This is a genomic window from Enterobacter sp. HK-058-C-ECC, assembly GCF_047531125.1.
Classification (GTDB): Bacteria; Pseudomonadota; Gammaproteobacteria; order Enterobacterales; family Enterobacteriaceae; genus Enterobacter; species Enterobacter quasiroggenkampii.
In genome coordinates, this window is the sequence record NZ_JBLKCH010000002.1 from 472,100 (window position 1) to 529,770 (window position 57,671).

Below are 57,671 nucleotides of genomic sequence, written 5' to 3' on the forward strand. Positions count from 1 at the left end.
GCTTCGCGCATAGCCTGTTCTTCGCTGCCGCCCTGCGCTTTTACGCGGTCCATGGTCAGCTTACGGAAGATCACGGAGATCATCTGGAAGGTGGACGCGCTCCCCAGCCCGGCCGTCAGGAACAGCACCATAAACACGCCGAAGAAGGCGATGAAGTTACCGCCCTGTCCGTCGGCCGGCAGCGTGAGGAACAGCAACGCACAGAATACCGCCATCACGACGAAGTTAACCAGCGTCACGCGGGTACCGCCCAGACGGTCAGACACCATGCCGCCCAGCGAGCGAGCAAGGGCGCCAATAAATGGACCGAAGAAGGCGAATTGCAGGATCTGCACGTCCGGGAACTGCGTTTTCGACAGCATCGCGAAGCCCGCCGAGAAGCCGATAAACGAACCGAAGGTCGCCAGATACAGCAGCGCCATCACCCAGAGGTGTCCACGCTTCAGCACCGGCAGCTGTTCGCTCAGCGACGCCTTCGACGCGGACAGGTCATTCATAAAGAACCAGGCTGCGAGGGTGAAGACCACGAGGAACGGTACCCAGATCCAGGCTGCGTTTTGCAGATAGAGGGAAGAACCGTCCGCCTGCTCAACGCCACCGCCGCCAAAGGCTGCAAAAATGGAGACCGAGATCGCCAGGGGAGCGATCAGCTGCATCACGCTCACGCCCATATTGCCCAGACCGCCGTTAATCCCCAGCGCGCCGCCCTGCTTCGCTTTCGGGAAGAAGAAGCTGATGTTGGCCATACTGGAGGCGAAGTTCGCCCCGGCAAAACCGCACAGCAGGGAGATAATCACGAACACGCTGAACGGCGTTGAGGTATCCTGCACCGCGAAGCCCAGCCACACGCAGGGGATAATCATGATGCCCGTACTGAATGCCGTCCAGCGACGGCCGCCAAAGACCGGCACCATAAACGCGTAAGGGACGCGCAGCAGCGCGCCTGACAGCGACGGCAGCGCGGTCAGCATAAACAGCTGATCGGTCGTGAACGTAAAGCCGACTTTAGGCAGGTTTACTGCCACCGCGCTAAACAACATCCATACGCAAAACGCTAATAACAAACACGGCACGGAAATCCACAGATTTCGGCTTGCTACACGATGGCCGCGCTGTTGCCAGAACGCCGGATCCTCTGGACGCCAGTCAGTAATAACGGCACCATTTTCCCTTTCGGGAGCGGATGAGTGACTCATAGACACCTCTGATTCTCGAATGATGCTGCAAACATTAGGGTTTTAGGGCGGCGGTAAGTTGATATAAATCAAAGGAAAAGTGGGAGGATTTGCGGCGCAAAAAAAGGTGTTATCCTTAGTGAGTAGGCTAATTCGGTAAAAAAGACGTGGTTTTTCACGGCACTGACGATTCCCTGCAACGCCCACCTCTTGCCCACTACTCCGTTGGCAATTTAGGGGTAATCCTTTATTGGTATGGGTATACTCCAGGGTATGCACCAGAATAGCGCCATTCCTGCAAGCAGGCCACGTCAGGAGCACGCCCACTCAATGTTAAAAAGATGCTTATCTCCGCTAACGCTCGTGAATCAGCTCGCCCTGATTGTTTTGCTGTCCACCGCCATCGGCGTGACCGGCATGGCAATCTCCGGCTGGCTGGTACAAGGGGTACAGGGTAATGCGCATGCCATCAACGAGGCAGGCTCACTACGCATGCAGAGTTATCGCCTGCTGGCGGCGGTTCCCCTGACGCAAGACGATCGGCCTTTAATCGATGAAATGGAGCGCACGGCGTTCAGCCCCGAGCTGGAAAATGCCGCCATCCGCGCTGGCCAGCAGTCCCAGCTTAAGGCCCTTCAGGGGTACTGGCACACCCAGCTGCAGCCCGGCCTGAAGCAGGCGCGCAGTACAGAAGCCGTTGCCCAGGACGTGGCGGGATTTGTCTCCCGCATTGATGCGCTGGTCTCCGCTTTTGACCAGACGACCGAATTACGCATTGACCGGGTGGTGATGGTACACCGGGCCATGGCGCTGTTTATGGGCCTGCTGCTGATCTTCACCATCGTCTGGCTCCGCGCGCGGCTGTTAAATCCCTGGAAACAGCTGCTGGCAATGGCCCGCGCGGTGACCGCACGCGATTTTACCCAGCGCACGCACATCAGCGGGCGCAACGAGATGGCCATGCTCGGCCAGGCACTCAATACCATGTCGGCAGAGCTCTCCGAGAGCTACGCGGTGCTGGAACAGCGCGTTCAGGAAAAAACGGCCGGGCTGGAGCAGAAAAACGAGATCCTCTCCTTCCTCTGGCAGGCCAACCGTCGGCTGCACATGCAGGTGCCGCTGTGTGAGCGCCTTTCGCCGGTGCTGAACGGCCTGCAAAATCTGACCCTGCTGCGCGACCTGGAGCTGCGGGTCTACGATGTGGAAGACGAAGAGAACCACCAGGAATTTACCTGTCAGTCCGATATGTCCTGTGATGACAAAGGCTGCCATCTTTGCCCTCGCGGCCTGCCGCCGCTGACCTCCGGCGGCACGACCCTGAAGTGGCGCCTGACGGACAGCCACACCCAGTACGGCATTCTGCTGGCCACCCTGCCAACCGGACGCCACCTGAGCCACGACCAGCAGCAGCTGGTGGATACGCTGGTTGAACAGCTGACGGCCACGCTGGCGCTCGACAGGCATCAGGAAAAACAGCAGCAGCTTATCGTCATGGAAGAGCGCGCGACCATCGCCCGCGAGCTGCACGATTCCATCGCCCAGTCGCTCTCTTGTATGAAAATGCAGGTGAGCTGCCTGCAGATGCAGGATGCGGAGATGCCCGAAAGCAACAAGCAGCTGCTCAGCCAGATCCGCAACGAGCTAAACACCTCCTGGGTGCAGCTGCGCGAGCTGCTGACCACCTTCCGCCTGCAGCTGACCGAGCCGGGCCTGCGCCCGGCGCTGGAATCCAGCTGTCACGAATTTAGCGCCCGAATGGGGTTCCCGGTGAAGCTGGATTATCAACTGCCGCCGCGGTTTGTCCCCTCCCATCAGGCCATCCATCTACTGCAGATCGCCCGCGAAGCGCTGAGCAACGTGCTTAAACACGCTGAAGCAACGGCGGTCACGGTCACCGTCAGCCAGCACGACAATCAGGTGAAACTGACGGTTCACGATAACGGCCGCGGCGTGCCGGAAAATGCCGAACGCACTAACCACTATGGTTTAATCATTATGCGAGACCGCGCTCAAAGCCTGCGCGGTGATTGCCAGGTTCGCCGGAGAGAAACGGGCGGCACGGAAGTTGTCGTCACCTTTATTCCCGAGAAACCGCTCACAACTGCTCAAGGAGAAACCCATGACTAATCAGGAACCGGCATCCATCCTGTTGATCGACGACCATCCGATGCTGCGTACTGGCGTGAAACAGCTGGTCAGCATGGCACCCGATATCACCGTGGTGGGCGAAGCCAGTAACGGTGAACAGGGCATTGAGCTTGCCGAATCCCTCGATCCCGATCTGATCCTGCTCGATCTGAATATGCCGGGCATGAACGGTCTGGAGACCCTCGACAAGCTGCGGGAAAAATCGCTTTCCGGCCGCATCGTCGTCTTTAGCGTGTCGAACCATGAAGAGGACGTGGTCACGGCGCTGAAGCGCGGTGCGGATGGCTATCTGCTGAAAGACATGGAGCCGGAAGATCTGCTTAAGGCGCTGCAGCAGGCGGCGGCGGGCGAGATGGTGCTCAGCGAAGCCTTAACGCCGGTCCTGGCCGCCAGCCTGCGTGCCAACCGCGCCACCTCTGACCGTGACGTCAGCCAGTTAACTCCGCGCGAGCGCGACATTCTCAAACTGATTGCCCAGGGCCTGCCGAACAAAATGATCGCCCGCCGTCTGGATATCACTGAAAGCACGGTGAAAGTGCACGTGAAGCATATGCTGAAGAAAATGAAGTTAAAATCTCGCGTTGAAGCCGCCGTGTGGGTGCATCAGGAACGCATTTTTTAAGAATTACTCCTCCGGCAGCAGCTTCCAGCGCGGATCGTCGTCAGGCAGTGCGACCAGCGGCTGCACCACGGCCAGCGTGATCTCATTGGACGAGACGCGCTGGCCTTTCTCATCTTCCACCACCGCCGACAGGTGCCAGCGGTTTGTCGCCCCTTCCCGATCATCCCAGGCAGGGATAATCACGCTCCAGCCGTCGCTGCTGTTGCTTTTCGCCGGCGACGTCAGGCTCAGTGCCTGCGTATCGCCCTGCCAGTGGATCTGACGGATGCCGTGCGTGCTGCGAACCTGCAGCTTCAGCATAACGGTCTCGCCCCCTTTCAGATCCCACGGCGGCGTGGCCAGCCAGACGGATAGCGTTTTACGCTGGCGGAACTCCATCACCGGCAGGCTGGTGCGCTCAGGTGAGTCGTAGCGGCTGCCGCGCAGGGAGCGCGTGGCGGCGACCTCATCGGCGGATAGCTGCTTTGCCAGCGGCACGCCAAAGCGATAGTTGAGCTTCAGTCCGAGGTTATTCTGGCTCTCGCCGCTTTCGCCCTGCTTGTGCCCGGCGGTCAACGTCACCAGCGGAACGGGGGTATAGTTAAGCCCCAGATTGACCGCAACCGGGTTGTGGTAGCCGGTGCCGCTGTTGAACAGGTCGACGTTATCGCCAAAATATTGCTCAAAGCTGACGCTGGTATTCAGATGATGGAACCACGGCAGCCAGGCTTTAGCGGTCACGTCATATCCGCGCGCCATGCGCTGCTCCTGAACGTCAGATCGCGCGCGCCATCCGGCAAAGGGCTGATAATAGTTCGCTGACAGGCGCAGATTTTCCCCCCACGCTTCCGCCCCCAGCCCGGCACGCTGCAGGTTTTCATCCAGAAGATTATCATAAAAGGTGTTGTAGCCCAGCAGCCACTTCCCGGCGACCCAGCGCTGACCGATTCCGGCATTGCTGACCAGGCCATCCGTCTGCTGCGTCAGGCCAAGCTGGCTCCAGCTCAGGTAGCGGTTAGTATCATTCCACGGGATAAACCAACTCCCGCTGCTGCCGTTAAATTTGCCGTCGTTATCCACCAGCAGGTTCACGCTGGCGTTTCCCCAGGGCGACAGCCAGGACTCAATCTGCTGGTTCACTTCCCCGCTTACCGCGTCGCGCACCTGACCAAAGGCAAACTGACGCGCCTGCTCGCCGGTCGTCAGGCCATTGTCGGTCATGCTGGCTTCACCAAAGGCTTTCGCCATTTCGGCCAGGTGTTTTTCCCCTTCGCCGGTGGGCGCCGCCATGCCGAGATCGGGCAGACTGTCCCCGTTATTATCAAAGGGGTGCTGCGCCTGATGCATAAAGGAATTCGGCGCACCGTGAACGGCTCCGGCCGACAGAAGGGAGAGTAATAGCAGAGAACGAATGCGAGACGATACAGCCATCAACGTCGGGATTTGCGCCTGAGTTTTGTAAAAGACGCTCTTACCTTAACGCTATTAAGAAAGAATTGCAGCCTTACGGGAAATTTCAGGAATATCCTGAAGTTTATTGACGGCTGCAGGCAGCGTAAACTAGGTAAACCCTATATTATTCGTGCCTTTATAAGAACAGGAGTCAACATGCAGAAGATTGTGATCGTCGCCAACGGTGCGGCCTACGGGAGTGAATCGCTTTTTAACAGCCTGCGCCTGGCCATTGCGCTGCGCGAAAAAGAGAGCGACCTGGCGTTACGACTCTTTTTAATGTCGGACGCGGTCACCGCCGGGCTGAAGGGACAAAAACCGGCCGATGGCTATAACATTCAGCAGATGCTGGAGATCCTGACTGCGCAAAACGTGCCGGTGAAGCTGTGCAAAACCTGCACCGACGGGCGCGGTATCACCGGGCTGCCGCTGATTGATGGCGTAGAAATTGGCACGCTGGATGAACTGGCCGAGTGGACGCTGTCCGCTGATAAAGTATTAACTTTTTAATAATAAACCCGTAAAAATATTATTTTCTTATGGACGCGGTTTCAGCATCAAGTTTACCTGCGGGGTTGCCGATAGGCATGGAAACAACACAGCAGGTATTTCACTTATGTTCAGATCGATTCGTGCACGCATCATCGCGGCGACGGCAGGCTGTCTGGTCGTCGCCCTTCTCCTCAATACCGTTATTAACTTCCAGGTCACACGCCAGGATAACCAGCAGTCACAGCGCGATATCCTGACCAGCACCAGCGCCAGCCATAACATGGCGATTGCCGACTGGGTCAAAAGCAAGATGACGGTGATTGCCTCTGCCCAGACCGTTGCGCTGAGTGACGATCCGGTTCCGGTATTTAAACAGCTTGCGCAGGCGGGTGGATTCACCAACGTTTATGTAGGCTACGCCAGCAAAACGGCGAAATTCTCTGAGCCTGCGGGCGTACCTGCGGATTATGACCCGACCATTCGCCCGTGGTATCAGCAGGTGGTCAGCACGGACGGCCCGGTCGTCACCGCGCCCTACGTTGATGCGGGTACCGGTAAACTGGTGGTGACTTTCGCCGTGCCGGTGAAAGAGAATGGCGCCCTGAAAGCGGTGGTGGCGGGCGATGTGGCCATGGACAGCGTGGTGGCGAACGTGCGCGGGATCCATCCAACTCCTTCCAGCAGCGGCTTGCTTCTGAACAGTGACGGCAGCGTGATAGCGGCTAACGATCCGGCGCTGACGCTTAAACCGTTTGCTGAGACCATCAAAGGCATCGATTTTGCTGCGCTGAAAAGCGGTAACCTTGTCGACGGTACGCTTAACGACGTCGAAAAAACCTTCGTGGCGACAGCCGTGCCGGGCACAAACTGGCTGCTGGTCGTCGCCCTCGACAACGGTGACGCCACCTCCGGTATGCGTTCCCTGCTTAAGGCATCGGCGATTTCGCTGGTGATCCTGGCGCTGCTGAGCGCGGCCATTGTTCACCTCCTGATTGCCCGTCTGCTGAAGCGCCTGTCTGACATTCGCGACGCGATGCACAACATTGCCAACGGGACTAACGATCTGTCGCAGCGTCTGCCGGACAGCGGCGAGGACGAGGTGGCGCAGATTGCCCAGGCCTTTAACGCCTTCAGCGATAAGCTGTCGGTGGTGATGGTGCAGCTCCGTGATGCCAGTGAGTCGGTGAAAAACGCCGCCCAGGAGATTGCGGCGGGTAACCAGGATCTCTCCGGACGTACCGAGCAGGCAGCATCCAGCCTGCGCGAGACGGCCAGCGCCGTGGAGCAGATCACCGCCTCCGTGACCCAGTCGAACGAGTCGGCGGCAGAAGCGAACGACCAGGCGAGCAAGGCCTCTGCGGCCGCTGCGCGCGGCGGCGAAGTGGTATCCCAGGCGATCAGTACCATGCAGTCCATCGAAGTCGCGTCGGCTAAAATTGGCGACATCACCAGCGTGATTGACGGTATCGCGTTCCAGACCAACATTCTGGCGCTGAATGCCTCCGTCGAGGCGGCCCGTGCCGGGGAGCAGGGGCGCGGGTTTGCCGTGGTAGCAGGCGAAGTGCGTAACCTGGCGAGCCGTAGCGCCCAGGCGGCGAAAGAGATCAAATCGCTGATCGATTCCACCACCGACAGCGTGGCCACCGGCTCCCGCTACGTGCATCTGGCCGGGGAAAGCATGGACGAGATCCGCTCCAGCATCGGCAGCGTCTCCGGCATCATGCGCGAAATATCCATCGCCACCAGCGAGCAGATGAAAGGCATTCACGAGATCAACCACGCGGTGACCCATCTCGACCGCATGGTCCAGCAGAACGCCGAGCTGGTGGTGCAATCCGCCGCCGCTGCGGGCGCCCTGCAGAGCCAGGCGGGCGACCTTGCTGAAACCGCCGGCCATTTCCGCATTTAATTTTCTCTCGGCGCGCGTTTAGCGGGTAAAACGCGCGCCAGCGGAAATTTTGAGGGATTTTGTCATTTTTGTTTAATCGTTATGCCATTTTTTGATCAAAATCAGCATCTCACCCCCTCCCCTTTGGTGTTATGCCATGAGTGAATTGTGAACAACATCACGCTCGGATATGGCAGCAGGGAGAGCGTTGTTTAAGACTACGGGGTAAAAAATGGCACTGGTAAAAACAAGTTTGAAGCTGTTTGGCGGGGATACGGTTGTGGTGCGTTGCTCAGAGCGCTGTCGTATTCATCTCATGAGTGCGAAAGCACAAAAACAATCCCAGGCGGATATTCTGACCGTGCAGGACGATAAGGCCTGGCTTACCGTGCCATATACCGGCACGTGGGATGTGCTGATCGACAGCCACAGCCAGTCGCTGGAGCATTCCGTCAGTTACGTAGCAGCATAACGTCAAACGCCCAGCAAGCCGGGCGTATTTTCAGGCAAAACCCGGTCGCAGCGTGCCGTTGAGCGGGTTCCCTTCCAGCAGCGCCTTCACCTTCGCCACCAGCTCATTCAGACACTCGTCCTGCATGCCGAGGCGGGTCAACTCCTGATCGAGGGAGAAGAGATACTGCGCGTTGGTACCCAGCGGTCCGCTGGCGGCAGCAATCAACGGGGCAATGACCTGCGTGCGGGTGTCCGCTTCATACAGTGGATGGCGCGGGTCCATGATAAACACCAGCGCATTGACGGTGCGACCGTCGTCCAGCTCCAGCTTGCACCAGCTCGGCATATAGCAGCCGGTGATCATCTCACGCTTCCAGAGCAGCGTAAGCTCCTCTTCCAGCGTTGCATCCGGGAGGCGATAAGCCACGCCCGTGGTGCGCCCGCCCTCTTTCAGTGCAAGCATACGTCCGGGCTGGCACGCGCTGCCGCGTCCGGCCGTCAGACGCAGGCAAAATGCGCGGTGCCAGCCAGGCAGCGTTCCCGTTGCCGATTCGACAAATTCCAGAGCCGGGTTCCACATCAGGGAGCCGTAGCCAAAAATCCATACCGGGCCATCATCCGGGCGGCAGGCAAGCGTGGCAGCAAGTGACGCCGCACGTTGTTCAGCTGACCAGAGAAGCGATTCCTCAATAGCACCAAATGCCGTCTTACAATCTGCCTTCATTAAGAAATCACGCGTTAACACTTTCCACCTCCGCCACTGCATGCTTCCTTGCGACATCTGTAATTCGCCTTCCGGGCCTTAGGTGCTGGTCATTTTGCCAGCAGTTAAATAACGATAAGCAATTAGCGGACCAGTTGCAATACAACGGCAGTTCAACCGCCTGAAAAGTCAAAATGAAGGCAGCGAATTATTTCACGGCTATTTCTTTTTGTGCCATTTATCGTCGTCTCCTTTTTCATATTCATGTTTTACGGCGGCCCAGGCGACTTTGTGTGCCGTCTCTTCACGACTGGCATCATCCCGGCGATCCTCCTTATCTTTGTACTGATCCCAGGCACTGTTAAACGCCTCTTTGTAGATATCCTGCGCGTGAGCGGGCAGCACGTTTTGCACGTTATCGGGTAATTCGCGTTTCGTTTTATATGGCATCACTCACCTCTCTTTTGCTTAAAGAGATAAGTGTGGACGACGATATGCCAGCGTGCCACTTGGTCTTAATTTATGGATTAGCTTTATATCTAATTAATTGTTATTTAATAAATATTATGTGAAAACCGTCAATTACAGGAGTCAGACATTAAATTTATAACAAAGGGTAAAATTAAGTAAAAAATTAAGGGTATTTAACAGAGATCTGTTAATTTAATGCCCTCAAAAATCTATCTATAATTACAAGCACCTGCATTGATGGAGAAGCACATGACAGCAACACACGAGGCGGTAAAGACCCGCCACAAGGAGACGTCTCTCATTTTCCCGGTTCTGGCACTGGCTGTGCTGCTCTTCTGGGGAAGCAGTCAGTCACTGCCAGTGGTGGTTGGTATCAATATTCTTGCCCTGGTCGGTATTTTAACCAGCGCCTTTAGCGTCGTTCGCCATGCGGACGTACTGGCCCACCGTCTGGGCGAGCCCTACGGATCGTTAATTCTCAGCCTTTCCGTCGTTATTCTCGAAGTCAGCCTGATTTCCGCGCTCATGGCGACCGGCGATGCCGCGCCGACGCTGATGCGCGACACCCTTTACTCGATTATTATGATTGTGACGGGCGGCCTGGTGGGCTTCTCTCTGCTGCTGGGCGGGCGTAAATTCGCGACCCAGTATATGAACCTGTTCGGCATTAAACAGTATCTGATTGCCCTCTTCCCGCTGGCGATTATCGTGCTGGTCTTCCCGATGGCGCTGCCGGGTGCAAACTTCTCCACCGGTCAGGCGCTGCTGGTCGCGCTGATTTCCGCAGCCATGTACGGCGTGTTCCTGTTGATTCAGACCAAAACGCACCAGAGCCTGTTTGTGTATGAGCATGAAGACGACAGCGACGACGATGACCCGCACCACGGTAAGCCGTCGGCCCACAGCAGCGCGTGGCATACGGTTTGGCTGATCGTGCATCTGATTGCGGTGATTGCCGTCACCAAGATGAACGCCAACCCGCTGGAAACATTGTTAACCGAGCTGAACGCGCCGGTCGCGTTTACCGGTTTCCTGGTGGCGCTGCTGATCCTGTCTCCTGAAGGGCTGGGCGCGCTGAAAGCCGTCTTAAACAATCAGGTACAGCGCGCAATGAACCTGTTCTTCGGCTCCGTGCTGGCGACCATTTCACTCACCGTGCCGGTGGTGACGCTGATTGCCTTTATGACCGGTAACGAGCTGCAGTTTGCGCTGGGCGCGCCGGAGATGATTGTGATGGTAGCCTCGTTGCTGCTGTGCCAGATTTCGTTCTCAACCGGGCGCACCAATGTGCTTAACGGAGCAGCGCATATGGCGCTGTTTGTGGCCTATTTGATGACGATTTTTGCGTAGTCTGTTTGCCCGGCGGCGCTTCGCTTGCAGGGCCTACGGGTTTCGTAGGCCGGGTAAGCGCAGCGCCACCCGGCAATATGCCCCATAAAAAAACCCGCCGAAGCGGGTTTTTTATTATTTGCTGGTATCCAGCTCGTCGAAGCTCTTCACCAGATCGTCAATCGCTTTGATCTGTTTCAGGAACGGCTCCAGCTTATCCAGCGGCAGCGCGGATGGGCCGTCGCATTTTGCGTTATCCGGATCCGGGTGCGCTTCAATGAACAGACCTGCCAGACCGGTTGCCATACCGGCACGCGCCAGTTCGGTCACCTGAGCACGACGGCCACCGGACGCGGCGCCAAACGGGTCGCGGCACTGCAGCGCGTGGGTCACGTCGAAAATCACCGGAGACTGGCCGGAGACATTTTTCATCACGCTGAAGCCCAGCATGTCCACCACCAGGTTGTCGTAACCGAAGTTAGCGCCACGGTCGCACAGGATCACCTGATCGTTACCACCTTCGATAAACTTATCGACGATGTTGCCCATCTGACCCGGGCTCACGAACTGTGGTTTTTTCACGTTGATCACGGCACCGGTTTTCGCCATCGCGGCAACCAGGTCGGTCTGGCGAGCCAGGAATGCCGGGAGCTGAATCACGTCCACCACGTCTGCCACCGGCTGCGCCTGAGAGGCTTCATGCACGTCGGTGATCACTTTCACGCCAAAGGTCTGCTTCAGCTCCTGGAAAATCTTCATCCCCTCTTCCAGGCCCGGGCCACGGTAAGAGTTGATGGAGGAGCGGTTGGCTTTGTCAAAAGAGGCTTTAAACACGTACGGGATGCCCAGCTTCTGGGTCACGGTCACGTAGTGCTCGCAGATACGCATGGCGAGGTCGCGGGATTCCAGCACGTTCATGCCGCCAAACAGCACGAAAGGCAGGTCGTTTGCTACCTTGATATCACCAATGCTAACCACTTTTTGTTTCATAGGATCGCCTTATTCAGGTGTGAATCGGAATTAAGATTAATGCAGTGTAATTTGCTTGTGCGAGATCGCGTTGATCTGCGCACGAATCATTTCGCTAATGGGGTCTTCCGGACACTGCTCGACGAAATAGCTCAGATCGTTTAGCGCCACGTGCTCACAGTCGAGCTGGGCATAGATCAGCCCGCGGTCGCGAATTTCGTACGGGTCTTCCGGATTAAACTGCAGCAGCACTTCGCTGGCGCGCAGGGCCAGCTCCATCTGACGCTCTTCCATCAACGCTGACTTCAGCGTATCGAGCAGCTTGCGGATCACTTCTGCGTTATCCGCCTCGTCGAGATCTTCGTTGAAGAGCTCAGCCACCGGGCTGATGTTGCCTTTCAGCCACACGTCCAGCGTATGTTCATCCAGCGTGTCGCCGTTGAAGGGATTAATGAGCCACATCTCACCGTCCAGCCACTCCGCACGCAGGATCATCTGCGTCGGGAAAATGACCGGCACCAGCGGAATATCCAGGCGGTGCGCGACCCACAGTAAAATAGAGCCCAGCGCAACGGCGCTGCCCTGACGATTTTTTAAGACCTGGTCCAGCCATAATGCGTCAGACAGGCGATACACGCCCCGCGTGTCGCAGAAACCCCATTCGCCGTAGAAAAGCTCAAGCAGCTTCTCTAATTGCCAGTCTTGCGGGCGCGCCTGATTAATCTCTTCACGCGCCAGGCTGACCAGATTCTCCAGCTCATCGTAGACAAACTGCGACGTAAAATCGTCGCGAATCATCTCAGAAATCAGGATCATGCCATCGCAAAGCGGCACTTTATTAAATTCGAAATCGGCTAAGGACCTCATGACTTACCCCAGTAACGACCGAGCGTACAGCGACGCCCGGACGAGATAAAACTCAAAACGATGTAGATGATAACGCCAAACCGCCTTTCAGTCAGCCTTACGCCTTTATCAGTAAATGGCAGATAGCCTGCACTCATAGCCACTGCCCCAGCGTCAGACGTTCATTGCCGCCGTAGTCGCGGCAGGTTTTGACGTCGGCGTAACCCGCCTGAGTAAACAATGCCCGCACACTTTCTCCCTGCGTCCAGCCATGCTCCACAAGAAGCCAGCCGCCGGAAAGTAAATGTTGTCGTGACATTGTCACAATGTGATCGAGGTCGGCTAAACCTTCCCTGGCGGCGACCAGCGCCGTCAGCGGTTCGAAGCGCACATCACCCTGCGCAAGGTGCGGATCATGCTCGTCAATATAGGGTGGGTTACTGACAATGACGCCAAACGTCTGGTTCTCCAGCGCGCTAAACCAGCTGCTTTGCAGCACCGTTACGTTGGTCAGGCCAAGACGCTCCACGTTGCGCTGCGCCAGCGCCACCGCGTCGGGCATCACATCCACTGCCGTCACCGCGCAGTCGGGTCTTTCACTGGCGAGCGCCAGCGCGATGGCCCCGGTGCCCGTACCGAGATCAAGAATGCGGCAGGCCGCCGTCGGTAAACGCGCCAGCGCCTGTTCGACCAGACACTCGGTATCGGGACGCGGGATCAGCGTCGCCGCCGAGACGTAAAGCGGTAACGACCAGAACTCGCGCTCACCGACAAGGTGCGCCACCGGCTCGCCGTGCTTACGGCGGGCAAGCAGCGTGGCGAGCCGTGCTTCCTGCTCAGCGGTCAGTTCGGTTTCACCGAAGGCCAGCAGGTACGTGCGGGCTTTGCCCGTCACATGCTCAAGCAAAATTTCGGCATCGCGTTTCGGGCTCTCGCTTTCGGAAAGCTCAGCGGCAGCCTCACGTAACCAGCGCTGAAAATCCATTATTCCTGCTCGGACAGTGCCGCCAGCTGGTCGGCCTGGTATTCCTGCACGATAGGCTCAATCAGCATATCCAGCTTGCCTTCCATCACTTCATCCAGACGATACAGCGTCAGGTTGATGCGGTGGTCGGTCACGCGCCCCTGCGGGAAGTTGTAGGTGCGGTTACGGTCGCTGCGATCGCCGCTCCCCAGCAGGTTACGACGCGTAGACGCTTCCGCCTGCTGGCGTTTCGCCATTTCGGCCGCGTGGATGCGCGCACCCAGCACGGACAGCGCTTTGGCTTTGTTTTTATGCTGGGAACGCTCGTCCTGACACTCCACCACGATACCGGTTGGCAGGTGGGTAATACGGATGGCGGAGTCGGTGGTGTTAACGTGCTGACCACCCGCCCCGGAGGAGCGGAAGGTATCAATACGCAGATCCGCCGGGTTGATGTCCGGCAGCTCCGCTTCCGGCAGCTCCGGCATCACCGCCACCGTACAGGCGGAGGTGTGGATACGGCCCTGAGATTCGGTGGCCGGAACGCGCTGCACACGGTGACCGCCGGATTCAAACTTGAGACGACCGTATACGCCGTCGCCGCTGATCTTGGCGATAACCTCTTTGTAGCCACCGTGTTCGCCTTCGTTGGCGCTCATGATCTCCACGCGCCAGCGACGCGACTCGGCGTAGCGGCTGTACATGCGGAACAGATCCCCGGCAAACAGTGCCGCTTCGTCACCGCCGGTCCCGGCGCGGACTTCCACGAACGCGTTACGCTCGTCGTCCGGATCTTTTGGCAGCAGAAGCACCTGAAGCTGCTGCTCCATCTCCTCAGAACGCGCTTTCGCATCCTGCAACTCTTCCTGCGCCATCTCGCGCATTTCAGGATCGTCGAGCATCATCTGCGCGGTTTCGATATCTTCCTGAACCTGTCGCCAGTCGGTAAAGCATTTAGAAACATCACTTAACTGCGCGTATTCACGTGAGAGCGCGCGAAAACGCTCCTGGTCCGCAATGGTCCCGGCATCGCCGAGCAGCGCCTGGACTTCTTCATGGCGCTCGTGCAGAGCTTCCAGTTTAGCGACGATAGAAGGCTTCATAGGCGTAAGTGCACCTTGTCTTAGAAAATGGGTATAGGGCGCTATTCCAGCCCGAGGCTGTTGCGCAGAATAGTCAGGCGTTCATCATCCCCGTCACGGGCAGCCTGCTGAAGAGATTTGGTTGGCGCATGAATCAGGCGGTTGGTCAGTTTCCACGCCAGATCCTGCATAATTGCATGTGCGTCGCCGCCCTGCTCCAGGGCCGCTAACGCTTTGGCTGTCAGGTCGTCACGCACCTGCTCCGCCTGTCCGCGATACTCGCGGATGGTCTCGCTGACGCTTTGCGCGCGCAGCCAGGCCATAAACTCACTGGTTTCCTGCTCAACAATGGTTTCCGCCTGCACCGCCGCCGCTTTACGCTGGGCGAGGTTGTGCGAAATAATGCTTTGCAGGTCATCCACGCTGTAGAGGTAGGCGTTAGGCAGTTTGCCCACTTCCGGCTCAACATCGCGCGGGACGGCAATATCCACCAGCAGCATCGGCTGATTACGACGGGACTTCAGCGCGCGCTCCACCATCCCTTTGCCGATAATCGGCAGCGGACTGGCAGTCGAGCTGATAATAATGTCCGCCTCTTTCAGACGTTCATCGATGTCGCTCAGGGCAACCACCTCTGCGCCCACTTCATCCGCCAGCACCTGCGCGCGTTCGCGAGTGCGGTTAGCGATAATCATCTTTTTCACTTTATGCTCGCGCAGATGGCGCGCCACAAGTTCGATGGTTTCGCCCGCGCCCACCAGCATCACAGTGACGGTGGAGAGGGATTCAAAGATTTGGCGTGCAAGGGTGCAGGCCGCGAAAGCAACGGAAACCGCACTGGCACCAATGTCGGTTTCGGTTCGCACACGCTTCGCCACGGAGAATGACTTCTGGAACATGCGCTCCAGCTCGCTGGCCTTCAGATGCCCTTTTTGCGAATCCGCAAAGGCTTTTTTCACCTGACCCAGAATTTGCGGTTCGCCGAGCACCAGCGAATCCAGCCCGCTGGCCACGCGCATCAGATGGCTGACGGCATCGTTGTCCTGATGCCAGTACAGGCTGTTGCGCAGCTCGTCTTCATTGAGATTGTGGTAGTCGCATAACCAGCGGATCAGCGCTTCGTGCAGGTTATCCTGCTCTTCCACGCTTAAATAGAGCTCGGTACGGTTGCACGTCGAGAGCACCACGCCACCCTGCACCATAGGCTGTGCAAGCAGGCTGTCCAGCGCCAGGTCGAGCGTATCTGGCGAAAACGTTACGCGTTCTCGCAGCGAAACCGGGGCCGTTTTGTGGTTGATGCCGAGTGCTAATAGGGTCATGTTGAGCGGGAGTAGTACCAGCGTTAATAAGGTTAGCAGAACGCATCATACAGGATGCGCGAGATCAATAAAAGAGACAGCCCCCTTTCGGAGTAATAGGTTACACAACGCTTTGAGATAATTTGAACGTAGACGGTAGCCCCCTTCGACGCTAGCATTAACAGTTATAACTGCAACGTATCTCAAGGATTTGTCCTTATTATGACCCGACTGATTCGCCTGCTGCCCCTGGCGGCACTGGTTCTGACCGCGTGTACCGTCACTCAACCAAAAGGCCCGGGCAAAAGCCCTGACTCGCCACAGTGGCGTCAGCACCAGCAGGACGTCCGTAATTTGAACCAGTACCAGACCCGCGGCGCGTTTGCTTATCTTTCGGATGAGCAAAAAGTGTATGCACGCTTCTTCTGGCAACAAACGGGTCAGGACAACTATCGCCTGCTGCTGCTGAACCCGCTGGGCAGCACCGAGTTGGAGCTTATCGCGAAACCGGGCGAAGCGCAGATCACCGATAACAAAGGCCAGCACTACACCGCAACCGATGCCGAAGAGATGATTGGCAAGCTGACCGGAATGCCTATCCCGCTCAACAGCCTGCGCCAGTGGATCCTCGGCCTGCCGGGTGACGCCACCGACTATACCCTGGACGATCAATATCGTCTGAGCCAGGTGAACTACACCCAGAACGGCAAAACCTGGAAAGTGGTGTACAGCGACTATGACAGCAAGAGTAAACCGTCGCTGCCATCGAATATGGAACTGACCCAGGGCAGCCAGCGCATCAAGCTGAAAATGGACAACTGGATCGTTAAATGATGACCCACTGGCCCTCTCCGGCAAAACTGAATCTGTTTTTATACATTACCGGCCAGCGCGCTGACGGCTATCACACCCTGCAGACGCTGTTTCAGTTTATTGACTATGGCGACACCATCTCCATTGAACTGCGCCAGGACGGGCAGATTTGCCTCCTGACGCCGGTCGACGGCGTGGCGCATGAGGATAACCTGATTGTGCGCGCCGCGCGTCTGCTGATGAACGCCGCAGCGGAATCAGGTCGTCTGCCTGCGGGAAGCGGTGCGGATATTCGTATCGAGAAACGTCTGCCGATGGGCGGCGGTCTGGGCGGCGGCTCATCTAACGCCGCCACGGTGCTGGTTTCCCTGAACCACCTCTGGGGCTGCGGGCTGTCGCAGGACGAACTTGCCGCCCTGGGCTTGACGCTGGGCGCGGATGTTCCGGTGTTTGTTCGCGGTCATGCGGCCTTTGCCGAGGGCGTGGGGGAAATCCTCTCCCCGGTCAACCCGCCGGAAAAATGGTATCTGGTTGCTCACCCCGGCGTGAGCATTCCGACCCCGGTCATCTTTAAAGATCCTGACCTGAAAAGAAATACCCCGATTCGGTCAATAGAAACGTTATTAAATTGTGAATTCAGCAACGATTGCGAGGATATCGCAAGAAAACGTTTTCGCGAGGTTGATGCGGTGCTTTCCTGGCTGTTAGAATACGCGCCGTCGCGCCTGACTGGTACAGGGGCCTGTGTCTTTGCTGAATTTGACACCGAATCCGCCGCTCGTCAGGTGCTTGAGCAAGCGCCGGTTTGGCTGCATGGTTTTGTAGCGCGTGGGATGAACATTTCCCCCCTACAGCAGGCCATTCTGGCGCAGACTGAGTTTCGGTGACAACGTCACCCTGTTCCAGACGTTGCATCGCGCTCTTTAATACACCGCCTGGATAGCCTTTGCCTGGCCCGCACAGTTTACGGCGAACGCTATCCACCACTGGACGCATGCCTGAGGTTCTTCTCGTGCCTGATATGAAGCTTTTTGCTGGTAACGCCACCCCGGAACTAGCACAACGTATTGCCAACCGCCTGTACACTTCCCTCGGCGACGCCGCCGTAGGTCGCTTTAGCGACGGCGAAGTCAGCGTACAAATTAACGAAAATGTACGCGGTGGTGATATTTTCATCATCCAGTCCACCTGTGCTCCAACGAACGACAACCTGATGGAACTGGTTGTTATGGTCGACGCCCTGCGTGGCGCTTCCGCAGGCCGTATCACTGCTGTAATCCCTTACTTCGGCTATGCCCGCCAGGACCGTCGCGTCCGTTCCGCGCGTGTGCCAATTACCGCGAAAGTTGTCGCTGACTTCCTGTCCAGCGTTGGCGTTGACCGCGTACTGACCGTTGACCTGCACGCAGAGCAGATCCAGGGCTTCTTCGACGTCCCGGTTGATAACGTATTCGGCAGCCCAATCCTGCTGGAAGACATGCTGCAGCTGAACCTGGATAACCCAATCGTGGTTTCTCCGGACATCGGCGGCGTGGTACGTGCCCGTGCTATCGCTAAGCTGCTGAACGATACCGACATGGCGATCATCGACAAACGTCGTCCGCGCGCTAACGTTTCTCAGGTGATGCACATCATCGGTGACGTGGCTGGCCGCGACTGCGTGCTGGTTGACGACATGATCGATACCGGCGGTACGCTGTGTAAAGCGGCTGAAGCGCTGAAAGAGCGTGGTGCCAAGCGCGTATTCGCTTACGCTACCCACCCGATCTTCTCTGGCAATGCCGTAAACAACCTGCGCAACTCCGTGATTGACGAAGTTGTGGTATGCGATACCATCCCACTGAGCGACGAGATCAAGGCACTGCCAAACGTGCGTACCCTGACCCTGTCCGGGATGCTGGCCGAAGCGATTCGTCGTATCAGCAACGAAGAATCCATCTCTGCAATGTTCGAACACTGATCGAGCACGGCCAAAAAACCCGCTGCGGCGGGTTTTTTTGTCTCTGGGTTTTATTTGTATGATTAATGCCTCCTTCACCTGCCATTCATATGACAGATGATGCGCATACGGATGATAGATAATTGTGAAAAACGTAGCCTCCTCACATGTTCTGCCCTTTCGCGCCCTCATCGACGCCTGCTGGAAAGAGAAGTACACCTCCTCACGCTTTGTGCGTGACCTGATTGCCGGGATCACAGTCGGCATTATTGCCATCCCGCTGGCGATGGCGCTGGCGATTGGCAGCGGCGTTGCGCCGCAGTACGGCCTGTACACCTCAGCCGTGGCCGGGATCGTCATCGCTCTGACCGGCGGCTCGCGCTTCAGCGTCTCCGGCCCGACTGCCGCCTTTGTGGTGATCCTCTACCCCGTTTCACAGCAGTTTGGTCTGGCAGGCCTGCTGGTCGCCACCCTGATGTCCGGGGTCTTTTTGATTCTGTTTGGCCTGGCCCGTTTTGGGCGGCTGATTGAGTACATCCCCCTTTCCGTGACGCTGGGGTTCACCTCGGGGATTGGGATCACCATCGGAACCATGCAGATCAAGGATTTCCTCGGCCTGCAAATGGCGCACGTCCCTGAACACTATCTGCAAAAAGTGGGCGCGCTGTTTATGGCGCTGCCGACTGCGAACCTTGGCGACGCCGCCATCGGGATGGTGACACTGGGCACGCTGATCGTCTGGCCTCGTCTGGGCATTCGACTGCCGGGCCATCTGCCCGCGCTGCTGCTGGGCTGCGCGGTGATGGCTATCGTCAATATGTTCGGTGGTCATGTCGCGACTATCGGCTCACAGTTCCACTATGTTCTGGCGGACGGTTCACAGGGCAGCGGCATTCCGCAACTGTTGCCGCAGCTGGTGCTGCCGTGGGATATGCCCGGATCCAGCTTTACCTTAAGCTGGGACTCCCTGCGCGCCCTGCTTCCCGCCGCGTTCTCGATGGCGATGCTGGGGGCGATTGAATCCCTGCTCTGCGCCGTCGTTCTGGACGGGATGACAGGCACCAAGCACAAAGCTAACAGCGAACTGGTCGGTCAGGGATTGGGGAACCTCGTCGCGCCGTTCTTTGGCGGTATTACCGCAACGGCAGCCATCGCCCGTTCCGCGGCCAACGTGCGCGCGGGGGCAACGTCACCCGTTTCGGCAGTTATCCATTCCGTACTGGTGATCCTCGCCCTGCTGATCCTCGCCCCGCTGCTTTCCTGGCTACCGCTTTCCGCCATGGCCGCTCTGCTGCTGATGGTGGCCTGGAACATGAGTGAGGCGCACAAGGTGGTGAACCTGCTGCGTCGCGCGCCGAAAGACGACATCATCGTGATGCTGATCTGCATGTCGCTGACCGTGCTGTTCGATATGGTCATCGCCATCAGCGTCGGGATCGTGCTGGCGTCCCTGCTGTTTATGCGCCGTATCGCGCAGATGACACGCCTCTCCCCGGTCAACGTAGAGGTGCCTGACGATGTGCTGGTTCTGCGCGTGATTGGCCCGCTGTTCTTCGCCGCTGCGGAAGGTTTGTTCAGCGATCTGGAATCCCGCATCGCGGGCAAGCGGATTGTGGTGCTGAAATGGGATGCCGTGCCGGTGCTGGATGCGGGCGGACTGGACGCCTTCCAGCGCTTTGTGAAACGTCTGCCGGAAGGCTGCGAGCTGCGGGTGAGTAACCTCGAATTCCAGCCCCTGCGCACCATGGCGCGCGCGGGCGTGCAGCCGATCCCTGGCCGCCTTGCCTTTTATCCTAACCGTGAAGCCGCATTAGCGGATCTGTGAGCCGCCTGATGCAGAGGAACGTCTCTGCATCATCACCCCAATCGCCTGCTGAAGCCACCCAAGCACGGCAGGCGTCATCCATGTTCCCTTCATCAGATGCGGCTCCTGCTGCATGGCCGTGCGAAACTTTTGCTGGGTCTCCGGACGGGTGCCCGCGTACGACTGGAATAACGCCAGCCAGTTTTCAGCCAGCTTTTGCGCCTCCTCCGAGGCAGGATCGATATTCTCCCGCTGCGCCTGATGCAGTTTTGCCACCAGCGGCGGCCACTCCATCATGCGGTCAAAGTAGTGCTTCCGGGTAAAGGCCATCTCCTCGGCGGAAAGATATTTTTCCCAGATAATCAGCTTCGACTCGGCGAACGCCCGCGTAATGTAATCGGTCATTTCCGGCGTGATGCCGGTCTGCACCTGCATCTGCGGCTCCACGCTGTGCATCTCGTTCAGCCGGGTGAGAAACTCCGGCTTGCCCGCCGTGTCCTGCTCCAGGCGTTCCATCCAGCGCGTCGCCAGGTCCATCGCCCGCGGGTCCGTGACGGGTATGTGCTGTTTCAACAGCGTGTTTGCCTCCGCAACCAGCCCTGACCAGATGGCCGCCAGCGCATCCTTCTGCACCGCAAACGGCAGTTGCTGTAACTCTTCTTTGCTAAACCAGCGATCGTACATATTCATTAACTCCAGAGTCTGTAGCCAGGATTCCAGATCCGGCGTCGCATCGTTGAGCAGCCCGGTGCGCAGTTCGACCAGCCGGTCGCGCAGCGTATGTATGCTGCGCAGCTGTTTATCCAGCAGCGTGATTTGCGCATCGAGTAACTCGGTTAACGACAGCGACTCCTGTTCCAGGAAATCCCTGATTTCAGCAAGTTCCAGCCCCGCCTTTGCCAGCGCCTGGATCATATGCAGACGCTGAACATCCGCCAGGTTGTAGAGCCGGTAACCTGCTGCGCTTCTGGCAGAAGGCAGCAACAACCCTGTTTGCTCATAGTGATGCAATGTGCGTACGGTGATCCCGGCCCGTTTCGCCAGCTCACCCACCTGAATCAACATAACTGCTCCTTTTACTTTGCCAGTGCCGCTACTCTGGAGCCTTACGTTACGTGAGGGTCAACCCTTGATGCAAAAAAAAACGACTCCCTGAGGAGCCGTTTCGGTATTCTTTAACGTAGCGTCAACTGTGCTTATGCTGATCGCGACGACAGCGTTTGTCGTAGTGGCGCACCCACCAGTATTTGTCACACACTTCCTCATGGCCGCTCACGCGTGCTCCCGCCAGCCACAACACTGCACCAATGAAGATGCTCAATATCGCGCCATGCGCAAAGTATTGCGGGAGATCAAGCTGCGGCAGTTGGTTTAAAATTGAATAACCCACGCCGGCTACCATCACGAACAGCCCCAACCCCATCAGCACGTTACCGAGTAACGAAGCGTTTTTGCGTTTCATGTGTCACCTCCGGAACTTTGGGTTGTCAGGGGAAAAGCCCCTAATCCTTGTGTGTAAAGTATAGACAACGCCCCTTTTATGAGTTGCGTGAATGATCACAATTACAGATAACTCCCAAACAAAAGTTTACAAATAACACGTTGAACAGCTTGAAATTCTAATTGTTCAGATAAGTAATTATTCGTATTTCGCTGCGATGATCGCAGAATTTTGTCAAGCGGCGCGCCAGACAGTAAACTACGCGCCAGATCTGGAACCCATTAGGAATTGAATCGTGACGATTAAACTGATTGTCGGCCTCGCCAACCCGGGCGCAGAATATGCGGCCACCCGCCACAATGCCGGGGCATGGTACGTCGATCTGCTGGCCGAGCGGTTACGTGCTCCCCTGCGTGAAGAACCTAAATTCTTCGGGTATACCTCACGTATCAACCTTGCTGGCGCGGACGTTCGCTTACTGGTGCCTACCACCTTTATGAACCTGAGCGGTAAAGCCGTAGCGGCGATGGCAACGTTTTATCGCATTAATCCGGATGAAATTCTGGTCGCCCACGATGAGCTGGATCTTCCCCCAGGCGTGGCAAAATTCAAGCTGGGCGGCGGGCACGGCGGCCACAACGGCCTAAAAGACATCATCAGCAAGCTGGGCAATAACCCGAATTTCCACCGTTTGCGCGTTGGAATCGGCCATCCGGGCGATAAAAACAAAGTTGTCGGTTTCGTGCTCGGTAAGCCACCGGTTTCTGAGCAGAAACTGATTGACGAGGCGGTAGACGAGGCGGCACGCTGCACGGAAATCTGGCTGAAAGACGGCTTAACCAAAGCGACAAACCGCTTACACGCTTTTAAAGCGCAATAATCCGCCCGATACGGCTTTTTTACCGCGCGTCATGCGGGTTACGTGTATAATAGGCGTAGTTATTTACTTTTCATCAATCGGTTATCGTTAACGGATTGATTATCAAGATATTAAGGTGATTTAGAAATGGGATTCAAATGCGGTATCGTCGGTCTGCCAAACGTGGGCAAATCCACCCTGTTTAACGCGCTTACCAAAGCGGGTATCGAAGCGGCGAACTTCCCGTTCTGTACCATCGAACCTAACACCGGCGTTGTGCCAATGCCTGATCCGCGTCTGGACCAGCTCGCGGAAATCGTGAAGCCGCAGCGCATTCTGCCAACCACCATGGAATTCGTTGACATCGCGGGCCTGGTAAAAGGCGCATCCAAAGGTGAAGGTCTGGGTAACCAGTTCCTGACCAACATTCGTGAAACCGAAGCGATCGGCCACGTTGTGCGCTGCTTCGAGAACGACAACATCATCCACGTTAACAACAAAGTGGATCCGGCTGACGACATCGACGTTATCAACACCGAGCTCGCGCTCTCTGACCTCGACACCTGCGAACGCGCGATTCACCGCGTGCAGAAGAAAGCCAAAGGCGGCGACAAGGACGCGAAAGCGGAACTGGCTGCGCTGGAAAAATGCCTGCCACAGCTGGAAAACGCCGGCATGCTGCGCGCGCTGAAAAACCTGACTGACGAAGACAAAGCGGCGATCAAATACCTGAGCTTCCTGACCCTGAAGCCAACCATGTACATCGCCAACGTTAACGAAGACGGTTTCGAGAACAACCCGTACCTGGACAAAGTGCGTGAAATCGCCGCGGCGGAAGGTTCTGTGGTTGTTGCGGTTTGCGCGGCCGTTGAATCCGACATCGCCGAGCTGGACGACGCCGACCGTGAAGAGTTCATGGCCGAGCTGGGTCTGGAAGAGCCGGGTCTGAACCGCGTGATCCGCGCGGGCTATGAGCTGCTGAACCTGCAAACCTACTTCACCGCTGGCGTGAAGGAAGTGCGTGCGTGGACGATTCCTGTGGGTGCAACGGCGCCTCAGGCGGCCGGTAAGATCCACACCGACTTCGAGAAAGGCTTTATTCGTGCGCAGACTATCGCGTTTGAAGACTTCATCACCTACAAGGGTGAGCAAGGCGCGAAAGAAGCAGGCAAGATGCGTGCGGAAGGGAAAGATTACATCGTTAAAGATGGCGATGTGATGAACTTCCTGTTTAACGTTTGATTCGTCTTGAATGAAAAAAATCCACGCTTTGGCGTGGATTTTTTTATTGCGAGTCTATCAATAGATAACTAGTTTTCCCGCTGGCCAAGTACCTGACCATCCACAAGGCATATGACCAGCTTCATAAACATTAATCAATCCCTTAGAAAAGAACGGCTCTCGTAGTAAAGGACTATACACATCTTCAAGCAAGTAATTGACAAGATCCCATTTTAAGCTCTCAATCATTGAGCTTTTCTCAGACTCTGGGAAGATTATTTTTGGGATAATATCATTCTCCACTACTTTCTTAGCTTCTTTGACCAAAGAGTTCCAGTATTGATATTTGCTAGTGTGTTTTTTTGCGAGATAACCCGTTATTTCATTTACAGCCTCCAGGGTGGCACTCTCCCATTCATCACTATTCAGGCCTTTTATAAACAGGCTAAGGGACTGAGCCTGGAGAACCCCAGGGAGTGTAATCGCCTTACCAAGATTAACAAACCAATTAATTTTATTTAACCTGTCTATTGCTAACTGGGATAATTTCATGTTTTAACCTGATTTATTTTTCTTGGGGGTTCCAGGTGTGTTCATACCACCAAGCGCGCCATGCTGCTTTCAAATAAAACCCTATGATTTGCCATGGAGTTTTATTAAAAAAATTTCATAAGAACAGCAATCGCATTAAATTAATCGCTTAAATTTTAAAAGCTTTCTTAAGAAAGATCTTCTTCTGTTACTAATCCGTTAACAAAGTTGGAAAATGAATTTGTCAGATATCTTTGAAGTTTTGTGTGATTCTCTTGCATAGTCAAATCCTCGTCAAAAGAATCTGTAGCAAAGTATACAATTGAGTAATTATCTAAATCCAGGCAGAAGAAATTCCCTCCCCAATCATTTGCGAAGGGAAGCAGGTTTTTAGGAATCACTTCCCTATCCAACATATTGATATAGCAACCATCAATTAAAGATCTAGGGTCATCATTTGTCTGACTATTATAAACAAACGGTTTAAACCCTGCCACCTCTACTGGCTCAAAATCTTCATCATTCCACCAACTTTTCTCAGGAGTGCCACCATTAAATTGCAGATAATGTGAAACGAAATCATCCGGAAGAGTAATAGATAATTTCTCTTCCATTTTTGCTATATCTTCACGTCCAATCTTTTTTTCACAGTTACTGAAATGATTCATAGATTTATACCTCACTGGTGACAGTTTGCACGCAATTTTTTCGGAACACGCCCCTTCAACCAGCCTTTAGAATGAGAAACAGCAATGGCTTCTTGGGAACCATATTTTACACCAAAATATTTCTCGAATTGTGAGACTGAGCCTTTATGTGGGAAAGTAGCTTCATGCGCAGAAGTTTTTACTAATTGCATTGTTGTCCTTCCTGTGGCTGGGTCAAAATCATCGACATGATGCCATGTATATCCGGTTGCTTCACTTTTAGAGATACCGGCTGCCTTGAAAGCCTCGGTAAAATCTCTATCTCGAGTTCCTTGCATCGTAATAGATACAATGTTTTGTTTCGTTCCATTGATTGGGAAAAGATCTGGGCTTCCTGTAAAGTCGACTCCCTTTAATGCCAACCCCCATGGATCCACCCATCCCAGCGCATTCGGCGCATACTGGTAAAGGTTTATCCCCCCCGCCAGCCCTATCGGGTCCTGCTGCGTAAACCGTCCGCAGTCCGGGTCATAATACCGGAACAGATTGTAGTGCAGCCCTTTCTCACGGCCCAGGTATTGCCCCTGCATGCGCAGGTTCTGAGAATATCCTGATACCTGCGTCTCGCTTTCCCGCAGCAGCTTGCCCCAGGCGCTGTTTGCCCCTTCCCAGCGCACCTGCCCTTCGATGTCTGTCATCCGCTCCGGCGTGCCGTTGGGCTGGCAGTGGAACCAGAAGATCTCCGGAGCATCAACGCCGTCAATACGCGCCAGCGGGTCGTAACTGTCCTGATCGCTGTAAACGTAGGTCAGCGGCACATCCCCGTGCACTTCCTGCAGCAGCCGGAACCCTTCCCAGACAAACCGGGTGGTAACCGGCTTACCGGTTGGCTGTCCGCCCAGCATCTGGCGGCGCGTTTTGCTGATGCGGCGACCGAGCGGATCGTAGCGGAAGCTGACCTGCGTCTGCGGCTTGTTGCGATCCCGCGGCTGGCTGATGACTTCCGTCAGGCGATGTTCGCCATCGTAGCGGTAGTGCCAGCGGTACCAACTGAACGGGTTATCGTCCCGCTCTTCCCTCACCAGATTATTGCGGTAGTCGTAATCCCAGCTGCGGGACCCGCGGCGTGGCGACGGGCGCTGGGCATTGCGGGTAAAGACGTCCCGGCGATGCAGTCGGCCGAGGCGGTCGTACTCGCTGCGGATGGTCAGCAGCCACCGGGGATATTCTCAGGTTGGAGTCGTTCGTCGCGAGTATATTGAAAGTTTATGGAGGGAAAAGGTAAGCAAGGCGCGAAAAAGCAAGCAAGCTGCGTGCAGAAGGGAAAAAGTATATTGTTAAAAATGGCTACATAATGAGCCAATTGTTTAATATTTGTTTTTTGATGAAAACCCACGCCAAGGCGAGGATTTCATCAGAGATAAACCCCCTCTTCTAATGAGTTTTCAATACACGTTGCTTTTGCAAAGGAAATTAGAACATCTGAATCTTGCTTTTTATATTTAACTTCGTAACTACCAGGTTCTAAAGTAATAAACTCACCTGAAATAGCATCTGAGTCATCAGGCTCAAGATCTCCGCCGGTGACATCTTCTCCCGCCCCAATGAAAACCTTTCCAGAAGGTACATTTAAAAATAGCGACCCGGTATATTCATCAACATCACTTTTAATATGTACTTTATAGGCGCCATCATCTCCAAGATTGAGAAATAATACATTCCCTTTGTTTATTTCTTCAAGTTCATCTTCTGGAAGACTCCACCAATCTACATCATCATTAATTCTATGCTTTAATGACATCAAATCATAAATAACTAATGCGGCAGTATCTGTTTGTATGATTATGATTTTTCTCATTGCGTAAGCAAAAGGCCGGAAATATCTCCCCGGCCTAGTCCATTAGTTAACAAAGCTTTCTATAGATTTTATAACGCTTTTATAGAATTGAATCGACTCTTCACCGATTGGTATATTCTCAGTCGGTGAGTCAATTGCCACTCCATGCTGATCATATATTTTATTTCTGACAGGATTTTTAAAATAATGTTGTGGTAAAATATCCACTTCGCTCGTTTCGATAGTTTTAAACGTTACGAAATAACCGTTTTTCCAACATGAATTATCAGTAATAATTGGCGGTAATAGCAAATTATCTTTTGCCAATACAGCATCTTCTTGAAGTGAAGATGTAAAATAGTCATATATATATATAACTATAGCATTTTTGAATGGACCGATATCTATTTTACCCAGGGAGACCATACCATAGCCTAATCGACCATCATTTAACTGAAAGTAAAAAACATCGCCTTCTTTAGGCCACTTTTTTTGTTTTTCATTTCCTGACACTACTGCAAGTCTGTCGGCCATTTTTCATTAATCCAATTTTTTTCAAGCCAATCTTTGCCCCACAAAATAGCATTTGAGCTTAAGTTACCTGTCAGACTCGTCAGCAAATGCCATCACACTCGTCAGCGGCTTATTAGGCAGAACGTAGAATATCAAATACTAATAAAAGATCATATGATGCTTTTGGTTAAGCAAATAATCCGTACTATTAATAGACACATCCACTAAGGCACGGTATGAGGTATATGTAGTTTTCAATTGACAACGAACAAACCGTAAAATTCTCAACCACTCATACCTTGGCCTTCGAGTATCGAGGGCCAGCATCGGTTTGAATATTCAAAACCTAAAGCCCCCGATTGTGTTTAAACATTACGTCTTAAATCGAATATATTAAATTAAATAGCATTCGACCTTCATTTTCAAGGCTGATTTTGTATTCATGAGAAAATAACTTAAATATTTCTTCTTCATCCACAAAAAAACCTCTGTACGCTATAGAGGAAATTATTTGCCTAAACATATCTGAAGGAACATGCCTTCTTAGGTTTTTGAGATCTGATAAATTATTTCTGACAATATAATACGAATAATTCATTAGAATGAAATTTGATATTAGTAAGTTCTTTGTTGATTGATACTTGTCAAAACACTGCTCCAAAGCTCTATATATTATTTTTTTCGATTTTTTATATGTTTTGATAAAGTTATCAGGTTCGATAAGATAGCAATTTTTATCATTAAAAAACAGGCGATTATTACCGTCATCCGCAACAAACAAGAAACTCAACACCGATGTTTGATAGAGTTTTATATATTTAAGATCTTCAAAGTTTTTCTGTTTTTCAAATTGCGCATAAAATTGCTCAAGTAAAGACAATACTGATACTTTACCATGCCGAAGAGTATTTATACAGAGTCCATCATTAGTAATGCATAGCAAATTATAAGACTCATCATCCATGCCCATTTCAAAACACAAAAATCTTAAAAAAAAGCTTTTTGCTTTTATTACATAATCTTCTTTATTATTTTTTAAAGAAAAGAGTTGATACATATAAAACAAGATAAAGATATCTTTATCTATACGCTGTCGGTTATCTATTTGAAATAAATAACCTAATCGGGAAAGGAAAACTTCAAATGTATACGTTTCATCTTCACTTAAGTCTAACTTCTTTAAAGTACGCTGTAACATAACTTTAGGAAAGCAAGTTTGCCAACGACTCAACTCTGCATGCTTCCCATTTTCTTTTTTAAAACAAATGGGAAACAGATCCGGTTCATCCTGAACATAGACATAATTTCCAAAACTTTCAATCTCTGCTCTCGCATTAGTGAAGTGTTCAATTTTATGTAGATACATTTCAAAAATCATTAAGTAATCCTCTTACCACATTTCTTCCAATTACCTTTAGCATCTTTCTTTTCAATCTGGAATGAAGTGATTTTATCATTAAAACGAGAAAGGATATTTTTACCGATGCCCTTTGCTCCAGGTTCATTTCTCTTTGATAGAACGCCATCTTTCAGCCCAGTCTCTTTGTAATCAACTTTTGATATATCACTATGTTGATTAAGAAGCTCAACCCCAGAGTCATTGACGGTCATAACTGCACGATACTTTTCATTTCCAGGGTTAAATCCTGGTCGACTATCATGATTAACCCATATGGCTTTATCACCACGATTGTTAGGGACCAATCCGCCTTTACCACCGCGTTCAGAAGCTGATGCAATCGCTTCATCTTTACTCATATAGCGTATAACTTCCTCTTGTTTTAATCCCAGAGGGTCTATTCGCGTTAGACTATTTGCACCATACTGGTAAAGGTTTATCCCCCCCGCCAGCCCTATCGGGTCCTGCTGCGTAAACCGTCCGCAGTCCGGGTCGTAATACCGGAACAGATTGTAGTGCAGCCCTGTCTCACGGTCCAGGTATTGCCCCTGCATGCGCAGGTTCTGAGAATATCCTGATATCTGCTTCTCGCTTTCCCGCAGCAGCTTGCCCCAGGCGCTGTTCACCCCTTCCCAGCGCACCTGCCCTTCGATATCCGTCATCCGCTCCGGCGTGCCGTTGGGCTGGCAGTGGAACCAGAAAATCTCCGGAGCATCAACGCCGTCAATACGCGCCAGCGGGTCGTAACTGTCCTGATCGCTGTAAACGTAGGTCAGCGGCACATCCCCGTGCACTTCCTGCAGCAGCCGGAACCCTTCCCAGACAAACCGGGTGGTGACCGACTTGCCGGTTGGCTGTCCGCCCAGCATCTGGCGGCGCGTTTTGCTGATGCGGCGACCGAGCGGATCGTAGCGGAAGCTGACCTGCGTCTGCGGTTTGTTGCGATCCCGCGGCTGGCTGATGACCTCCATCAGGCGATGTTCGCCGTCGTAGCGGTAGTGCCAGCGGGTCTGGCCGTTATCCTTCTCCACGGTGCGGCCGTGGATGTCATAACGCCAGCGAATGCCGTTCAGCTGCGTCAGGCGGTTGTGCGTGACCTTCTCAGCAAATCCTTCCAGCGGGTTACCGGCTGCATCCCAGCGCCACTGCTCCTGGCCAGGCAGCGTGCCGTCCTGAACGAGCAGGCGCCCGGCGCTGTCGTACTGCCAGCGGTACCAGTTGAACGGGTTATCGTCCCGCTCTTCGCGCACCAGATTATTGCGGTAGTCGTAATCCCAGCGGCGGGACCAGCGGCGCGGCGACGGGCGCTGCGCATTGCCGGTAAAGACGTCCCGGCGGTGCAGTCGGCCGAGGCGGTCGTACTCGCTGCGGGTGGTCAACAGCCCCTGGGTGCGGCTGGTCTCACGGTGGAGTTCGTCGCGAGTAAAATCGGAGACCGACAGCTTATCGAGAGCAATGCTGAGCAGATGCCCGCTGCCGTAGTAGAACTGCTTCAGCTCGCGGCCATCGGGCAGCGTGACGGAGGTGCGGTTGCTCAGCGCGTCATACTCCCACGCCAGCTCACCGTGCTCGCCCGCTTCGCGCGTCACGCGACCGAGCGCGTCATACTCAAAGGCAAGCTCCTGCTCTGCCTCGGTGGTCCACGCGTCGGCTGAAAGCGCAGGATGCAGACCAATCCGGCTTAATAGCCCGGACGGCGTGTAATGGTAGCGGGTCTGCCCTTCCGGCGTGGTGCGGGCGACCAGCTGGCCGCTCGCGCTCCAGGCGAAGGCGTGGGTGATAGCCTCCGGATGACCGGCGGCAAAGGTGCGCGCAATCGTGCGCCCGCAGGCATCATAGCGATACTGCGAGGCTACGCCATCGAGCCCCACCTCTTCCATCAGCAGCGAGTCTGGCCCCCAGCGGAACTGATACGCTTCGCCGTTCTCGTTTTCCAGGGCAATCAGACGCCCGCGGCTGTCCCAGCGGCGTCGCACTTCTTCACCCTGCGTATTACGGGTGGCGGTTAAGCGCCCCGCCTCGTCGTATCTGAACTCACTTTCTTTCCCGTCAGCGCCCGCATGCTTCACCGGCAGACCGCGTTCGTTCCATTTGAGCGATTCCGTCCAGCCTTCCGGGCGATCGAGCTGCACCGGACGCCCTGCGGCGTCGTAGCGGTAGCGCGTCTCTTCACCGTCGGCGCCAGTCTCAGCCACCAGCCAGCCCAGCGGATGATAGCGATAGCGGGTAATACGCCCGGAACAGTCCGTCGAACGGACAATCTGCCCGGCCTCGTTGTACTCCTGGTAGCGGCTGTTGCCTGCGGCATCGACCTCTTCAACGACCTGGCCGAACGCGTCCCGGCGCAGCTGCGTCGTCTGCCCCATCGGGTCCACCACGCGCTTCAGCCCGTGATGTTCGTCGTACCAGAACCGGGTGGCGCTGCCGTCGGCTTCGATAATGGCCGCGGGAAGCGCGCGGTGCTCCAGCCAGGTGGTGGTGCGGGTATTGCCGTCGGCATCGGTCTCCTGCACCCGGTTGCCCATCTCGTCGTAGACGAAGGTGACGGCATTGCCGAGCGGATCGATGCGACGCGTGAGAAGCTCGTTATCATCCCACTCGTAGCGCCAGTTTTCACCGCGCTCGTCTACGTAGCGGACAATCAGATTCTGCGCGTTCCAGTAGTGGCGGCGCGTCTGACCATCGTAGTGCTCGACGGTCGTCAGCCCGGTGGCCAAATCATAGCTAAAGCGGCAGCCGTCGCCGGTGCTGGTGCGGTTTTCCACCACGCGCCAGTGGTCGAATTTTTGCCAGCGGTATTCGCTCTCCAGCCCGCCCGGCATCCGGTGCCAGACCATCAGGCCGTGGTCGTTGTAACGGTATTCACGCGTCACCACGCCGGAGGCGTCCGTCGTGCTCGCCAACTGGCCGCGCGCATCGTAGCACCACTGCATCAGCGGCCAGGTTTGGTTGCCGTCGAAATGGCTGGCTGCGGTCACGCGCAGCGGGAAGCGCTCATCTTCATAGCGCAGGGTGACGTCGATGGCCCGCGGCTCATCATGGATACCAATCAGCCTGCCGTGCTCGTCCCACGCCGTCAGCAGCGCGTTGCCGTATTCGTCGCTGAGCGAGGCCAGACGCAGGATAGAAGGATTCATGCGGGTCGGTTTGTACAGACGCCACACCGCGCCGTCATCGTCGGCAATCGCCACGTCGCCGCTCTCATTGCGGCGGATAATGATGCCTTCGCTGATGCTGTAAAACGCGCGGTCGACAGGCGGCAGTTCAAAGCTCAGCTCGCGCCCGGTTTCATCGAACCAGGTCGCATGGTTATCTTCCAGCAAGAGATAGCTGTCAAAGGTCGTTGCCCAACCCAGGCCGAACAGCCCTTCGCGGGTAGTCAGGCTGTTATAGCTGCGCTGCCAGCGAAGCGGGAAGCGCCCCGGCAGCGAGAAGTCGAGCTCATCGTCGTCGTTCAGCACCTTCACGCCAGTGGCGGCGTGGACCGGGTGCGAGGAGCCAAACACGGCGTTGACCGCCATATCCGCCAGCATCCCGCCGCCGGCTGCGGCCAGCGCGCAGGGCATGTTTTTCAGGATCTTGCCCGGACGCCCGCGTAGCAGGGAGAGCGCAATCATCCCCAGCGCCAGACCCGGCGTTTTACCGCTTTTGATATCGCGGACCGTGAGCGTGTCCCCGCCGATGATCACGTTCGGGGAGACATCGGCGGAAACGGTGCCTTCGCAGGTGGTGCGATCTTTCGCACGCACCGCGGGCTGCCCGTTGATAAAGACGCTTTTAGAGCCTTCCGCCAGATACTGCGGCCCGGAGTGCTTTTCACACGCCACCTTGTCTTCTTCCAGCGGCGAGGTCCCCGCGGCGGCAGAGGCGACACTCGGCTGCCACATTTCGCTGCCAAACTGTCCGGCGGCGGAAAGCAGCATGCCCGCGTAATCGGCAAAGCTGCCCGGCGACTGTGGCTCAGGGGACGGTGTATCGGCGGGCGTCAGCGTGCCTGCCGCACGTGCTGCGGGGATTGCGTTGGTCAGTACGTTGTTCGAACCGGTGGTAATTTTACCCGCAGGCGACGGCGGGAAAAGCGCATTGCCTAACCCTTCCGCGGCGTTGCTGATGTCGTCGGTGATCCCCGCCACGTTCGCCAGCACGCCACCAATAATCCCGCTTAACAGACAGCTGGACCCAATCGCCGCCACGCCCGCTGCGGCGGCTCCGGCACCGAGGAGTGGCGCGGCGGCCGTAGCCGCCAGCCCCACCGCCGCGCCGATCACCGCATAGGCGGCACCTTCCGCCACGATGCTGGTGATGTCAGCAAAAATGCTGGAGTGAATAATCTCGTCGCCCTTACGGGCCGCGTTGTTATCGCTCATGCCTTACACATTCCGGTTGTCGTTTAGCGTCAGACTCTGCTTAAGCGCGCTCCAGCGCACCTCGTCCTCTTCGGTAAAGGCTCTTAATGCCGAGAGGGTAAAAATCATCAATACCGGTTTGCCCGGCGTCTGCAAGGCCAGCTGTTTTTGCCACAGGCGTTGCCCGTTACGGTCAAACGTGGTCTCAACTTCCAGCCCGTTAATTTTTCCGTCAGGCCCGGCGTTTACGTTCCGGAATTCGCTCTGGGCGATCTCACCCATCTGAGGACGCAACACATCCCACTGGCGGTGAAACTCTTGTTCGTAGTCGCTGCCATCGGGAATCACGCCGCGGCTGACCACCACGGACAGCCCGCTTTCGTCATCGCGAATGATGTTCATGCTGTTATCCTGCCAGGCAGCAGGAAAAAGGGAAAATGAACCTTCCTGGAGGGTGTATTTCATAAGTGAACTCGGGATGATTAATATTGAGAGAAACATGAAGGCCAATCCATGTTGGCCCTTTGGCTGGCTGTTTTATTATTTACGCCATTGACCTGACTGTTCGACTAAAACATGGCTGCCTTTGCTGACAAGCAATTTCACGGGTGCATACGTCACGGTATAAGCGATCTCGCCATTCTTGTACGTTGAGCCGATTATTTTACCAGTGGGGTCGTGCAACGTTTTTCCCTTTAAGGAGATCGTACTGTTATCGCTTTTGCGCACACCGAGATAAACCATCTGGTCACATTCACCCTCGAAACGCCCGCACTTGTTTATCAGAGAAATAGTGAACTTGTCGGTGTCCAGTTTTCTGGTTTCAGCGTGATGAACCGAAGCGGCTTTACGTAACGTATAACGCAGCGGAGTATAATCATTTCCTTTTTGTGGAGGCGTTACCAGACGCCATTCCATTTCACTCCCCTTTATTTCCAGAACAGCCCGTCCGCCTGCGCCGCCAAACGATGAGTTGAACTCTACGTTTGCACGGTTTCTCGCGATCGTACCGCTAAGATTTCGCTCATCTTCTTCCGGGCAGTCAATGTGATTCCCTCTCTGGGAGATATAGCAATAAGACCCTGTGATACGGTTGCCTGATTCAGCTAACTGCAGGGTTAACGTCGAGTCGTTGCCAACCCCGCCTGCTCAAACCCCGTCAAACGCAGGTCTCGATTGGCTGTTCGTTGCAAACTGCATCGTATGGAATCTGGCGGCCCATTGCTGGATATCAGCATTAATACCCGGGCTATTATCAGAGGATTGGTAATGGATTACGTCCGACTCCGGAACCACCCAGGCCGCAAAGATTTTGCCGTCAGGATTGATAACCAGCGCTGACGCGTTCTCCAGATAAAGATCTTTTAGCCAGCCTTCAACAAACAATCCTCCACCAGTGGTGGTATGCGGTTCGCCGAAGACGTCAAAGTTATCAATAAAGGTTTGGTAATGATTCCCCAACAGCGTCCTGAGATTGTCTGTCACTTCACTGTCGTTAAGGATGCGACTTACCGTATCGAGCTTATTGTATTGCGATAATTCAAGTGCCGATGACGTTTCAACGACGCCTGTCAATAAAGCCGTGAACAATACGACTGCAACATATTTTTTGGTCATAAATTATTCTTGAGAATCATTGTTGTAATTCATCGTTATTTTTATAACGTTGTCGTCTTTTATCTCAAAAGAGAGCAGTTTTTTATCCAATTCGTAGGTAATCCACTGCTCCCCCGCATCATTGTCGACCTGACCGGTACCGTATGCGCTGTTCAGTTCCTTTCTCGTTGAACCCACATAGACACCACGCGGCGTTGCGAAGTCTTCGGCAGTCAGCGTAATTTGATAGACGATATAATCATCAATGCTTCTTTCCGCTTTATCCCACCAGAGGTTGGAAGTGAATATTTCTACTCCAGCGTTTTGATGCTGAAAGAATTTATAGTGGACTCCATCAAAAGGAACCTCACCGGTAAAACTGCCTTCCACCGGTACGTCAATTTTACGGGCAATATCAGGCGTCCATCTGTCGCCCAGGGCGACAGGCTGGTCTTTGATCTGCACGGAAAAATCCTGTTTAGTCAGAACAGGCGGCATAGCTTCTGCCAAAACAACATTACTACTCAGACAACTAAATATCAGGGATAAACACAGAAATATCGGCGTGTGTTTTTTCACGTTTATCGTCACTAACTTGATGTAAATTACGTTTTTCACGGATACTGCAAACCGGCAGCGAAATACCCGTGCCGGCATGAAAACACAACACTTATTAACGATCGTAACGCGACATAACGACTCTATTTAGGCATTCCTGGTTCATTACCGGGAAACTAAATGCCCATGCAAGTCCTCTCTCATCAGTAACGGTTCGGTATCCAACAGATTGTCCTGCGGTATTCCCACGAGGAATGTTAGAAACTTTAACATCCGGGAAATGAGTTTTGACTTGTTCGAGCGTAATGCAAGGCTGTTCGATTACAAACGAGACAAGTGAAACGCTATTATCTCCGTTCCCCCATAAACGAACATCTAAATCGCTGATACGTGTTCCATCAGATAATGTGAATGGAACCGACGTATAACGGTCTTTCGTTTCTGGATTTTTTTTGATGAGTGGTTGATTGAGAAGTTTACTTACGTCCTCGGCCTGTTTTCCCCATACTGTTTTGAGTTCTTTAATAATATGCCATAAAGAATCTTGGTTCATGTTCGTTTGTCCTGCGTAAGAAAATGTTGAAAAGAGTGGGAGCAAAAAAAAGATGATGTTTTTTGTCATTCTACTTACCATAGAAACTCCCGTAATAATCGCTGTAGTTGAGATCGGTGCCCGAAGCTATTTCGCCTTTACCATAGACTTTACCTATAGCTTTTGCTGCATCAACGCGCGACAGCTCACCACTTATCATTTTATCATAGGCAGCATTGTAAGCTTTGAGATTTTCAGGGCTTCCCGCTATATCAATATCAATACCGCCATTTCCCAAGATTTCACGCTGTATTTTGATATTATTCAATGTTGCACCACCTTCATCCATAAGCTGGCTGTTAACGAAATTTTCTTTACTAGAATAGTCCGCTGCAACAGGATATGTTGCATGCCCTGCTTCATGAGCAAGTGTTTGTACTGTATTGGCTGTGTCTTCCATGTGTTCGGGATCCATAACGATCAGTTTATTATCCGAATCAGTATAACTTCCCCCTCCAGTCGCACCTGGTTGAATCGCCCATCCCTTGTCTTTCAAATCTTTTAACTGCGTTTGAAGGGTAGGCGACTTATTGATTTCTTTTACAACATCGTCATTCAAAGGCATAACGTCTGAACCATCCGGACTATTTTTGTAAATATAATTACCTTTCAAAGGGGGAGCTGTTGTTGAAGCTGAAGCAGGAGCCGGTTTCGATTGGCCTACTGCAGGAGCCGCAACGGGGGCGGGACGATTAGCGCTCTCTTGCGGCGAAAACTTTGCCTGCACCGCCGCATCAATATCCCCTTTATGCCCCGATCCCGGTGCCGTTGTGCCAGGTTTTGTGCCAGAGGTATTCAGGTGCAGCTTGCCGCCCGTGGTGATATACCCATCCCCTTCCACGAAGAAGTTAAACTCTTTGCCGATGAGGTTAATCTTGCCGTTAGCATTCAGCTCAATGGCACTCTCACCGGAGACCAGCCGCAGCTTCGTCCCGGAAGCAATGACGTACTGCTCCACCGCCGCATCCAGCTTGCCTTTCCCCGTCAGGATCTCGGTGCCACCTTTCACGGCCTGTGTCTGATTCGCTTCCACGCGATGCAGCTCATTTTTCTTCACGTAATGGCTGCGCTCGCCGCCGACGCTGTGTGTTTCATCATTTTTAACGCTGGTGTCCATGTTGCGCTCGGCCTGGATCCACACCTGCTCTGCACCCGCTTTATCCTCAAACCGCAGGGCGTTGGCGTTGTCCACGGAACCGTCTTTCGTGCGGCTCATAAAGCCCATCTGCGTCGCCGCAGCCGGCAGCGCCCACGGCGGCATGCTCGCGTCGTTGTACACGCGACCGGTAATGATCGGACGGTCCGGGTCGCCGTTGATAAAGTCCACCACCACCTCATCGCCGACGCGCGGGATCTGCACCCCGCCGTAGCCCTGGCCCGCCCACGCGCTCGACACGCGCACCCAGCAGGAACTGGTGTCATCGCCCTTCGCCAGACGGTCCCAGTGGAACTTCACCTTCACCCGGCCGTATTTGTCCGTCCAGATACTCTCGCCCTTCGGCCCCACCACTTTCGCCGTCTGCGGGCCGTAGGTGCGCGGCCACGCCGTGAACTGCGCCGGACGGTACACCACCGCCGACGGGATGACCGTGAAATCGGTCCGGTGAATGGTCTCCCCCTCGCCGCTGGCATAGCGGTTCTCTTCGAGGTGGTAACCCGCCGCCGTCACCAGATATTCACCGTTATCGCTGAAGAACGGCGCGTTGGTTAAGGTGAAGGTGTGCCCGGGCGCAATCCCCGCCGCCGTGGCGGTGGCCTGAATCTGCTGATGCTCCACCTGCCAGCGTTCCTGACGGATGCGGGCATAGAACTCCCCGTGCCCTTTGTCCACAAAGCGACCCGGCCAGTCGTACACGTCGATGCTGCCCGGCTTCGGCGATGCCGGGTTCTGCTGGGCCTGGAACAGCCACGCGTTCGGCTTGCGGAAGTCATAGTCGTCGAGGCTGTAAATCCCCGGCGTCACGCTGTCCTCCAGCGCCCACTGGCTGATGCCCTCTTCATCCGTACTGCCGCCTGACGGCGTCTGATGGTAAGGAATGACCTCATAGCCGCTGAACGGCTGGTACTGCGTGGCGGCGTCGGTGAGCACCAGGGTGTGCTTGTCCGCCTCATGGCGGAAGTGATACGCAATCCCCTCCAGCTCCATCAGGCGGCTGATGAAGTCCAGGCTCGACTCCTGATACTGCACGCAGTAGTCCCACACCCGGTAGCTGCCGGTGAGTTTGTCCTCAACGTTGACCTGATGCTCACCCAGCAGGGTTTTCACAATCTGCGGCACCGTCTGGCCCTGGAAGATACGCAGGTTACGGTCGCGCTTCATCGGCCACAGGTCCGGCTCCACCGTCAGCTGGTACACCGCATAGCGGGTGCCCGTCAGCTCAACGGCGCTGACCGCCACGCGGGTAATCTTGCCGTTAATATAGCGGGACGTCAGCAGGCTCTGCGTCGGGATGGTCACGGTGACCGGCTGGCCCAGCAGCTTACTGCGGTCAATGCGCGCGTCCGTGCCGAGCACGGTCAGCGTCAGCGCGAACGACTCGGACATCGCCTCGCGGCCCGTCAGTTTCCAGAACAGAAGCCCCTCCACCGGGAGCTGAACGGTAATTCGGTTGAGCATAATCTTTATTCCACTATGGACTAGTCTCGGTGTTCATTGAGATATTTTTTAAATCGTGCTTATTTAAGCCATAAACCTGAAAACATAAGGACGCTACCCAGGGAAACTACGCTTTTAGCAACGATAAGTAAGCCAGGCGCAACGACGCGTATTATAGACGATATTGCTTCATAATTTTCAGCATTGTATTTTTTGTGCCCTCCTGTAATCCCGGAAAAGATCGTGCAGAGCAGCACAACGGTAACTTTTAGTCCCCATACGCACAGGAAAGACATGGAAAAGATAATCGAATATTGTTTCGCCGTTGCGACGGAGAATAATGACATTGACTGAGCGAGCCATTTCAACGTAAAACCAATAACAACCGTAGCCACTAGCACCAGAACGAACATCAACCCAGCAAAGAACCATTGTTTTTTACTGAATAAGTCTTTTCCATTCCAGATAAGCGCTAGTGTCCAAATCATAAAGAGAATAAAGAAAAGCCATTGAATCATAACGTACCACATTTATACATGTTGTTCTCCAGGCATTGTCGTGTCGTCATCTCACTTCGCATCACACTCCTTTTCCAAACCAAATACCATAAAACAACAAGATACAGCTTAACGCGGCGATAGATTTTGCTACCAGGCGTAATATTGGCCCAAACCGCTGATTGACTATATCAGTGACGCCATTAATTCAACCCAACTCAATATAATTTTCTTTATCCACAAACCATGGTCACCACATCTTCTCTTCTCTTCTCGAAGAATGTGTATTGTCCAATTTTTGACACGCCGGGACGCTTTTAACTAACAAACCATTAGGGACAGACAAAGAAAGAGGCACGGTACAATACCCGTGCCATATGACTAATATAATTATAAGAAATTATCCTCTGGAGCTCTATCGAACAGTTCACCTGCCATTTTGGCGATACGTTCGTGCTGTACGAGTTTGTTTTTCCACTCCTGCGGAATACCGGAATAACCATATAATGCCCCCGCGATTTGTCCCGCCGTCGCTGCAACGCTGTCAGCATCATCGGCAAGGTTAGCTGCCAGTAGAATGGCATCACGGAAATTATTCGTATTCCATACGGACCACATCGCGGCCTCAAGCGTATCAATAACGTAACCACTTGAACGAATCTGATTGCGATTTTTTTGCTTATATTCACCCGCGTTGATAATCATTACGCGTGGCTGAAGCGGCATAACGTGCGGAGAAAAAACAAAATCTTTATTGCTACCGTTAATCATATGCACAAGCAAATAACTTAAATACTGTGTGCTATTTATTGCTTCCGCGGCACCGTGTGTTGCGATACTCTGTTTTTTAGCTTCATAAAACGCTTTGCTTAATGACTTTCTAAAAAAAATAGAGACAGGGGCTTGTCTGATAATGGAAGCATTACCTGCAGTTTCTGCCGCAGTATTGCCGCTCCATCCTGGGCCAATTGTTAAATATTGCTCTAAAGCAAATCGCGTTGTATTACCTATATCAAAACAGACGCCATTTGAACTGTTATAACCATGCTGATACCATGCCAAAAGCTTATTCCTGAAGCAGGTAGTATCAGCATCACCTTTCTCAAGAAGCGTTTCCGCAAGACATAATGCCATGGATGTATCATCCGTCCATTCGCCGGCGCGAAGTCGAAATGGCCCACCACCTGTCATATCTTTGACGTGTGCTTTGTCACGAGGTAAAAATTCGAGCGTCGTCCCTACAGCATCTCCAACAGCAAGACCAATAAGCGCACCAACAGCACGATCTCGCGATTCCGCTAGTGAGATGTTACATGATGGTGTTAAGTCCCATTGTTTTTGTGCATCACTATTCGGCGATGATTCTAAGGGTTTATTATCATAAGTATACTGCATCCTCCGCTGAACCAAAGGACTGCTAACGGGTAAGTATTGTCGATATTTGTCCACATACTTTAGTAACGTATTTAAATCAGTGTGCAGATCGATCATTATAATTCCTTATATGTAAGCGCGGTTTTACCACCAGAATCAACACGCTCAACAACTTCAAATTTGGTACCTGGTTTGAAAAGCACTTCCGTTTCAGTTCCTTTATATTCAGAAAGAAAATCAATAGGCTTACCAGTTTTACCATTAATTGTAATCGTGGCATCTCCCGAAAAAGGAACTTTCTGATCGGTGCTCATAAATGCTGGATCAGAAACAACATTACCCACTTGGTTTTCCATTAGTACGTTTTCAGGTAACGTCGCGCCTCGATATGTTATCCCCTCATAGGAAGGAAGCTTATCAAGCGCGTTAGTGGCGTGATCCGCAAAGGCTTGTATTTCTGGTGTAAGTTCAGCCTGACCTCTTAGCGCATTGTTAACCATCGGATAACCTTCATTCGTAGTATAACCGTAAAGAGCCCCTACTTCATCATCGGTTAGCAGGGAGGAGAGTCGTTTATCCCCTTGTTCAGCAAGTTGTCTTCCCTTCGTTATCCATGTATTCGACAGGTCTTTACCTACAGCCTCGGATAAACTCATCTTCGGTTTATTTAAACCTGTAGCGCCTAATGGGCTTGCTTCGACAGGTCTAACTGCCGGTATTTTACCAGCCCGCCACGCATCAAACCGTGCCCCGCCTTTAATACCAGCCCCGCCGCCGATAACGGAGCCGATCAGCATCCCCCATTTCTGACCGTCGCTACCTTCGCCACACAGCATTCCACCCGCGTAGCCACCAATAGTCCCACCGCCCATCGCACCGAGGGTACTCAGAAGGGCGATTGCTGGACTGGCTAGCACCGCCATGGCTCCGGCACCAACGGCGAGCATCGTCCAGTTCACCCATTCCGGGATTTCAGGACTTATTTCATCGGTCTGAACCTTGCTTCCACCGATAATAACATTTCGCGATCCCTGGCTAATCTCAGCGCTGCATGTCAGCTTATCGCCAGTGCGAGAGGCGGGAAAGTTGTTGATGTAAACCTTTATCGAACCTTCGGCAACCCGTTGCAGACTACCGCTGTGTTCGTCACACTCTCCGGCTGACAGATGAGCGCGGATAGCCTTTCGGCTGTTGATAAAGACATTGGGTGAACCTTCTTTTAGCGTACCGGTAGTATGGCGTGGAGCCCATGACATACTGCCGAGGAGCTCACCCAACCCACCCGCAGCACAGGCCCCGGCCGCAACGGCAGAAACAGCAACCAGCGCGGTCCCTCCGGTGACGACGACAGCAGCTGCGCCCAGAATTGCCCCACCAACCAATCCTGCGATCATCCAGCCTTTTGAGGCTGTATGAGCAATCTCATCATCTACGCGAGCGGCCAGACATTCGGACATAACTATTCGGCTCGCTGTGCCATCAGATACCCACGTATCCGATCGAGTGTATTAAGTTGGTCAGAACCAGAGACCTGGCGACATACGGAAAGCTGTGAAAGCAAGTGATGTGATTTGTCAGGGGAAGTCGTCCAGAGCGCGTAACGAAGGGGTTGGCTGTCCGGAACGGGTGCAATACTGAGTGGTTTGCCACGCTTTTCAAAAAGCAAATACTGCCCCTCTTTCGCCCGCTGAAGCGAAAGGTGTCCATACAGTTCCTGAATGTTTTCAAAGACACTGAGTACCTTACTCTCACTATCAAGCGCAAAAAATGGCCCCTGGCTGTCGGCAGCGAGCATTTCTTGGGTTTCAGTCTGAGCGGGTTTGTGGAACTTAATACTGCGAATAATTTCCTGATATTGATTATGATAATAATCGCTAAACTCGCCCGGGCAAGTACCGATATAACACACCATCTTTTGGCCGCCAGGATGGTCACCGAGCAAAATAACGGTCTGCCTCTGGAAAATGATCGCATTATCATTTTTGAATTGATAAAAAAGCTCAACCGCCGGGAGACCATCAACAGAGGTCATCTGCGAGGATTCGAGACGAAAGTCGGGCACCGTAATTTCCAGTTCACGTACCAAACGAGTTGCCGCATCATGGACTTTATCTTCGTTTTTAGCACTCGCACGAGAAACAACAAAAGTAAACTCGCTGGCTCCGTTATCACTCAGGGTAAATAAATTCATGGTTCTGTCTTTAAATACATCGGGTAAGGCAAGGGATGCTTCCTGAAGAATATATTCAGCCATTCGGGTTACTCTTACTTATTGCCATTAATAACAAAAAAACTATCCACTTCCTGCTGGATTTCACCCTGAAGGGATGCGCCAGGCGGATCGATGACATTTTGTCCATCATCAGGGTTCAAATGTAATTCGCCAGAAAGCGTATTAATTTGCGCATTCTGTTTCGCAGTAAAGTTAAAGTTATTACCAATGATATGGACGCTGCCGTCTTTTGATAGCTCGATGGCGCTTTCACCACATTCCAGTCTCAGCGTATTTCCTGCGGAAAGTATAAAATTATTAACGACTTTATCGTTTCGACTGTTCCCCGTCAGGCATACCACATCGCCTTTAATCCCTGATTTCTGATTTTTCGCTACCCGTAAGGTTTCATCTTCGCCAACAAACTGGGTTCGATTTTTTTCAGTAGAATGTGTTTCGTCGTTTTTGACGTTAATATCCAGATTGCGCTCGGCCTGGATCCATACCTGCTCTGCGCCCGCTTTATCCTCAAACCGCAGGGCGTTGGCATTGTCCACGGAACCGTCTTTCGTGCGGCTCATAAAGCCCATCTGCGTCGCCGCAGCTGGCAGCGCCCACGGCGGCATGCTCGCGTCGTTGTACACGCGACCGGTAATGATCGGACGGTCCGGATCGCCGTTGATAAAGTCCACCACCACCTCATCGCCCACGCGCGGGATTTGCACCCCGCCGTAGCCCTGGCCCGCCCACGCGCTCGACACGCGCACCCAGCAGGAGCTGGTGTCATCGCCCTTCGCCAGCCGGTCCCAGTGGAACTTCACCTTCACCCGACCGTATTTGTCCGTCCAGATACTTTCCCCGCTCGGCCCCACCACTTTCGCCGTCTGCGGGCCGTAGGTGCGCGGCCACGCCGTGGTCTGCGCCGGACGGTACACCACCGCCGACGGGATGACCGTGAAATCGGTACGGTGTATGGTCTCCCCCTCGCCGCTGGCATAGCGGTTCTCTTCGAGGTGGTAACCCGCCGCCGTGACCAGATACTCGCCGTTGTCGCTGAAGAACGGCGCGTTGGTTAAGGTGAAGATGTGCCCGGGCGCAATCCCCGCCGCCGTCGCGGTGGCCTGAATCTGCTGATGCTCCACCTGCCAGCGCTCCTGACGGATGCGGGCATAGAACTCCCCGTGCCCCTTGTCCACAAAGCGACCCGGCCAGTCGTACACGTCGATGCTGCCCGGCTTCGGCGACGCCGGGTTCTGCTGGGCCTGAAACAGCCACGCGTTCGGCTTGCGGAAGTCATAGTCGTCGAGGCTGTAAATCCCCGGCGTCACGCTGTCCTCCAGCGCCCACTGGCTGATGCCCTCTTCATCCGTACTGCCGCCTGACGGCGTCTGATGGTAAGGAATGACCTCATAGCCGCTGAACGGCTGGTACTGCGTGGCGGCGTCGGTGAGCACCAGGGTGTGCTTGTCCGCCTCATGGCGGAAGTGATACGCAATCCCCTCCAGCTCCATCAGGCGGCTGATGAAGTCCAGGCTCGACTCCTGATACTGCACGCAGTAGTCCCACACCCGGTAGCTGCCGGTGAGTTTGTCCTCAACGTTGACCTGATGCTCACCCAGCAGCGTTTTCACAATCTGCGGCACCGTCTGGCCCTGGAAGATACGCAGGTTACGGTCGCGCTTCATCGGCCACAGGTCCGGCTCCACCGTCAGCTGGTACACCGCATAGCGGGTGCCCGTCAGCTCAACGGCGCTGACCGCCACGCGGGTAATCTTGCCGTTAATATAGCGGGACGTCAGCAGATTCTGCGTCGGGATGGTCACCGTGACCGGCTGGCCCAGCAGCTTACTGCGGTCAATGCGCGCGTCCGTGCCGAGCACGGTCAGCGTCAGCGCGAACGACTCGGACATCGACTCGCGGCCCGTCAGTTTCCAGAACAGAAGCCCCTCCACCGGGAGCTGAACGGTAATTCGGTTGAGCATAATCTTTATTCCATCTAGCTTATGCGATGCAGAAAAGGGGTTCGCATCTGTGATAAAGCGTCATTCAAGAAAGGGGCTTTTCCCTCTTGATCATCCAAAAAACAAGAGAGTAGATTTTCAGTGACTCTGATGTGACAAATAAACCTACATTCAACCAGATGTTTGAAATATCAAACATACTTAATAAAAGAGGGAACAATGAGACCGAACATCTGAATGAAATCAAGCGAAATAATTCCTGAGCAAGTGCAAATTTAACCGCTCCAATCTTTCGCTTGAAGAATAACCAGGCCGAAGTAAACAAAGAGAGTAATAAAAGTAAGTCAAGCACAAAAAAAAGCATGACCAAAATGCTGAAACCATCACCTGCATAATAATGCAACGAATCACCAAACGCTTTTGCATCAGAAATGAATGGAATTCTGTCGTGGCGAACTGAATTCACGCAATAAAGTAACATTGCGAGAAGATCCATGCTTCCCCAGAAATACCATAGATTGCTATTTAAATGAGCGAGGTTGTTTTGTGTACGCCCGATATTATTATTTACAAAAATGGGGAGGCACATGTTGGCTTCAACTCAACTCTCCAGATTAGGGTTAAATTCAAAACGCATAAACAGGAGAGACAACCTTCTCACATTCCTTTGGATGTGAAGCCTCTGGCTTCGAAGATTGTACACTTCCATAGTATCTCCTGTTTATATTCCTACGGATTCACCAGCCAGGTGCCCGGCTTGGCAATATCCAGCGTCTGGCCACGCGTTCTTCCGTTGCCCTGCAGTTCAATCTTCGCCTCACCGGCTGGCAGCTTGAGCGATGCATAGCCGTTGGTTCCCGGGCGCAGCGCTTTTGGCTCGCCGTTCACTTTCAGCGTTTCGCCGTCGAGGATGCGGATATAGACCAAGGCAACAGGGCTCGCGGCAGGCGGTGGCGTCTGCTGTGCCGTCGCCGGTTCGCTCACCTTCGCCGTTTCTGGCTTCACGTCTGGGGCGTTCGCGGCGGTTTCGGTTGGACGCGTCTCTGCCGGTGCCTGCGCAGCCTGCTCTGGCGCATCGTTACCGCCGCTGAACAGCATCGCGCCAGCGACAACGCCGACCAGCACGCCTGCGGCAACCATGCCCGGGATCTTGTAGCGACGCCAGTCGAGCAGCGACGCCGGCTGTTCCTCCTCCACCGGTACCAGCATCGTGCCGGGCTTTTTCGCCGTCAGCACGTCGTTAATCCCGGCGACCGGCATCTCAATCAGCGCGGCGAACTCGTCGATGGACTGCGGACGATCCTCCATGTGCAGCGCCAGCGCGCGGTCAATGGCCTGCAGAAGCGGAATGGAATAGCCCTGCGGCATGATTTCCACCAGCGGTTTGCAGGTATCCTGAATAGAGCGCACCACGCTGACCGGCGGCGGAGAACCCACAATCAGGGTACGCAGCACGGCGCCGAGGGCGTAAATATCCGTCCACGGGCCCTGCTCGCTTTCGTTGTCGTCGGTGTACTGCTCAATCGGTGCAAAGCCCGGGCGCAGCATGGTTTCCGTTTCGTCGGAAAGGTTACCAATCGTGCGGCGCGCGGAGCCGAAATCGAGCAGCACCGGCAGGCCGTTATCCTGAATCTGGATGTTATCCAGAGAGATGTCGCGGTGCAGGTAGCCTTCGTCGTGGATGGTCTTGATCGCACCGAACAGCATCGGCAGCGTGCGGCGGATCCAGGCTTCGTTGATCAGCTCCGGCTTTTCTTCACGCAGGCGTGACAGCGTGGTGCCGCTGTAAAACAGCGTCCCCATATAGGCCGTGTCGTTTTGCACCCAGAAGCGCAGGACGTGCAGCAGGTTCGGGTGGTTAAAGCGCGCCAGCAGACGCGCTTCCTGAATGAAGCTGTTCAGGCCCGCGGAGAACGCTTTGCCAAAGCGCTCGCTGCGGAGCACCAGGGTCATGTCGTCGCCGCGTACGGCGAGCGAGGAAGGCATAAATTCTTTGATAGCGATAGTGCGTTCGAGCTGGTGATCCCACGCGCGATAGACAATGCCAAAACCGCCGCCGCCGATCACCTCTTTGATTTCAAACTCGTTGAAGCGGTACCCGACCGGGAGCGCGTTTGGGACAGTCCGATTGTTATCATTATCCGTCATCTTTTACAGTTCTCTTGATGATTATTACGCGGCAAACTGACAGTGAAACTCGCCCTGCTCGCAGGTGACATGCAGACGTCGGTACTGCTCGTCGCTGCGGCTGGCGGTAAGTAAGATCTGGCTCATCTGGGGCAGCAGGGTGTTGGTCAGAATAGCATCCACCATGCGTCCTCCCGACTCCACCTCGGTACAGCGCTGAACAATCTGTTCCACCACGCTGTCGTCAAACTCAGAAATAATGCTGTGATTCTCTTCCAGACGACGCTGAATGCGCCTGAGCTGCAGGCGAACAATCTGCCCCAGCATCTCGTCGCTGAGCGGGTAATACGGCACCACCAGCAGACGGCCCAGCAGCGCGGGCGGAAACACCTCCAGCAGCGGCTGGCGCAGTGCACCGCTCAAGGCGTCCGGCTCCGGCATCAACTCCGGATCGGCGCACATGGCGCTAATCAGCTCGGTGCCGACGTTGGACGTCAGAATAATAATGGTGTTGCGGAAATCAATGTGGCGCCCCTCGCCGTCCTCCATCCAGCCTTTATCAAAGACCTGGAAGAAGATTTCGTGGACATCAGGGTGCGCTTTTTCAATTTCGTCCAGCAGCACGACGCTGTACGGGCGGCGGCGGACGGCCTCGGTTAATACCCCGCCTTCACCATACCCTACGTACCCTGGAGGCGCACCTTTTAAGGTGGAGACGGTGTGCGCTTCCTGGAACTCGCTCATGTTGATGGTGATGACGTTCTGCTCGCCGCCGTACAGGGATTCGGCGAGCGCCAGCGCGGTTTCGGTTTTACCGACGCCGGACGGGCCGCACAGCATAAAGACGCCCACCGGCTTGTTCGGGTCGTCCAGCTTCGCCCGCGAGGTTTTCACGCGGCGGGCAATCAGATCCAGACCGTGACGCTGGCCGATAACGCGCTGGTTTAGCGTATCGGCAAGGTTGAGTACCGCGTCGATCTCGTTTTTCACCATCCGGCCCAGCGGGATCCCGGTCCAGTCAGAGACCACCGCGGCAACCACGTTTTCATCCACCGCGGCAAACAGCAGCGGCTCGTCACCCTGTAAGGCGTTCAGCGCCTGCTGCTGTTCCGCCAGCTTGCCGCGCAGCTCAGCGGTATTTTCCTCGCCCGCCGCGAACAGCGCGGCGCGCAGGCGGATGATCTCCTGCACCAGGCTGCGTTCTTCTTCCCAGCGCTCGGCCAGGGCTGCGCGTTTTGTCTCATACGCGTTGCGTTCGGCGCGTAATACCGTGACGCGATCGGCATCACCGGCCCCCACGCGCGCTTCGCGTTCGGCAATCTCAATTTCCACGTCCAGCGCGGCAAGATGGCGCAGGCAGTCTTCCAGCTGCGCAGGCGGTGCGCTCTGGCTGACCGCCACGCGGGCACAGGCGGTGTCGAGCAGGGCCACGGCTTTGTCCGGCAGCTGACGCGCCGGAATGTAGCGATGCGACAGCTTCACCGCCGCACTGACCGCTTCGTCGAGCAGCAGGACCTGGTGATGCGTCTCCAGCGGCGACACGGTGCTGCGCAGCATCAGAATGGCTTTCGCTTCGTCCGGCTCGTGTACCTGCACCGTCTGGAAACGACGGGTCAGCGCCGGATCTTTCTCAATGTACTTTTTGTATTCCGCCCAGGTGGTGGCCCCGATGGTGCGCAGCTGGCCGCGCGCCAGAGCTGGCTTCAGCAGGTTCGCCGCATCGCCGGTCCCCTGCTGGCCGCCTGCGCCAATCAGGGTGTGGATCTCATCGATAAACAGAATGATCGGCGTGGCGCTGGACTGGACTTCGTTAATGAGCGCCTGCAGACGGGCTTCAAACTCGCCTTTCATGCCTGCACCGGCCTGCAGCATGCCGATATCCAGCAGCCACAGCTGAATGTTCTGCAGCGGCTCCGGCACGTCGCCGTCGGCGATACGCAGCGCCAGACCTTCCACCACCGCCGTTTTGCCGACCCCGGCTTCCCCGGTCAGCAGCGGGTTGTTCTGGCGACGACGCATCAGGATATCGACCATCTGGCGGATCTCCTCGTCGCGCCCGACAACCGGGTCAATCTTACCGTCGCGGGCGCGGGCGGTCAGGTCCTGACCGTACTGGGCCAGCGTCCCCTGAGCAGCCGGTACTGCACCCGCCGGTGCATCGACGGCGGCAGCGGCCTGCTGCGTCTCTTTACTGTTGGCGCAAATAGCGTCGAACTGCTCAATCAGCACCTCGACGTTAAGGCGGGTAAACTGCGACGAAATGCTTTTCAGCACGTTGGCCAGATTCCAGGTTTTCAGCATGCCGATCAGCAAATGGCCGCCGCGAATGCGGCTGACGCCAAACTTCAGTGAGCCAAAGACCCATGCGCGCTCCACGGCGCTGTCGATATGCTCGGAGAGATCGGAAACGGAACTCGCCCCGCGCGGGAGCACATCCAGCGCGGCAACGATATCGCGCGTCAGCTGCTGTTCATCAAGGGCAAAGTGGCGGATGACCTGCTGCAGATCGCCATCCTGCTGCTGCATCAGTTGATGCAGCCAATGCACCAACTCAACATAGGGGTTGCCGCGCAGCTTGCAGAACGCAGTGGCGCTTTCCAGAGAGGTAAATAACAGCGTATCCAGTTTGCCGAAAAGCACGGCACGGCTAATTTCTGACATGTTAGTTTCCATTAACAATGATTCGGTATACGGAAGGATTACCGCTCTGCGCGATACACCAGATCGCCGCGCGGGACAGGCTGCGGCTGAAGGCCCAGCCAGGTGTTATAGCCTAATCGCGCATGACTGCCGAGCGTGGCGCCCTGCACCGCGTCTGCGCGCAGGATCACCCGCGTTTCCCATTCAAACTCCACTCCGGCGTACTGACGCACCCAGTCGCGCAGCTCGGTGACCCACGCTTCACCCGGCAGAAAGCGGTTGTACTCCTCCGCGCTCAGCGGGCCAATCTCGATGCGAAACTTATGCTGCACGTCGCGGACGGCGACGCCGAGAAAGGCGGACTCACCCATGCGCGGCATGCGGCGTACTGCTCCCAGCTGCGCCTGCTCGCGCGTGGAGAGCGGCATCCACTGCGGCACGTTGCTGACCAGTTTGACCGGCGCCTTAAAATAGCTGCGCAGGATCTTCTCCAGCCCCTCCGGATCCCGCCCGTGACGGGTCAGGTGCCCGGCGTGGGTAAAGCGCGCGTGTGAGCTCAGGCTGCCGTTGTCCATCTGACCCGGCTGGCCCATCCCAATCAGCGACGCCAGATAGCCCTCAAAGCGCTTGTTATCGGCGCGGTCCAGCGAGACGGTAGGCTGCGCATCCGCCCAGGCGCGGTAAAACAGCAGCGCCAGACGATGGTGGAACAGATCGGCAAACGCGCTCAGGCTGGTGTCCTGATGATGATAAATACGCTCGCGGGCGTACTCGGTCATGTGGACCGGCAGCGGGCCGTTCGGGCCAAACAGGCCGAAGCTGAGGATAGACACCTCATGCAGCCCGCTCTCTTCCCGCTGACGCACCCTGGCCAGCGTCGACGGAGCAAAACTCATCGACGGCTGCTGGCCGATGCGCAGCGGTTCAAATTTTGGCAGCGGCGCGCGGCCCAGCGGGTAGCGCTCGCCGCCCTGGGCATCAATGCGCCTTAACAGCTGAAACAGATCGTAGCGCCAGGGCGTCTCGCGGACGCCGTGCCAGAACGCATCCGGCAGCTTCGTCAGGCGATGCACGCGCAGCGGTGCAGTGGCAGCGTCACTCATATCAGCGCCCTTTTACCCATGCGCGGCGCCCAGTAGCCAATCTCGCCGCGCTGCTGACTTTTCAGGGAGAACTCGGTGAAGCTGTTGATGGAGACCAGGCGGGCAAAAAGACGCTCCATCACGCTGCCGAAGAGCCACGGACTGGCCCCCGAAAAGGCTCGCTCATCCACCGTCAGGGTAATGCCGATCCCGCGGGCGAACACCACCGGGCCGGGTTCAGGCACGCGGCGGTGAACCGGCTCCAGCACGCAGTGACGAACGCCTTCCACCTGACGCGCAACGGGCGTTTCGGCCAGGTTAGCGTACAGTCCTAACAGCTGGCGCAGCGCGGCAGCCCCCTCCTCATTGTCACTGTCCATCAGGCTGAGGTAGTTCATCTGCAGCTGGCTGATAAGCCGCCAGGTGCTGAACCCTTCGGCCAGCGCCGGACGCGGTGGCGTCGGGCCTTTACGCAGCGTGAGGGATTTCACCGGCATGGAGTCCGCCATAATGAACTGCCCGAGCTCCTGCTGCAGCATCAGCGGCAGGTCGCGGCTGGTGCAGAGCACCTCGGCAGAGATATAGCGCAGGTTTTCCTGCCAGGGGGCGTGCTGTTCATCCACCAGCGAGACAAAGACCTCCGAGCCGATATAGCCGGTACGGGTGCCGTAGCGCAGGGCATGCTCGGACAGCACGCGCTGTTCACGGCGCAGGGAAAAATAGGCTCCGTAGTTGCCCGCATCACCGCTCCAGGTACTCCAGAACGGGCGAAACGTCTGGTCATCGCGTTGACCATCCGCGCTGCCATAGATTTTTTTGACCGCGTAAATCTCATAATCCAGCGGACGGATGTTATCGACCACCAGATGGTATTCATGCTGGCCTTCATTCAGCTTCTGACGCGCCGCGACCTTTGGGAACAGGTTGATGACCGGGGTGCAGTGCAGCGCCAGGTGGCTGGCATCGACCACGCGCTCCAGCTGTTCATCCGACTTATCCAGCAGGATAAAGATGTCGAAGGCTTTCTCACCTTCACAGCGCTGGATCAGCGTGCTCAGGCCACTGAGGCTAATGAACCGGAATCGGGCCGGAAAGGCGAAATACTCCTGCAGCAGACGATAGCCGTCAAAGTTGCGCAGATCGTCCGGAAGCAGCGCCTGGTCAGGCTCAAAACCCTCCTGGCGCAGCGCGTCCGACGCCAGCAGCTGTCGCTGCGGCTGCGGGCTGACCGTCTGACAGACGATCCCGGCGTGGTGCTCCATCACCAGCTCCAGCAGCTTCAGCGCCTCGATATCCGGACCGGCGAGGAAAAACTCAAGACGGTCGAAATCCAGGTGCCCGAGATTTTGCGGGCCGTCGCAGGCGATGCGGATCCGCAGGGCGCTGCCGATCCCCCGCTGACTCAGACCCAGCTGTGCGAGCGGCAAATCGGCGGGGACACCGCCCAGCTCGACCTTGTCGATTTTCAGCGGCAGCAGGTTGACCTCGTGCGCCGTGGTATAGCTGCAGGTCACGCCGGTTTTTTTCAGCGCCAGGCTGTCCATCATGGTACCGCGCGGCACAATGAATCCCTTGCTCAGGTCGCCCCGGCTGCTGTCGGGCTGAATCTCCGCAATCGCCATCGACGGCGTGGGCGCAAGATAGTTCGGCGCAATCATCTCCAGCAGACGCTGGGAGAAGCGCGGAAACTCCGCGTCCATTTTCATCTGCACGCGGGAGGTCAGGAAGGCGAACCCTTCCATCAGGCGTTCGGTATACGGGTCCGCCACGTCGATGCCGCGCATGCCCAGCCGTCCGGCGACTTTAGGGTAGCGTTCGGCAAACTCGGCCCCCATTTCGCGCAGGTAGGCCAGCTCACGGTTGTAGTATTCGAGCAGTTTACTTTCCATGATTACCCCGCATCTTTCAGTTCAAAATGGCCGTTTTCCAGATCGACATCGGTACGAAACAGAAACTCCAGCGGGTACGGCACGCACCATAAACGCCCTTTTATCTCGATGGAGAGCACGTTGTGCAGATCCAGCGAGGAGGTATCCGACACGCAGCGGACCTGCAGCCCCTGCGGCAAAATGCGCGGTTCAAAATTGATGATAGCCTCGGTGAGCTTGCGCTGAATGTCGTGCCATTCGATGTCCGACATTCTTTTCCCGGCCAGCGGCGCGACGCCGAAGTTAACCACCGAGCGGCTCACGTGCGGTAACGCGCTCAAATCACCGGAGGCATCGTGGTTGATGGTATTAAACAGCCACTGCAGATCCCGCAGCACATTGCGACGCAGGGCGGCGTGGGTGATCAGATTGCTGTTGGCCGACTCGCGCTTTTTTTCCGGATCGTTATCGGTGAGGCGATCGAGCAGCGAAGGCTGCATTTTGTCGCGCGCCCCCACCTTCTCCTGCTTGCTGCGGGCTTGCCAGCCGCTGCGCAGCAGATCGCCTTCGCCAGCGGGATTACTCATCGGCTCCATCCGTCGCGAACGTCACGAGGTTCAAGGACAGCAGCGGGCTTTCGCTTTGCTCGCTCAGCCAGGCCTTCTGGCCCTGGCCTTCATACAGCGTGCCGTCAGTATCGAGCGGGTGCCAGTCGGTGGTGCGTCCCAGTTTGACCGCATCAGAGGCGTCGGCTGCAAACGGGTAACGCGCCGGGATCTGACACACCTGTTCCGTTCCGTCGGTCAGGCGCACCAGCGCGTGACGCCAGACCAGATCGGTCACGCTGGCAGGCGCCTGGAAACGGATCTCCGCGATGGCGTTAAACGGCAGCCAGAAATAGCGGCCGTTGACGATGGTTTCGCACACCGGGCCGAGACGGGCATCGCCGTCCATCAGCCACTCAAAGGCCTGCGTCTCCTCGTTTTCAAGGGTGACACTACCAGGGTTTGCCTGCGCCTGTTCAAGGGCTTCCAGACGCAGCGCCTGCGCGCGCTCGCGCTCCTCGCTCAGCGCCGCGGCAAGGGTGGTCAGCCACGGCCACTGGGTTTCAGGCATCGCCGGACGCGCCTGTCCCGCCATCACCTGCGCGCGCTGCAGCTCGCCCTGAATGGACTGCTCCAGCAGCGTGACGGTGGGCTTCGCCTGCGGCTTCAGCGCCAGCCAGCTTTTTAGCTGGGTCAGGGCACGTGTCCAGTTGCCGCTCAGGGTTAAAAACTGCACGAACGCGGCGCGGAGGTCGGCATCCGCCGGACGGGCTTTGATTTCTGCTTCCAGACGCGCGAGCGCATCGTTAAGCGACTCACCCGCCAGGTGTTGATAGAGCGTATTCATTGCCATTCCTTAATTTGCCGCGCGCCATGCGCCGACGGCTGGATCGCGCAGCTGAGGACGCAGGGTGTCAATCAGAACGATATTCAGCGGGGTGCCGGGTGCCACCCAGGCGCTCCAGGTTTTTTTCACCGCCGCGATACGCGCCTGCAGTTTTGCATCATCGCTGGCGGTTTCACGGGAAATCTCCACCGCGACCGTGCCGTTGCTCTTCCAGCTGTTCAGGGCGTTGTCGTAAGGCAGGATCATCCAGCTCTGGTCGCTGTTTGGAGTGCTGAATACCATGCGCTCTTTGTTGACGGAGGTGATCAGCGCGTTTTCCGGGTCGGCGCTTTGATTCAGCCCGGTGACCGGGAAGCCATGAATGTATGTCACCGCCATCTCTTTCTGCCCGCCGTTGCGGGACTGCGACACAACGGTGTGTCCGCTCAGCCAGCTGCCGTTCCCGCAACGGGTGGTGTCAGAATCGGGAATAAAGAGCGCCGGTGCAGAAGCGCCCCCTTCCCAGAAGGTGCGCAGGTGGCAGCCGTCCTGAAGCGTAAACTCCTGCCACGGCGTACGGTCGGCGGCAACGGTGCGGGAAGCCACGTTCTGATCGGGCGGCAGTAGCGCGCCGCTGGCTGGGGTGGCGGTGACGGTCGCGGCAGACGCGGCCTGCTCCTGTTTCACCACCAGCGCCCAGTCCTGTGCTTTGCCAGCCGTACCCTGCGCCAGCGTGGTACCCGCCGGATCGTTGAGCGTCCAGCTGAGTTTATTCACTTTGCTGCACTGGTGTTCCAGCAGTGAGCCAAGACGCGGCACAAAGTTCTCCAGCACGGAGACGTCTTTCTTGCCGTTCGCCACAATACGCAGCGCCACCTCAGGCTTACACCAGCTCTGCGGCGTGTTGTCTTTGATGTTGTCGATCCAGATATCCAGCTTCTGCGCAGGAGACTGCACGATGCGGAAATTTTCAGCCTGCGCGGTAGAGGTCGCCGCCAGAAGTGCCAAACCCGATAGCCAAAGTTTCATATCGTTCCTTGTGTGTCTAATCAGTTCCGCAGGGAAGAAATTGTGCTGCGTCAGAGAGGGTGTGCAGCAAAGTGGTGTCCTGAGGGTTGCCCATCCATACCGCCAGGGCAGTATAGTTATCCTGAGCATTCCCCTCCTGCTCGCCATTCTTTTGAATGATTTGGTTCATTAAGGTCAGCCACTCCTGCGGCGTATTCACCATGTGCAGCGACTGCTTCATTTGCTCTTCGCTGACGCCGTGCCAGAATCCGTCGGTGCAGAGTAAGAATGCATCGCCGTCTTCAACCTGCACCACGTCGCTGTAGCTCGCTTCCGGCCCGCCGTTTTCAATCCCGAGCGCCAGATAGAGCAGATTACTGTTCAGGTTGTCGGTCTGGTGCCCGGCATCTTTCATCTGCTGCACCAGGCTGTGGTCAGTGGTCACATGCCACAGCCATCCGCGGCGGAACAGGTACAGGCGGCTGTCTCCGGCATGCGCCCAGTAGGCGAGCCCGTAATCACGGTCAATGAACAGGCTGACCAGCGTCGTGCCCATCCGGCGATAGTCCTGAACGGCCTGCTGTTCGCTGAGAATGGTGCGATTCGCCGTCTGCACGTAGTCGCGGATGTGCTGCGCATTAAGATGTTTGTCGCCATCGAAGCGGGAGATAATGCTGTTGCGGGCCAGCGCTGCGGCCACCTCGCCGCCCGGCAGCCCCGCGATGCCGTCGCAGACGACAAAGCAGGCTGAACGTTCCCCTATGGTTTCTCCCGTCTGATCCTGGTTGCTGGCGCGCGTCCCCTGGCGGGAGAGAGAAGCCGTTGCGATATTCATTTGTCTTCCGATCCGCTCTGTGAGTCTTTGTACTGATTGACCTCCATGTCATAGGCATGAAGGAAGGCCTCGCCGAACAGGGTGTGGAAGTCGTCCTCAATCTCGCCCGCCGTCTCGCCATAGCTGCGAACAAAGTAGTCCCACAGGGCGGCTTTGCGGCTGCCCGGCAGCGCCAGACGCGAGGTCATGCCGTTCTGCTTCGCCTGCTCTTCCAGCTGCTCCGGGTTAAAGGACTGCAGCATCGCGGCAATGATGGCGCGGATGCCGGAGATCATACCCAGCTGGTGCGCCTGCAGATCGATCAGCGCATCGCGCACGGATTTGGTTGGTGGCATAAAGCCCGGCATCGGGGTGCCGAACATTTGGATTAATACGGTTTTGCCGGTCGGCAACAGCTTGAACGGGTTGTTGGCATCGTCCAGCACCATGGTCATGTCGGCTTTTACGCCGCGCTTGAGGATAGAGCGCGAGGAGAGAAGCGCCACGGTCCCCTGAGAGAACATACCGAGGATCTGCCCCAGCTGACGCATATTTTCACGGTCAAACTGCGGAACGGGCTGCATTTCGCTGAGCCCCATCCCCTCCAGCAGCGCCTCCAGCAGCTCGCCCTGCAGCACTTCACCCTTCTCACCGCTGTTTGCCGTGGCGGTTGGGGCGGCAGCGTTATTGACCGGGTCGATGCGCAGGCGGCCCTTCGGGGCCGGCGCGCTGCTGCGCGCAACGGCCTGCGGCGTAGGCATGGTGAAGCCTGCGTAATCCGGTCGCGCGGGTTCTTCTTCAGCACGCGGTTCTTCCTGCGGCTCAGGGGCGAACAGCGGGGAATCGGCCAGGACGTCCTCTTCCTGCTCAGGTTCCGGCACGGGGGCAGGCTTCTCGCTGATAATGTCATCCGGATGGGTTAACGGCGCACCGCCCATCAGCCCGAGCGGGTCGTCATTGCGCGCGGCTGGCGCGCTGGCTTTACCGCCAAACAGGGCCAGCGGATCGAGCTCATCCGTTGCCTCTTCTTCTGGCTTAACGGGGCTCGTCTCGCCCGGCGGCACTAGGGTTGACGGGGTGACGTCGTCAAAAATACTCTCTTTTTTGAACAACGCTTCGTCACTGAACAGCGTATCCGGATCGACATGCTTACGCTCGAGCGTCGGATCGCTGTCGTTGAACATCGCCAGCGGATCTTCGGCGTTACGCTCTGGAGCCGCAGGCTGGGAGAACGGATCGTGCGATGCAGCAGGCTGCGGTTTTGTGCGGTTACTGGAGATGCTGTCGGAGATGGAGAACTCCTGCATCAGGCTATCCCAGATCTCCGTTGGCACGGCGGTCGGTTCGGCTTTCCCACGCGGTGCGGCGCTCGCCGGTTTCGGCTGCTGCGCAGGCGCAGGGGCGACCGTCGGACGCGCCTGCTGGTGCAGGCTGGCCGCCATGCGGCTTACGGGCTGCGTATCGTGGATCAGTTCGGTCACTTCGATACGGTAGTCATCAATACCGAGAATATCGCCATCCTGCAGCTCAACCTGACGTCCCCGCTCCAGCGGAATGTCATTTAATACCACGCGGGTAACGCTGCCGCGGTTAGTGACGCGGCATTCGCCCTGAGCGTCAACGTGAACAATGGCCTGCAGACGAGAGATGGTGCGGTCATTGTCCGGCAACACCAGATTGTTATCCGTACCGCGCCCAATGGTGCCGCCCGGGGCGTAAAAATCACAGCTGCTTTGCGGCGGCTGATGACCGGGTTTCGTAGAAATAATCGTGAATCGCATGGCGTATTCCTGCTGGTATGATTAGCGCTCAAACGCTGCCGCTCTCGGAGCGAGAACGGCGGCGTTTGGGGGCGATTCCATTGGTTCTATTTTGCGGTTTTGAGCGGACGAATCGCGTCGCTGTTGGCGATTAAGCTGCACTTTAAAACCTGATATTGACCCGGTTCGGTTCCGCCTACTTTCTCTTTCAGTAGAGATACAATCACCTTGTCAGCTTTCTCAAAATTCTCAGCAGGGAGATTGCTTGCTTCCAGCCATGCGGCCGCACTGGCCTCTGCATCATCTTTAAGACTTTTACTGTCCGCAATCTTACTGATGCATCGATTTTGCACCCAGTTTTCAAAGATTTGTTGCTGAGAAAAAGCGCTAACAT

General features: G+C 55.4%; 51 protein-coding genes and 3 pseudogenes (2 of these 54 running past the window's edge). 13 read left to right on the plus strand and 41 right to left on the minus strand.

What is annotated here, in order from left to right; all coding sequences use genetic code 11:
* Positions 1 to 1,196, minus strand: partial view of a NarK family nitrate/nitrite MFS transporter gene (locus ACMWJS_RS06340; RefSeq protein WP_045908975.1) — the 5' portion only. Its footprint begins 202 nt before the window's first position; the window shows 1,196 of its 1,398 coding nt (coding positions 1-1,196); it begins with the start codon at positions 1,194 to 1,196; its stop codon lies off the left edge, out of view.
* A 309-nt stretch (positions 1,197 to 1,505) separates the two neighbouring features.
* Between ACMWJS_RS06340 and narX the strand changes: the two genes are divergently transcribed.
* Both narX and narL read left to right on the plus strand, forming a co-directional pair.
* On the plus strand, positions 1,506 to 3,302 hold the full coding sequence (gene narX / locus ACMWJS_RS06345; protein WP_414746809.1) for a nitrate/nitrite two-component system sensor histidine kinase NarX: 1,797 nt from the start codon (positions 1,506 to 1,508) through the stop codon (positions 3,300 to 3,302).
* The gene (gene narL, locus ACMWJS_RS06350) at positions 3,295 to 3,945 is read left to right on the plus strand and encodes a two-component system response regulator NarL (RefSeq protein ID WP_008499531.1); all 651 of its coding nucleotides are present in this window, start codon (positions 3,295 to 3,297) and stop codon (positions 3,943 to 3,945) included. Before narX ends, narL begins: the two co-directional genes overlap by 8 nt.
* Before the next feature lie 3 nt (positions 3,946 to 3,948).
* Here the strand turns inward: narL and ACMWJS_RS06355 are convergent, their stop codons facing one another.
* Positions 3,949 to 5,355, minus strand: a complete 1,407-nt coding sequence (locus ACMWJS_RS06355) for a YchO/YchP family invasin (RefSeq protein WP_048029744.1) — start codon at positions 5,353 to 5,355, stop codon at positions 3,949 to 3,951.
* Positions 5,356 to 5,532: 177 nt separating this feature from the next.
* On the opposite strand from ACMWJS_RS06355, the gene ACMWJS_RS06360 reads away from it, so the two are divergent.
* The 3 genes from ACMWJS_RS06360 to ACMWJS_RS06370 all read left to right on the plus strand — a co-directional run bounded on the left by ACMWJS_RS06360 (position 5,533) and on the right by ACMWJS_RS06370 (position 8,228).
* A complete protein-coding gene (locus ACMWJS_RS06360) occupies positions 5,533 to 5,886 on the plus strand; it encodes a DsrE/DsrF/TusD sulfur relay family protein (protein WP_414746810.1) in 354 nt (117 codons plus the stop codon).
* A 106-nt stretch (positions 5,887 to 5,992) separates the two neighbouring features.
* A complete protein-coding gene (locus ACMWJS_RS06365; protein ID WP_008499521.1) occupies positions 5,993 to 7,777 on the plus strand; it encodes a methyl-accepting chemotaxis protein in 1,785 nt (594 codons plus the stop codon).
* A 211-nt stretch (positions 7,778 to 7,988) separates the two neighbouring features.
* A complete protein-coding gene (locus tag ACMWJS_RS06370; RefSeq protein WP_013096243.1) occupies positions 7,989 to 8,228 on the plus strand; it encodes a DUF1883 domain-containing protein in 240 nt (79 codons plus the stop codon).
* A 30-nt stretch (positions 8,229 to 8,258) separates the two neighbouring features.
* Here ACMWJS_RS06370 and ACMWJS_RS06375 read toward each other — a convergent pair whose 3' ends face one another.
* Both ACMWJS_RS06375 and chaB read right to left on the minus strand, forming a co-directional pair.
* Positions 8,259 to 8,954: a gamma-glutamylcyclotransferase gene (locus ACMWJS_RS06375; RefSeq protein ID WP_048223647.1), complete on the minus strand. Its 696-nt coding sequence runs from the start codon at positions 8,952 to 8,954 to the stop codon at positions 8,259 to 8,261.
* Between the two features lie 177 nt (positions 8,955 to 9,131).
* The gene (chaB, locus tag ACMWJS_RS06380) at positions 9,132 to 9,362 is read right to left on the minus strand and encodes a putative cation transport regulator ChaB (protein WP_045908986.1); all 231 of its coding nucleotides are present in this window, start codon (positions 9,360 to 9,362) and stop codon (positions 9,132 to 9,134) included.
* Between the two features lie 270 nt (positions 9,363 to 9,632).
* On the opposite strand from chaB, the gene chaA reads away from it, so the two are divergent.
* On the plus strand, positions 9,633 to 10,733 hold the full coding sequence (gene chaA, locus ACMWJS_RS06385; RefSeq protein WP_008499517.1) for a sodium-potassium/proton antiporter ChaA: 1,101 nt from the start codon (positions 9,633 to 9,635) through the stop codon (positions 10,731 to 10,733).
* Positions 10,734 to 10,847: 114 nt separating this feature from the next.
* On the opposite strand, the gene kdsA is transcribed toward chaA, so the two are convergent.
* The 6 genes and pseudogenes from kdsA to hemA all read right to left on the minus strand — a co-directional run bounded on the left by kdsA (position 10,848) and on the right by hemA (position 15,892).
* Positions 10,848 to 11,702, minus strand: coding sequence for a 3-deoxy-8-phosphooctulonate synthase (kdsA, locus tag ACMWJS_RS06390; RefSeq protein WP_023312123.1), 855 nt, complete (start codon positions 11,700 to 11,702; stop codon positions 10,848 to 10,850).
* A gap of 36 nt (positions 11,703 to 11,738) precedes the next feature.
* Positions 11,739 to 12,548, minus strand: coding sequence for an invasion regulator SirB1 (sirB1, locus tag ACMWJS_RS06395; protein WP_024907069.1), 810 nt, complete (start codon positions 12,546 to 12,548; stop codon positions 11,739 to 11,741).
* A 29-nt stretch (positions 12,549 to 12,577) separates the two neighbouring features.
* Positions 12,578 to 12,706: pseudogene (locus ACMWJS_RS06400) on the minus strand (siroheme synthase); the annotation flags it as partial.
* A complete protein-coding gene (prmC, locus tag ACMWJS_RS06405) occupies positions 12,682 to 13,512 on the minus strand; it encodes a peptide chain release factor N(5)-glutamine methyltransferase (RefSeq protein ID WP_414746811.1) in 831 nt (276 codons plus the stop codon). The pseudogene ACMWJS_RS06400 and the gene prmC, both read right to left, overlap by 25 nt.
* A complete protein-coding gene (prfA, locus tag ACMWJS_RS06410; protein WP_021240360.1) occupies positions 13,512 to 14,594 on the minus strand; it encodes a peptide chain release factor 1 in 1,083 nt (360 codons plus the stop codon). Before prfA ends, prmC begins: the two co-directional genes overlap by 1 nt.
* 41 nt (positions 14,595 to 14,635) lie before the next feature.
* Entirely contained in the window at positions 14,636 to 15,892 is a 1,257-nt protein-coding gene (hemA, locus tag ACMWJS_RS06415; protein ID WP_024907067.1) for a glutamyl-tRNA reductase, read from the minus strand.
* A gap of 201 nt (positions 15,893 to 16,093) precedes the next feature.
* Here hemA and lolB point away from each other — a divergent pair, with 201 nt between their 5' ends.
* The 4 genes from lolB to dauA all read left to right on the plus strand — a co-directional run bounded on the left by lolB (position 16,094) and on the right by dauA (position 20,448).
* Complete coding sequence (gene lolB, locus ACMWJS_RS06420) at positions 16,094 to 16,705, plus strand: lipoprotein insertase outer membrane protein LolB (protein ID WP_063621904.1); 612 nt, start codon at positions 16,094 to 16,096, stop codon at positions 16,703 to 16,705.
* On the plus strand, positions 16,702 to 17,571 hold the full coding sequence (gene ispE, locus ACMWJS_RS06425; RefSeq protein WP_414746812.1) for a 4-(cytidine 5'-diphospho)-2-C-methyl-D-erythritol kinase: 870 nt from the start codon (positions 16,702 to 16,704) through the stop codon (positions 17,569 to 17,571). Before lolB ends, ispE begins: the two co-directional genes overlap by 4 nt.
* A 125-nt stretch (positions 17,572 to 17,696) precedes the next feature.
* On the plus strand, positions 17,697 to 18,644 hold the full coding sequence (gene prs / locus ACMWJS_RS06430; RefSeq protein ID WP_414746813.1) for a ribose-phosphate diphosphokinase: 948 nt from the start codon (positions 17,697 to 17,699) through the stop codon (positions 18,642 to 18,644).
* 124 nt (positions 18,645 to 18,768) lie between these two features.
* The gene (gene dauA, locus ACMWJS_RS06435) at positions 18,769 to 20,448 is read left to right on the plus strand and encodes a C4-dicarboxylic acid transporter DauA (RefSeq protein WP_063621908.1); all 1,680 of its coding nucleotides are present in this window, start codon (positions 18,769 to 18,771) and stop codon (positions 20,446 to 20,448) included.
* Here dauA and ACMWJS_RS06440 read toward each other — a convergent pair.
* Entirely contained in the window at positions 20,434 to 21,492 is a 1,059-nt protein-coding gene (locus ACMWJS_RS06440; protein ID WP_414746814.1) for a MerR family transcriptional regulator, read from the minus strand. The two genes, dauA and ACMWJS_RS06440, sit on opposite strands and share 15 nt — an antisense overlap.
* Before the next feature lie 121 nt (positions 21,493 to 21,613).
* Positions 21,614 to 21,889, minus strand: a complete 276-nt coding sequence (gene ychH / locus ACMWJS_RS06445) for a stress-induced protein YchH (RefSeq protein WP_024907062.1) — start codon at positions 21,887 to 21,889, stop codon at positions 21,614 to 21,616.
* 274 nt (positions 21,890 to 22,163) lie between these two features.
* Here ychH and pth point away from each other — a divergent pair, with 274 nt between their 5' ends.
* Positions 22,164 to 22,748, plus strand: a complete 585-nt coding sequence (gene pth / locus ACMWJS_RS06450) for an aminoacyl-tRNA hydrolase (protein ID WP_023336005.1) — start codon at positions 22,164 to 22,166, stop codon at positions 22,746 to 22,748.
* A 126-nt stretch (positions 22,749 to 22,874) separates the two neighbouring features.
* Positions 22,875 to 23,969 (plus strand): redox-regulated ATPase YchF, encoded by a 1,095-nt coding sequence (gene ychF / locus ACMWJS_RS06455; protein ID WP_003856650.1) that lies wholly within the window; start codon positions 22,875 to 22,877, stop codon positions 23,967 to 23,969.
* Between the two features lie 57 nt (positions 23,970 to 24,026).
* Here the strand turns inward: ychF (ACMWJS_RS06455) and ACMWJS_RS06460 are convergent, their stop codons facing one another.
* From ACMWJS_RS06460 to ACMWJS_RS06470, 3 genes and pseudogenes are all read right to left on the minus strand, one after another.
* The gene (locus tag ACMWJS_RS06460) at positions 24,027 to 24,500 is read right to left on the minus strand and encodes a hypothetical protein (RefSeq protein ID WP_095428363.1); all 474 of its coding nucleotides are present in this window, start codon (positions 24,498 to 24,500) and stop codon (positions 24,027 to 24,029) included.
* A gap of 167 nt (positions 24,501 to 24,667) precedes the next feature.
* Positions 24,668 to 25,147, minus strand: coding sequence for an SMI1/KNR4 family protein (locus ACMWJS_RS06465; protein ID WP_414746815.1), 480 nt, complete (start codon positions 25,145 to 25,147; stop codon positions 24,668 to 24,670).
* 11 nt (positions 25,148 to 25,158) lie between these two features.
* Positions 25,159 to 26,340, minus strand: a pseudogene (locus ACMWJS_RS06470) (RHS repeat-associated core domain-containing protein); the annotation flags it as partial.
* Positions 26,341 to 26,391: 51 nt separating this feature from the next.
* Between ACMWJS_RS06470 and ychF (ACMWJS_RS06475) the strand changes: the two are divergent.
* Positions 26,392 to 26,501 (plus strand): annotated as a pseudogene (gene ychF, locus ACMWJS_RS06475) (redox-regulated ATPase YchF); the annotation flags it as partial.
* A gap of 39 nt (positions 26,502 to 26,540) precedes the next feature.
* Here the strand turns inward: ychF (ACMWJS_RS06475) and ACMWJS_RS06480 are convergent.
* From ACMWJS_RS06480 to ACMWJS_RS06605, 26 genes are all read right to left on the minus strand, one after another.
* The gene (locus ACMWJS_RS06480; RefSeq protein ID WP_095428361.1) at positions 26,541 to 26,984 is read right to left on the minus strand and encodes a DUF6386 family protein; all 444 of its coding nucleotides are present in this window, start codon (positions 26,982 to 26,984) and stop codon (positions 26,541 to 26,543) included.
* A gap of 42 nt (positions 26,985 to 27,026) precedes the next feature.
* Entirely contained in the window at positions 27,027 to 27,497 is a 471-nt protein-coding gene (locus ACMWJS_RS06485; protein ID WP_095428360.1) for an Imm26 family immunity protein, read from the minus strand.
* A gap of 358 nt (positions 27,498 to 27,855) precedes the next feature.
* Positions 27,856 to 28,854, minus strand: coding sequence for a hypothetical protein (locus tag ACMWJS_RS06490; protein WP_262789654.1), 999 nt, complete (start codon positions 28,852 to 28,854; stop codon positions 27,856 to 27,858).
* Positions 28,854 to 33,242, minus strand: a complete 4,389-nt coding sequence (locus tag ACMWJS_RS06495; protein ID WP_414746816.1) for an RHS repeat-associated core domain-containing protein — start codon at positions 33,240 to 33,242, stop codon at positions 28,854 to 28,856. The genes ACMWJS_RS06490 and ACMWJS_RS06495 overlap by 1 nt, the downstream gene beginning before the upstream one ends.
* A gap of 3 nt (positions 33,243 to 33,245) precedes the next feature.
* A complete protein-coding gene (locus tag ACMWJS_RS06500; RefSeq protein ID WP_045418995.1) occupies positions 33,246 to 33,686 on the minus strand; it encodes a DcrB-related protein in 441 nt (146 codons plus the stop codon).
* 75 nt (positions 33,687 to 33,761) lie between these two features.
* Entirely contained in the window at positions 33,762 to 34,139 is a 378-nt protein-coding gene (locus ACMWJS_RS06505; protein WP_414746817.1) for a hypothetical protein, read from the minus strand.
* Between the two features lie 231 nt (positions 34,140 to 34,370).
* On the minus strand, positions 34,371 to 34,838 hold the full coding sequence (locus tag ACMWJS_RS06510) for a hypothetical protein (RefSeq protein WP_414746818.1): 468 nt from the start codon (positions 34,836 to 34,838) through the stop codon (positions 34,371 to 34,373).
* Positions 34,839 to 34,841: 3 nt separating this feature from the next.
* Positions 34,842 to 35,282: a hypothetical protein gene (locus ACMWJS_RS06515; RefSeq protein WP_414746819.1), complete on the minus strand. Its 441-nt coding sequence runs from the start codon at positions 35,280 to 35,282 to the stop codon at positions 34,842 to 34,844.
* 208 nt (positions 35,283 to 35,490) lie between these two features.
* Positions 35,491 to 35,997: a hypothetical protein gene (locus ACMWJS_RS06520; protein ID WP_235830431.1), complete on the minus strand. Its 507-nt coding sequence runs from the start codon at positions 35,995 to 35,997 to the stop codon at positions 35,491 to 35,493.
* Position 35,998: 1 nt separating this feature from the next.
* Entirely contained in the window at positions 35,999 to 38,584 is a 2,586-nt protein-coding gene (locus ACMWJS_RS06525) for a type VI secretion system Vgr family protein (protein ID WP_414746820.1), read from the minus strand.
* A gap of 59 nt (positions 38,585 to 38,643) precedes the next feature.
* The gene (locus ACMWJS_RS06530) at positions 38,644 to 39,081 is read right to left on the minus strand and encodes a hypothetical protein (RefSeq protein WP_414746821.1); all 438 of its coding nucleotides are present in this window, start codon (positions 39,079 to 39,081) and stop codon (positions 38,644 to 38,646) included.
* Positions 39,082 to 39,450: 369 nt separating this feature from the next.
* Positions 39,451 to 40,551 carry an ADP-ribosylarginine hydrolase Tri1 gene (tri1, locus tag ACMWJS_RS06535; protein WP_334755009.1) on the minus strand — a complete coding sequence of 367 codons (1,101 nt, stop codon included), beginning with the start codon at positions 40,549 to 40,551 and terminating at the stop codon, positions 39,451 to 39,453.
* Positions 40,551 to 41,891 carry a PAAR domain-containing protein gene (locus tag ACMWJS_RS06540; RefSeq protein ID WP_063621950.1) on the minus strand — a complete coding sequence of 447 codons (1,341 nt, stop codon included), beginning with the start codon at positions 41,889 to 41,891 and terminating at the stop codon, positions 40,551 to 40,553. The genes tri1 and ACMWJS_RS06540 overlap by 1 nt, the downstream gene beginning before the upstream one ends.
* Positions 41,892 to 41,893: 2 nt before the next feature.
* Positions 41,894 to 42,688, minus strand: a complete 795-nt coding sequence (locus tag ACMWJS_RS06545; RefSeq protein WP_063621951.1) for a DcrB-related protein — start codon at positions 42,686 to 42,688, stop codon at positions 41,894 to 41,896.
* A gap of 11 nt (positions 42,689 to 42,699) precedes the next feature.
* Complete coding sequence (locus tag ACMWJS_RS06550; protein ID WP_414746822.1) at positions 42,700 to 44,628, minus strand: type VI secretion system Vgr family protein; 1,929 nt, start codon at positions 44,626 to 44,628, stop codon at positions 42,700 to 42,702.
* Positions 44,629 to 44,692: 64 nt separating this feature from the next.
* Positions 44,693 to 45,103, minus strand: a complete 411-nt coding sequence (locus ACMWJS_RS06555) for a hypothetical protein (RefSeq protein WP_231597158.1) — start codon at positions 45,101 to 45,103, stop codon at positions 44,693 to 44,695.
* A gap of 233 nt (positions 45,104 to 45,336) precedes the next feature.
* On the minus strand, positions 45,337 to 46,755 hold the full coding sequence (locus ACMWJS_RS06560; RefSeq protein ID WP_045352220.1) for a serine/threonine protein kinase: 1,419 nt from the start codon (positions 46,753 to 46,755) through the stop codon (positions 45,337 to 45,339).
* 24 nt (positions 46,756 to 46,779) lie between these two features.
* Entirely contained in the window at positions 46,780 to 49,395 is a 2,616-nt protein-coding gene (gene tssH / locus ACMWJS_RS06565) for a type VI secretion system ATPase TssH (RefSeq protein ID WP_414746823.1), read from the minus strand.
* 38 nt (positions 49,396 to 49,433) lie between these two features.
* Positions 49,434 to 50,477, minus strand: coding sequence for a type VI secretion system baseplate subunit TssG (gene tssG, locus ACMWJS_RS06570; RefSeq protein ID WP_414746824.1), 1,044 nt, complete (start codon positions 50,475 to 50,477; stop codon positions 49,434 to 49,436).
* The gene (gene tssF, locus ACMWJS_RS06575) at positions 50,474 to 52,345 is read right to left on the minus strand and encodes a type VI secretion system baseplate subunit TssF (protein ID WP_048029473.1); all 1,872 of its coding nucleotides are present in this window, start codon (positions 52,343 to 52,345) and stop codon (positions 50,474 to 50,476) included. Before tssF ends, tssG begins: the two co-directional genes overlap by 4 nt.
* Positions 52,346 to 52,347: 2 nt before the next feature.
* A complete protein-coding gene (gene tssE, locus ACMWJS_RS06580) occupies positions 52,348 to 52,911 on the minus strand; it encodes a type VI secretion system baseplate subunit TssE (RefSeq protein ID WP_024909842.1) in 564 nt (187 codons plus the stop codon).
* Positions 52,904 to 53,716 (minus strand): type VI secretion system accessory protein TagJ, encoded by an 813-nt coding sequence (locus ACMWJS_RS06585; protein WP_414746825.1) that lies wholly within the window; start codon positions 53,714 to 53,716, stop codon positions 52,904 to 52,906. The genes tssE and ACMWJS_RS06585 overlap by 8 nt, the downstream gene beginning before the upstream one ends.
* A 9-nt stretch (positions 53,717 to 53,725) precedes the next feature.
* A complete protein-coding gene (locus tag ACMWJS_RS06590; RefSeq protein WP_048029471.1) occupies positions 53,726 to 54,724 on the minus strand; it encodes a hypothetical protein in 999 nt (332 codons plus the stop codon).
* Positions 54,725 to 54,740: 16 nt separating this feature from the next.
* Positions 54,741 to 55,538 carry a PP2C family protein-serine/threonine phosphatase gene (locus ACMWJS_RS06595; RefSeq protein ID WP_008502637.1) on the minus strand — a complete coding sequence of 266 codons (798 nt, stop codon included), beginning with the start codon at positions 55,536 to 55,538 and terminating at the stop codon, positions 54,741 to 54,743.
* Positions 55,535 to 57,298 carry a type VI secretion system-associated FHA domain protein TagH gene (gene tagH, locus ACMWJS_RS06600; protein ID WP_414746826.1) on the minus strand — a complete coding sequence of 588 codons (1,764 nt, stop codon included), beginning with the start codon at positions 57,296 to 57,298 and terminating at the stop codon, positions 55,535 to 55,537. Before tagH ends, ACMWJS_RS06595 begins: the two co-directional genes overlap by 4 nt.
* 86 nt (positions 57,299 to 57,384) lie before the next feature.
* Positions 57,385 to 57,671, minus strand: the 3' portion of a protein-coding gene (locus ACMWJS_RS06605; RefSeq protein WP_045908268.1) for a T6SS amidase immunity protein Tai4 family protein. The gene runs 67 nt beyond the window's last position; 287 of the gene's 354 nt are visible here — the last part of the coding sequence; its start codon lies off the right edge, out of view; its stop codon occupies positions 57,385 to 57,387.

Coding starts and splice junctions, on each gene's coding strand:
- ACMWJS_RS06540 (WP_063621950.1), bottom strand. CDS start 41,891: ATGTCCGAATGTCTGGCCGCTCGCGTAGATGATGAGATTGCTCATACA.
- ACMWJS_RS06500 (WP_045418995.1), bottom strand. CDS start 33,686: ATGAAATACACCCTCCAGGAAGGTTCATTTTCCCTTTTTCCTGCTGCC.
- lolB (WP_063621904.1), top strand. CDS start 16,094: ATGACCCGACTGATTCGCCTGCTGCCCCTGGCGGCACTGGTTCTGACC.
- prfA (WP_021240360.1), bottom strand. CDS start 14,594: ATGAAGCCTTCTATCGTCGCTAAACTGGAAGCTCTGCACGAGCGCCAT.
- narL (WP_008499531.1), top strand. CDS start 3,295: ATGACTAATCAGGAACCGGCATCCATCCTGTTGATCGACGACCATCCG.
- tssG (WP_414746824.1), bottom strand. CDS start 50,477: ATGAGTGACGCTGCCACTGCACCGCTGCGCGTGCATCGCCTGACGAAG.
- ACMWJS_RS06365 (WP_008499521.1), top strand. CDS start 5,993: ATGTTCAGATCGATTCGTGCACGCATCATCGCGGCGACGGCAGGCTGT.
- ACMWJS_RS06465 (WP_414746815.1), bottom strand. CDS start 25,147: ATGAATCATTTCAGTAACTGTGAAAAAAAGATTGGACGTGAAGATATA.
- ACMWJS_RS06530 (WP_414746821.1), bottom strand. CDS start 39,081: ATGATTCAATGGCTTTTCTTTATTCTCTTTATGATTTGGACACTAGCG.
- ACMWJS_RS06560 (WP_045352220.1), bottom strand. CDS start 46,755: ATGACGGATAATGATAACAATCGGACTGTCCCAAACGCGCTCCCGGTC.
- ACMWJS_RS06505 (WP_414746817.1), bottom strand. CDS start 34,139: ATGGAATGGCGTCTGGTAACGCCTCCACAAAAAGGAAATGATTATACT.
- ACMWJS_RS06495 (WP_414746816.1), bottom strand. CDS start 33,242: ATGAGCGATAACAACGCGGCCCGTAAGGGCGACGAGATTATTCACTCC.
- ACMWJS_RS06590 (WP_048029471.1), bottom strand. CDS start 54,724: ATGAAACTTTGGCTATCGGGTTTGGCACTTCTGGCGGCGACCTCTACC.
- ACMWJS_RS06595 (WP_008502637.1), bottom strand. CDS start 55,538: ATGAATATCGCAACGGCTTCTCTCTCCCGCCAGGGGACGCGCGCCAGC.
- ACMWJS_RS06360 (WP_414746810.1), top strand. CDS start 5,533: ATGCAGAAGATTGTGATCGTCGCCAACGGTGCGGCCTACGGGAGTGAA.
- ispE (WP_414746812.1), top strand. CDS start 16,702: ATGATGACCCACTGGCCCTCTCCGGCAAAACTGAATCTGTTTTTATAC.
- tssE (WP_024909842.1), bottom strand. CDS start 52,911: ATGAGTAATCCCGCTGGCGAAGGCGATCTGCTGCGCAGCGGCTGGCAA.
- ACMWJS_RS06480 (WP_095428361.1), bottom strand. CDS start 26,984: ATGAGAAAAATCATAATCATACAAACAGATACTGCCGCATTAGTTATT.
- ACMWJS_RS06490 (WP_262789654.1), bottom strand. CDS start 28,854: ATGATTTTTGAAATGTATCTACATAAAATTGAACACTTCACTAATGCG.
- ACMWJS_RS06525 (WP_414746820.1), bottom strand. CDS start 38,584: ATGCTCAACCGAATTACCGTTCAGCTCCCGGTGGAGGGGCTTCTGTTC.
- ACMWJS_RS06370 (WP_013096243.1), top strand. CDS start 7,989: ATGGCACTGGTAAAAACAAGTTTGAAGCTGTTTGGCGGGGATACGGTT.
- tssF (WP_048029473.1), bottom strand. CDS start 52,345: ATGGAAAGTAAACTGCTCGAATACTACAACCGTGAGCTGGCCTACCTG.
- hemA (WP_024907067.1), bottom strand. CDS start 15,892: ATGACCCTATTAGCACTCGGCATCAACCACAAAACGGCCCCGGTTTCG.
- ACMWJS_RS06520 (WP_235830431.1), bottom strand. CDS start 35,997: ATGACAAAAAACATCATCTTTTTTTTGCTCCCACTCTTTTCAACATTT.
- chaB (WP_045908986.1), bottom strand. CDS start 9,362: ATGCCATATAAAACGAAACGCGAATTACCCGATAACGTGCAAAACGTG.
- tagH (WP_414746826.1), bottom strand. CDS start 57,298: ATGCGATTCACGATTATTTCTACGAAACCCGGTCATCAGCCGCCGCAA.
- ACMWJS_RS06460 (WP_095428363.1), bottom strand. CDS start 24,500: ATGAAATTATCCCAGTTAGCAATAGACAGGTTAAATAAAATTAATTGG.
- ACMWJS_RS06555 (WP_231597158.1), bottom strand. CDS start 45,103: ATGGATCTTCTCGCAATGTTACTTTATTGCGTGAATTCAGTTCGCCAC.
- prmC (WP_414746811.1), bottom strand. CDS start 13,512: ATGGATTTTCAGCGCTGGTTACGTGAGGCTGCCGCTGAGCTTTCCGAA.
- ACMWJS_RS06585 (WP_414746825.1), bottom strand. CDS start 53,716: ATGAATACGCTCTATCAACACCTGGCGGGTGAGTCGCTTAACGATGCG.
- ACMWJS_RS06550 (WP_414746822.1), bottom strand. CDS start 44,628: ATGCTCAACCGAATTACCGTTCAGCTCCCGGTGGAGGGGCTTCTGTTC.
- sirB1 (WP_024907069.1), bottom strand. CDS start 12,548: ATGAGGTCCTTAGCCGATTTCGAATTTAATAAAGTGCCGCTTTGCGAT.
- ychF (WP_003856650.1), top strand. CDS start 22,875: ATGGGATTCAAATGCGGTATCGTCGGTCTGCCAAACGTGGGCAAATCC.
- ACMWJS_RS06355 (WP_048029744.1), bottom strand. CDS start 5,355: ATGGCTGTATCGTCTCGCATTCGTTCTCTGCTATTACTCTCCCTTCTG.
- ACMWJS_RS06510 (WP_414746818.1), bottom strand. CDS start 34,838: ATGACCAAAAAATATGTTGCAGTCGTATTGTTCACGGCTTTATTGACA.
- ACMWJS_RS06485 (WP_095428360.1), bottom strand. CDS start 27,497: ATGGCCGACAGACTTGCAGTAGTGTCAGGAAATGAAAAACAAAAAAAG.
- narX (WP_414746809.1), top strand. CDS start 1,506: ATGTTAAAAAGATGCTTATCTCCGCTAACGCTCGTGAATCAGCTCGCC.
- ychH (WP_024907062.1), bottom strand. CDS start 21,889: ATGAAACGCAAAAACGCTTCGTTACTCGGTAACGTGCTGATGGGGTTG.
- tssH (WP_414746823.1), bottom strand. CDS start 49,395: ATGTCAGAAATTAGCCGTGCCGTGCTTTTCGGCAAACTGGATACGCTG.
- ACMWJS_RS06440 (WP_414746814.1), bottom strand. CDS start 21,492: ATGTTGATTCAGGTGGGTGAGCTGGCGAAACGGGCCGGGATCACCGTA.
- kdsA (WP_023312123.1), bottom strand. CDS start 11,702: ATGAAACAAAAAGTGGTTAGCATTGGTGATATCAAGGTAGCAAACGAC.
- ACMWJS_RS06545 (WP_063621951.1), bottom strand. CDS start 42,688: ATGGCTGAATATATTCTTCAGGAAGCATCCCTTGCCTTACCCGATGTA.
- tri1 (WP_334755009.1), bottom strand. CDS start 40,551: ATGATCGATCTGCACACTGATTTAAATACGTTACTAAAGTATGTGGAC.
- chaA (WP_008499517.1), top strand. CDS start 9,633: ATGACAGCAACACACGAGGCGGTAAAGACCCGCCACAAGGAGACGTCT.